Consider the following 57671-nt stretch of genomic DNA (forward strand, 5'->3'; position numbering starts at 1 on the left):
AGGTGGACCTGCAGCGCGGGCTCGAGCAGCTCATCGCCTGGGTGGACGCGACGCTGTAGGGCCCGACGCTGTGTCGGGCGCTCTCCGTGTGCGTGCAGCCCGCAGGCCGCGCGGCCCGAACGGGTGAGCGCGGACCGCGCGGGGCTCAGGTGGCGAGCAGCGTGAGCAGGTAGGACCCGTACCCGGATTTCACGAGCTTCTCGGCGCGTTCGCGCAGCTCGTCGTCCGTGAGGAACCCGCGTCGCCAGGCGACCTCCTCGGGCGCCCCGACCTTCATCTCCTGGCGCTTCTCGATGGTGCGGACGAAGTTCGACGCGTCGAGCAGCGAGTCGAACGTCCCGGTGTCCAGCCACGCAGTGCCGCGCGGGAGCACCTCGACCTGCAGGCGGCCCTGCTCGAGGTAGTGGCGGTTCACGTCGGTGATCTCGTACTCCCCGCGAGGAGAGGGCTGGAGGTCACGGGCGATGGCGACGACGTCGTTGTCGTAGAAGTACAGACCCGGCACGGCATAGCTCGACTTGGGCTGAGAGGGCTTCTCCTCGAGGGAGAGCGCCCGCCCCGCCTCGTCGAACTCCACGACACCGTATGCCGTCGGGTCGGCCACGCGGTAGGCGAAGACTGCGGCGCCGTCGATGTCGGCGAATCGCTGGAGCCGTGAGCCAAGGCCCTGGCCGTAGAAGATGTTGTCGCCGAGCACCAGCGCGGCCTTCTCCTGGCCGATGAACGGGGCGCCGAGCACGAACGCCTGGGCTAGCCCGTTCGGCTCGGCCTGGATGGCGTAGGTGAGCGAGATGCCGAACTGCGACCCGTCGCCGAGCAGGCGCTGGAACTGCGGCGCGTCGTGCGGAGTCGTGATGACCAGCACGTCCCGGATCCCCGCGAGGAGGAGCGTCGAAAGGGGGTAATAGATCATCGGCTTGTCGTACACGGGGACCAGCTGCTTGCTGACGCCCATCGTGATGGGGTGAAGTCGGGTCCCGGAACCGCCTGCCAGAATGATGCCGCGCATGGACCCCATCGTGGCATGAACCCCGTGCGACGGTGTGACCATACCCTGCCGAGACCTCGAGGAGTCCTGTGTCCCGCGACCCGCGCGTGCTGCTCGACGCGACAGCGATCCCCGCCAACCGCGCAGGCGTCGGTCGCTACGTCGAAGAGCTCGTGCGGGCGCTGTCGGCACGGCACTACCCCCTCGCGGTGGTGACCCAGGCGCGCGACGCGGAGCGCTTCGCGGTCCTGGCGCCGCACGCCCGGATCGAGTCCGCGCCGGCCGCGATCGAGCCGACCGCGCGCCGGCTGGTGTGGGAGCAGACCGGGCTGCCGAGCCTGGCGCGGCGCCTGAGGGCCGACGTCGTGCACTCCCCGCACTACACGATGCCGCTGGCCTCGCCCGTGCCGGTGGTCGTCACGCTCCACGACGCCACGTTCTTCTCCGACCCGGGCGTCCACGTGCCCGCGAAGCGGCACTTCTTCCGGACCTGGACGCGGCTCTCGCTGCGCCGCGCCGCGGCGTGCGTCGTGGTCTCGCAGGCCTCCGCCGACGAGCTCGTGACGTGGGCCGGCGCGGACCGCCGGCGGCTCACGGTGGCGCCGCTCGGCGTCGACCACGCGCGGTTCCGTCCGCCCACCGAGCGCGAGAGGCACGACGCCGCCGCGCACCTCGGCCTGTCGGGTCGCCCATACGTGGCGTTCCTCGCCACGCTCGAGCCGCGCAAGAACGTCCCCGCCCTGGTCCGGGGGTTCGTGGCGGCGGCCGGGCGGATGAGCGACCCCCCGGCACTCGTCCTCGCCGGACCGCCCGGCTGGGACGACCAGGTCGGACCGGCGGTCGCGGCGGTGCCGGACGGGCTGCAGGTGCTGGCGCCCGGCTACCTGCCGATCGAGGACCTGGCCGGCTACCTCGGCGGCGCGGAGCTCGTGGCCTACCCGAGCCTCGGGGAAGGGTTCGGGCTGCCGGTGCTGGAGGCCATGGCGTGCGGGGCGGCGGTGCTCACCACGCGCAGGTTGTCGCTGCCCGAGGTCGGGGGCGACGCGGTGGCCTACACCGGGACGAGCGACGAGGAGATCGCCGGCAGCCTCGAGGCGCTCCTCGGCGACGCCGAGCGCCTGGCCGAGCTGCGCCGTCGGGCACCGCTTCGCGCGGCGACGTTCGACTGGGACCGGACCGCCGACGGGTGCGTCGCGGCCTACCGGGCGGCCGCGGGAGCCTGACCGACCCGTGCGACCTGGTCGAGAACGCGTGGTCGGCCGGCGTCGCGGGCGAAGCCGGGGCTCGAGGGGGTCAGCGGGTCGGCTCGTTCTCGGTGCCAGTGCCGGAGCTCGCCCCGGAGACGCGGGGGCGGCCCCGACCCACGAGGCGAGCAAGTCCCCATCCGGTCACCTTGACGACCGCCTCGGCAACGATCGAGCCGCTCATCTTGGACTCGCCGTTCTCGCGCTCGCGGAACTCGATCGGGACCTCGACGAGCTCGTAGCCGGCGGCGTAGGCGCGGCGGGTGAGGTCGATCTGGAAGCAGTAGCCGCGCGAGTCGACCGCGCCGTCGATCATCTGCTCAAGCACGGCGGCGCGGTACACGCGGTACCCGGCCGTCACGTCCCGCACCGGAAGCCCGAGCATCGTGCGCGCGTACCAGCTGCCGCCGCGGCTGATGAACTCGCGCGATCGCGGCCAGTTGACGACGGACCCACCCGGCACCCATCGTGACCCGACGGCGCCACCGACCCGGCCGGTCTCGTCGCCCGTGACCGCGGCGATGAGTGCGGGGAGGCGCTCCGGCGGGTGCGAGCCGTCGGCGTCCATCTCGATCAGCAGGTCGTAGCCGCGCTCGAGGCCCCACGCGAAGCCCGCGAGGTACGCGGCGCCGAGGCCGTTCTTCTCGGTGCGGTGCATGACGTGGACCCGTTCGTTCGCAGCGCTCAGCGCGTCAGCGATCTCACCGGTGCCGTCCGGACTGCCGTCATCCACGATCAGCACGTCCACCGACGCGGTCCCGAGCGCGCGGGACACGATCGACTCGATGTTCTCCCGCTCGTTGTACGTCGGGATGATGACGAGCGCAGAGGCAGGGTCGGAGCTGCGTGACACGGTGACCTCGATGGCGTGCGGGATCGACGAGCGATCGGCGGAGACCTCAGAGTAACGGTGGGCCCGCGCCGTCCCGCGCTGCTTTCCACCGCGTCAGCGGTCGGCGCCGATCATGCCCGAGCCGCGCGGGAGCACGCGCGGCGTGGTGGCGTCACGTGCCGAACGACGCGGTGAGGTCGGCGTACAACGACCACAGACGCGCGGCCGTGTCCTCCCAGCGATGGCGGGTCGCCACGGTCCGGCCCGCGGCGACCGCTGCGACCCGATCGGCGGGCGAGGAGAGCAGCCGGCTCGCCTCGGCGGCGAGCCCGGCTGCGTCGTCGACGGCGAAGGTCGCGCCCGCGTGCTCGGCGACTTCGCCGAACACCGGGATGTCGGAGTGCAGCACCGGGGTGCCGACGGCCATCGCCTCGACGAGCGGCAGGCCGAAGCCCTCCTCCCGGCTCGCGTGCACCGACACGGCGGCACCCGCGACCACTGCTGCCAGGTCCGCGTCGCTGAGGCGGCCGAGCAGGTGGACCCGCTCGGAAGCGCGCGGGGCGGCGTCGCCCCAGCCCGACGGGCCCACGACGGCGAGGTGGACGTCCTGGGGGAGCAGGGGGAGCGCCTCGATGATCGTCGAGAGGCCCTTGCGCGGCTCCAGCGTTCCCACCGCCACGAGGTAGCGCTCGGGGAGGCCGAGCCTGTCGCGCACGCGGCTCACGGAGCGCGGCGTGACCGGCTCGAGGAAGGCTTCGGCGACCCCCTCGCCGATCACCGCGACGCGGGTGTCCAGGTCGACGAACGAGCTGAGGACGCGTCGCACTGCCTCGGTCGGCACGACGACCGCGTCGGCTGTCCGGGCGGCCCGGGCGATCATCCGGCGGTGCCACGCGGCGCCGCGTGCGGTGAGCAGCTCGGGATGGGTGAAGGGCACCGCGTCGTGCACGGTGACGACGAGCGCGCCGCGGCGCAGGTGTCGAGCGGTCGGTGCGAGGGGGGTTGTCGCATGCACGACGTCACCCGGCACCCTCGGTGGGAGACCCCATTCCCACAGCGCCGTCAGGGCACGTCGTGGTACGGGAACTCGTCGCGGTCCTGCGATGCCGCTGATTCGTGCCGGGCCGATGTTCCGGTGCCAGGCTGACAGCCCACGGATCTGCCAGTCCGCGGGGGCGGACCGCGCCAGCGCGCGGCCCACTTCGACCGTGTAGCGGCCGGTGCCGCCGGGTACCGGCGCGACGGTCTGCTCGGTGACGAGGGTCAGGACGGGCACGAGGGCCACGCTAGTCGCGGGCGAGCAAGGGCAGGGGCGCCAAGAGCGATTGCTCCGTACGGCACGCGCTCCGATTCCAGCGGTCAGCGTCGCGCAAGGCGTGGCAACCTCGCTCGTCGATCCACGGCGAATGTGTCGGGTGCCCACATCGTCATCGCTGCGACCACGAGGTCTGGACGCGGACGCGAGCGGCGAGTCCGACGCGCAAGGCGAGCCGGACGGGAGCGTGGTACCAGCGCGGGTAGCGGCGGCTGAGGTAGAGGTAGGCGCTGACGTGATGGGCGCGCAGCATGGCCGCGGGCTTCGCACGCCACGAGTGGCCCTGGTCGTGCCGGATCCGCGCCGCGGGCACGTAGACGCTGGACCAGCCGCTCGCCGCGAGCCGGGCGCAGAGGTCGACGTCCTCGAAGAACATGAAGTAGTCCTCGTCGAAACCACCGACCTCCGCGAGCGCCTCCCGGCGCAGCACGAGGCACGAGCCCGACAGCCAGTCCGTGGTGCGGTCGGCCGTCGAGTCGCCCCCCTCCTGACGGTAGGCGCGCGTCCATGGGTTGGTCGGCCACACACGGGACAGCAGGGCATGGCCTACGCCAGTCGCGATCGAGGGAAAGCGGCGGGCCGAGGGGTAGGCGGAGCCGTCCGGCTCGAGCACGGTCGGTCCGAACGCGCCGGCGCGCGGCCACGCGGCCGCGTGCGCGAGGACGGTGTCGAGCGAACCCGGCTCCCACACCACGTCGGGGTTCGCCACGACGACCCACTCGCCACGGGCGTCGGCCAGACCAAGATTCGCGCCGCCCCCGTACCCGAGGTTCGACGGAGCGCGGACCAGGCGCACGCCGTCGGGCAGCTCGTCGTGCCGGAGCGGAACCCGCGACGCGTTGTCGACGACGACGACCTCGAGCTGCCGGGTGGAGGCGGTGCGGACCGACTCGAGGAAGGCCGGCAGCGCCTCGCGCGAGTCGAAGAAGACGGTCACGACCCGGACGTCCGGTGGCGCGGAGCCGGTCGCCGCCGGGTCGGTCGACTCGAGATCCGGCGACTCGATGTCAGGCATGGCGGGGTCCGGCACGGCAGGGAGCCTATCGAGCGCGCGCGGGTGACGTCGGGTCAACAGGTCGCGGTGATGGTCTTGGGCGTTGCGTCCTGAGTCGGCTGCGGCGCGTCGCTCGTAGCCGGAGCGGCCGGGTCCGAGGCACCCGAGCCGTCCGACGTCGCCACCTCGCCCTCGGGCGCCGGGTCGCTCGTGGCCGGGTCCCCGGCGGGAGCCTCCTGGGTGGCGGTGGGGGCCGGTGCGAGCTCGGGCAGCGCGGTGTAGAGGGGCTGGTCGGCCGCGAGGGCCGCCCACACGTCGTCGGCCGTCGCCGTCGCTCGGACCCGGGCGCCCTCGTAGACGAACGGCACGGTGGCGAACGTGACGTCGCTGAGCGACAGGTTGTCGAGCGACATGCCGAGGCCGACGAGCGACGTGATCTGCGACAGCCCCGGGCTGGTGGTGAGCGACTGCGTCGCCGCCGAGAGGAACTGGTAGAGCTCGCGGGAGTTCGTCAGCAGGTTCTTCGACATGAGCTCGTCGATCATGGCCGTGAGGAGCTGCTGCTGGCGGTCGATCCGGTTGATGTCCGAGCCGTCGCCGATGTTGTGTCGGGCGCGCGCCAGCTGGAGCGCCTGCACGCCGTCGAGCGTCTGCTGGCCGGCGGGCAGGTCCAGGCCGGTGTAGTCGTCCTGGAGCGGTTCGGCCAGGCACACGTCGACCCCGCCGACCGCGTCCACCATGCGCTGGAACCCGGCGAAGTCCACGAGGGCGAACTCGTCGACGGTAAGGCCCGTCATCTGCTGGACGGTGAGGATCGTGCAGGCCGCGCCGTACTGGCGGGCCTCGTCCGACCCCGTGTCGGACTGCGAGGAGCCCTGGGAGAACGCCGAGTTGAACATCGCGTCGTCCTGCGCCCACGTCGACGACCCGTCGGGGAGGGGGCAGGCGGGGATCGGCGTGAGGAGGTCGCGCGGGATGGAGACGGCGTCGATCCGGCTGCGGTCCGCCGAGATGTGGAACAGCAGCGTGGTGTCCGAGCGCATGCCCGCGTCGTTGCCCCCGATCTCAGCGTTCTCGCCGCTGCGATCGTCGGTCCCCATGACGAGGATGTTCATCGGCTGACCCGTCTTCGGGTCGTCGTACGTCGCCTCCGCGGAGGCCGACTGCGTGGCGCTCGTCGCGATGGCCCCGTTGACGAGGTCCTCGACGTCGAGCGACGTGATGTTGTTCTGGATGTCGGCGTAGGCGAAGGTGACGCCGCCGACGACGAAGGCGATGATCCCGACCCCAGACGTGAGCACACCGCGCAGCAGGGATCGCGACGGGTTGCGGCGGGCATGCCGCCAGCGAGCCATGGGGGAAGAGGTCACGCCCTGATCGTATGGGGACGGGCAGGAGGGCACCGGTCGAGCGCGGGAGCGGCCTGCGGGGCGCCCGTGGAAGTGTTGTGAACGTCGGTCACCGAGCCGGGCGACGCGGCCGGCGACCTCAGCGAGGCCCGCGCACGTCGGCGGACGCGCCGGCCGCCAGCGCGAGCACCTCGGCCACGGGGGTGACGCGTGCCGCCCGCGTGACGTCGGCGAACGGCGCGTGCCAGCCCGCACCGGCCAGCGCGACGGCGTCGGGCCGGAAGGCGGCGACCGGGCCGAGCGCGTCGGGCTGCGCCGCGACGTCGACCGCACCGTCGAGCCAGCCCGACGCCAGGTCGCCCGGCCAGCGCATCGCGAACGACGGCAGCGGGACGGCGACGGCGAGCTCCGGCCGCGCACGGCCCGCGGCCCACGTCTCCTCCCACGGGCCCGGGCGCGAGGTGACCACGACGTCGAGGGGAGCCGACGCGACCGGCCGAGGCTCGCCGTCGGGCCCCGGCGTCGCGTCGGCGCCGTCGTCCGGAAGGACGAGGCAGGACCCGGTCAACCACGCGCCGAGCGCCCACACGACCGTTCGCCAGTGCGGCGGGAGATCGAGGTGGACCCGCGTGTTCGGCCCGGCGTCGATCTCCTCGACGAGGAGGTTGGCGACCTTGGCCGCCCAGGTGGCGCACACGCGGCCGGACAGCTCGAGCTGCTCACCGCCGCCCGACCAGGTCAGACGCGGGCGGGGACCGCTCGCCAGCAGGGACGAGAACGCGGCATGGGGATCGAGCATCATGCTCCCGAACCTACGGCGATCCCCCGGCGACACGCCGAGGAGCCGAGGCGGATACCACGCATCGGCTTGACTACGAGGGGATGACACGCGTGTAATTCACATACCGCCGCAGCGCTGCGGTGGACCTGACCAGCGAGCGAGACCTTCGGAGGCAGCGGATGTGGAACATCCTGGGCGAGGGACCTCTCGCCTCACCGACCGCATGGTCAGCGCTCAACTCGGGGCCCTTCCTCGGTGAGGGCGCCCTGGAGTGGCAGGAGCGCGCACTGTGCGCCCAGACGGACCCCGAGGCGTTCTTCCCGGAGAAGGGCGGCTCCACCCGCGAGGCCAAGAAGGTGTGCGCCTCGTGCGAGGTGCGCGCCGAGTGCCTCGACTACGCGCTCGCGAACGACGAGCGGTTCGGCATCTGGGGCGGGCTCTCCGAGCGGGAGCGGCGCCGGCTGAAGCGCCGAGCAGTCTGAGGCGCCGCACGTCGTGAGTTCCGCTGCGCCGCTGCGCGAGCCCGTGTCGGTGCTCGCCGTCGTGGCGACCCGGAATGTCACTCCCTGGCTCGAAGGCACGCTGTCCGCGATCCTGCGGCAGTCCACCCCACCCGACCGCGTCCTCGTCGCGGTGTGGGACCCCACCGCGCTCGCCGCGGTCCGGGACGCCGCGGAGGCGGCCGGCCTCGCGGGGGCCGACGTGCTGCCGGCCGCGAACGCCGCCACGTTCGGCGCTGCCGTGCGCGCGGTGCTGCGCGACCGACCCGGCGCGCGCGGGCAGTGGCTCTGGCTCCTGCACGACGACAGCGCCCCTGAGCCCGACGCGCTCACGCAGCTGCGTCGCGCGGCCGAGCAGGGCTCCTCGGTCGCCGTCGTGGGCGCCAAGCAGGTCGAGTGGACGGCCCCGGACGAGCTGATCTCGGTCGGCGTCGGGATGACCCGGTCCGGTCGCCGCTTCACGGCGCTGGAGGAGCACGAGATCGACCAGGGCCAGTACGACGACCGGTCGGACGTGCTCGCCGTCGGGACCGCCGGCGCACTCGTGCGCCGCGACGTGTGGGACGCCCTGAGCGGGACCGATCCGGCGCTCGGTCCGTTCGGCGACGGCGCCGATCTCGCCCGGCGCGCACGCCTGGCCGGGCACCGCGTCGTCATCGCGCCCGGAGCGACCGTCCGGCACGCCCGCGCGAGCTACTTCGCGCTGCGCGCCCCGCGGCACGGCGAACCGGCGGTGGACGCGGCCCCCGAGCCCGAGCGGTCCTGGCCGGCGCGGCGCCAGGCGGTGCTGCACGCGCGGCTCGCCGGTGCGACCCCGATCGGTGCCGTGCTCGCGTTCCTCGGGATGTACCTGCTCGCGCCGGTCCGCGCGCTCGGACGGCTCGTGACCAAGGAGTTCCACCTCGTCGGGGCGGAGCTGCGCGCGCCGTTCGCGGCCACGGCCGGCCTCTCCGCGGTGAGCCGGGCGCGGCGCCAGGCGCGGCGCACGAGCGTGCTGCCGCGTCGCGTGCTGCGTCCGCTGCAGGTCGGGCTCGGCGAGCGCCTCGCGACGTGGCGCGACCAGCGACTGCAGCGGGCCGCGCTGCGCCGCGCCGCGCGAGCGCGCTCCGAGCTGGAGATCCGCGAGGCCGCGGCGCTCGCCCGGCGCCGCCGCACCACGCTCTCGCTCGTCGTGCTCGCGACGGTGGCGGTCGCGCTCGTCACCGTCGGTTCCTGGATCCTCGCCGGTCCGCTCGTCGGCGGTGCGCTGCTGCCCGTCGACGGCGACGTGCGCTCGCTCTGGACGCTGGCGACGTCGCCGTGGCTCGCCGTCGGGGACGGCCATGCCGTGCTCGCCGAACCCCTCCTCCTGGTCCTGGCCGCGCTGACGACCCTGGTCGGCGGGCTGTGGGGGACCCCCGTCACGGTGGTCCTGACCGCGCTCCTGGTCGGCGCGCTGCCGCTCGCGGCGATCGGCGCGTGGTTCGCCGCCGGTGCCGCCACGCGCAGCGTCGGGGTCCGCGCCTGGGTCGCGGGGGCCTGGGCGCTCATGCCCCCGCTCCTCACGGCCGTCGCGGACGGCCGGGTCGGAGCCGTGGTCGCGCACCTCGCGCTGCCCTGGGTCGCGCTCGGCGTGGCGCGCGGGCTCGGCGTCCAGCGGCGCGACGTCGTGCTGTCTGGCATGGTCGGGGCGCAGCGTGTCCACCGTTCCGCGGTCGACGACGCCGAAACAGCGCCCGCCCTGGCGCTCACCTCCGGGCGACGTTCCCCCGGGCCGATCGGCTCGATCGGCGCGTGCGCGGCCGCCGGGCTCGCCTTCGCCGTGGCCTGCGCGGGGGCGCCCCTGCTGCTCCCGCTCGGGCTCGTGCTGCTCGCGGTGCTCGCGCTGGCGCTGCCGCGTCGGGCGCGTCGCCTGCACGCCGGTCGCGGGCGCCTCGTGCTCGTGGCGGTGCCGGCGCTCGCGCTGCTCGGACCGTGGCTCACCGCACCGTTCACGTCGGCTGCGGGCGCGGACGGCGGCGCCGACCAGCTCGTCCGGCTCCTGCTGTCCGAGCCTGGCGCCGTCGAGGCCTTCACCGTGGCGTCGCCGTGGCAGTCGGCCCTGCTCTGGCCCCTGGATCCGGCACCCGTCACCTGGCTGCCGTCGGCGCTCGCCTGGCTCCCGCTCGCCCTCGCGGCGCCTGTGGTGCTCGCCGCACTCGCCGCGCTGCTGCGCGGCGGCGCGCAGGCGGTGACCGTCCGGATCGGCTGGCTGCTGGCGGTGCTCGCGCTCGCCGCCGCGGTGACCCTCCCGCTCGTGGGCGTGGGCACCGACGTCGACGGCGGGGTCGAGTCGAGCGTCGGCACCTGGCCCGGTCCCGCACTCTCCCTCGCGCTGCTCGGTGCGCTGCTCGCCGCAGCCGTCGCGGGGGAGGGCATGCGCCGTCGCCTCGGCGGCGCGACCTTCGGCTGGCGGCAGTCCGCCTCGGCGGTGCTCGTGGCGCTGGCCGCGCTCGGGCCCGCCGCGGGCGCGGTCACGTGGGTGCTCGCGGTGCGCAGCGACCCCGGCGTCGTCGAGGTAGCCGCGCGTGGCGCCGACCCCGTTCCGGCCCTCGGGCGCCAGGTGCAGGTCTCGGCCGCCTCGGCTCGTGTGCTCTCGCTCACGCCGACCGCGGACGGGCTCGACGTCCAGCTCTGGCGCGCCGACGGACCCCAGCTCGTCGACGGTGCGCTGACGACGCTCGCGCTCACGGGCTCACCCCTGAGCCCCGAGATCGCCGCGCCGGACGCCGCGGACGCCGACCTCGCGGTCGCGGTGTCGCGCCTGACCGTCGCCGCCGACGAGGCCGTGCCCGCGCTCCTGACGCACGGCGTCGCCGTCGTGGTCGTCGCGAACCCGGACTCGACCGCGCGACCGGGTGCGGACCCGTCGGCCGCGGCGGCCCTGGCGGCCGAGCTCGACGCGACCGCGGGCCTGGAGAAGGTGACCACGAACGCGTCCGGCTCGATCTGGCGCGTCGTCGCGGACGTCGCGGCGCGCGCCCGGGTGCTCGAGGCCGACGGCACCGGGTCCCCGAACGTCGTGGTGACCAGCCGCGACCTGCCGGTGGGCGGCCTGACGTCCGGCGTCGTCCAGGCCGGGGGCGAGATCCTCTCCGGCGAGGCCGACCGCACGGTCGTGCTGGCGGAGCGAGCCGATCCCGGCTGGGTGGCGCGCCTGGACGGCGTCACGCTCGAGCCCGTGACCACGGACTGGCGTCAGGCGTGGACCCTGCCCGCGGGCGCGTCCGGGCAGCTCGAGATCAGCTACGTGGACCCGGTGCGGACCCCGTGGGTCGTCGTGCAGATCGTGGTGCTGGGCCTCACGCTCCTGCTCGCGCTCCCGGCCCGACGGCGCACCCCCGAGGAGGTCGTATGAGCACGTCCGAGACCGACTCCGGGCTCGACGCCGGCCGCGAGCGCGAGGTGAGCACGACCGGCGACGAGGCCACGGCGCCCGAGCGTGCCGAGGCGACGAAGGCGCCCCGGCAGGGTGGGAAGCGCCGGCCTCGCTCGATCCACCCGGGCCGCGAGGGCCTCACCCGCACGCTGCGGATCGTGTCCGCGCTCGGGGTGCTCGCGCTCGGCGCCGGGGTCGTGGTCGGCGCGAGTGCGCTGCCGACGGCGCAGGTCGCGCAGGCGCAGCCGCTCGCCGTGGCCGTGCCGCCGACGGGGGTGGCCCTGACCTGCCCGACGGCGCCCGCCGCGACGTCCGGTGCGGCTACCGACTCCGAGCTCTCCGGCGCCTCGACGACCACGACGCAGGTGCTCGGCGCCGTGCTCGCGCGCGGCGGAGCGCTCCCGAGCGCCACCCTCGGGACGCTCACCGCGGCCGGCACGGCCCTCACCCCCGGCCCTGACGGCGCGATCGGGACGCTCGCTGACCCGGCCGAGCCGAGCGTGCTGCGCGCCGACCCCGCCGGGGGTGCGGCCGCGTTCGCCGTCGCCGCGACGGCGTCGCGGGCGGACTCCGGCGACCTGCGGGGCCTGTCCGCGGCCTCGTGCCCGGCCGGGTCGTCGACGCTCTGGTTCGCGGGCGGTCGTACGACCATCGGCTCCTCGGCAACGCTGAGCCTGCGCAACGCCGGGTCCACGGCCGCCACCGTCACGCTCGCCGCCTGGGGCGCGACCGGACCCGTGGCGCTCACCTCGACCGCCGTCGTGGTGCCGCCGGGGTCGCAGCAGACGGTCTCCCTCGAGGCCGTCGCCCCGGACCAGGACCGGCTCGCGCTGCAGCTGACCGCCGCGGGCGGCCTGGTCAGCGCCACGATCGCGACGAACCAGCTCGACGGCCTGACCCCCGCGGGCACCGACGTCGTGTCGGCGACCGCGGCGCCCGGCGTCGAGGCGCTCGTGCCCGGCGTCGTCCTGGGCAGCAGCACGATCGACGACGAGGACACCGCCCTCGTCCGCGTGCTCAACCCCGGCGAGACGCCCGCGACCGTCTCGATCGAGCTCCTCGGCTCCGACGGCGTCGTCCCGATCAGTGGCTTGAACGGGCTCGTGGTCGAGGCGGGCGCGGTGACGGACGTGACCCTCGGCGGAGCGCCGCCGGGGACCTACACGGTGCGCGTCTCCTCCGACCTGCCCGTCGTGACCGGTGCGTCCCTGGTCCGCGTCGGTCAGCCCGCGCCCGAGGACCCCGACGTCCCGGTCGTCGACCGTGCCTGGTTGTCCTCGGTCGCCTCGGGGACGTCGCAGGCGGTCGCGCTGCCCGGCCTCGGGTCGGTGGTCGAGCGGGGAGAGCTCGTGATCGGCGCGGTCGAGGACGCCACCGTGACGGCCACGGCGCTCGACGCCACGGGCACCGTGGTGGGCACCGTCGAGGTCGACGTGCCCGCCGGTCGGAGCGTCGCGCTGGACGTCTCGCAGCTCGGCTCGTCGCCCGCCCTCGTACGGCTCACGTCTGACGCGCCCGTCGCCGCGGGCGCCGTCCTCACCTACACCGACCCGCTGGGGGAGCTCGTCAGCGTGATCGGCGCGCAGCAGGACCCGCAGGTGGAGCGGTCCGCCGCCATCCGCGTGTCGCTGGGCTGACCTCTCGTCCTGCTCGGATCCTGCTCGGACCGGGCCCTCGGCTCAGGCCAGCACGGCTTCGGCGGCCACCGACCAGCGCTCCTGCCACGGCCCGATCGGCTCGAGCCCGGCGGCGCGCACCGGTTCAGGTCAGTCCGGTCGGTAGCCCGGGTCGACGGCCTCGGGCGGCTGCCCGATCAGCTCGGCGACCTGCTCCACGACGACGGCCCGCACCAGTGCGCGGACCTCCTCCTCGCCGTCGCACCGCTCCTCGACCACCCGGCGGTAGAGCACGATCCGCGCGCTGAGGCCGGCGACGGCGTCCGCCGCGAACGCCCGGCCGAGCGCGGGGCCGTGCTCCCAGGGCGCCGGATCGGACGGCGGAACGTCCTCGACGGCGAACTCGACGTCGCGCAGCTGGCGTGACCAGCGCTGCTCGAGGAGCTCGACCGCGTCGAGCACCGCGTCCTCGAAGCGCTCCGCGCGGGTCCGGCTCGCGGGCATCCCGGGGGGCAGCAACGGGCCCCGCAGGCCGCGACCGCGGCGGTCACGCCGACGCGCGCCGCGGCGCGACGGGATCGTGAGCGGGTCGAGCGCGCGGGGGGTGCGGGACACCGTCCGAGCCTAACGTCGGGGGCTCGGGTGAGCGGGTAGCGTGGCGGGGTGAGGATCCGCCAGTGCACGCGCGCCACGTGCGTTCGCCCCGCCGTCGCGACCCTGACGTACGTGTACGCCGACTCCACGGCGGTCCTCGGCCCGCTCGCCACGCAGGCCGAGCCGCACTCCTACGACCTGTGCGCGGAGCACGCCGGGCGCCTGACGGTGCCGCGAGGGTGGGAGGTGGTGCGCCTCGCGGTCGACCTCGATCACGCAGCGCCGGCGCCCACCCCCGACGACCTCGTCGCCCTCGCGGACGCCGTGCGCGAGGCCTCGCGCGCGCCCGCGCCCACGGCACCCCCGCCGCCGTCGGCTGCCTCGGGCTCGCGCCGCGGACACCTTCGCGTGCTCGACGGCGGGGAGTGACGAGGGCGCGACGGCGCACCGTGCGCTTGGCGCGCCTCGTGCGCTTCGTGCACAGGGCGTCAGCCACCCAGGAACCCGAGAACCCGGGCACCGAGACCACCAGCGAGGAGCGACGACGATGACCACACCCGATCTCGGAGCGGGCGATGCGCAGTGGGTGCGCGACGCGCTGCGCTGCCCCGTGACGCGCACGCCCCTGCGCGAGGGCACCGGACCCGACGGCGAGCCCGAGCTGCACAACACAAGCCCCGACGAGCCGCTGGCCTACCCCGTCCGGAACGGCGTCCCCGTGCTGCTGCCTGACGAGGCTCGACCGCTGGGCTGAGGCACCGCGGGCGCCCTCGCTCGCGTCCGTCCCGGCGGGGCAGCCGGCGACGGGGGAGCGGCCGGTGGGCGCCCGTCCGACCGCGGTCGCGAGGGACGCTCGCCGCGACCGCCGCGTGGACCGCCGTGGGCGGCGCCCGACGTGGGCGCCCGTCGTGGGCGCCCGCCGTGGGCGCCGGTACGACGCCCGATGCCACGTCGTTACGATGCGATCCGCAACCCGGTCGAGAGGCGGACATGTCAGCGCAGCACGGCACCAAGGCGATCCTCGCGGCGCTCGCCGCCAATCTCGGCATCGCCGTCACCAAGTTCGTCGCGTACGTGCTGACCGGCTCCTCCTCGATGCTCGCGGAGGCCGTGCACTCGGTCGCCGACTCGGGCAACCAGCTCCTCCTGCTCCTGGGCGGACGCCGTGCGGTGCGCGCGGCCGACGCCGAGCACCCGTTCGGCTACGGCCGCGCCCGGTACTTCTACGCGTTCGTCGTGTCGATCGTGCTCTTCACGCTTGGTGGCGTGTTCGCCCTCTACGAGGCGTACGAGAAGTTCCGCCACCCCCACCCGATCGAGGGGCAGTGGTGGTGGGTGCCGCTCGTCGTGCTGGCCGCCGCGATCGGGATGGAGGGCTTCTCGTTCCGCACCGCCATCCACGAGTCGCGGCCGCACAAGGGCTCCGGGTCGTGGTGGCAGTTCATCCGGCGCTCGAAGTCGCCCGAGCTGCCCGTCATTCTGCTCGAGGACTTCGGCGCCCTGATCGGGCTCGCGTTCGCGCTCGTCGGGGTCTCTGCCACGCTCCTCACGCACGACGGGCGCTGGGACGCCCTCGGCTCGGCCGCCATCGGCGCGCTGCTCGTCTGCATCGCGTTCGTGCTGGCCCGGGAGACCAAGTCGTTGCTGCTCGGCGAGGGCGCCGAGCCCGACGTCGTGGACGCGGTCCTCGCCGCCGCAGCCGGCGACGGCGTGACCTCCGTCATCCACCTCAAGACCCTTCACCTCGGGCCCGAGGAGCTGCTCGTCGCGGCGAAGATCGAGGTCCCGAGCGCGTCGACCGCCGCGGACGTGGCGGCGGCGATCGACTCGGCCGAGGGTCGGATCCGCGCCGCGGTGCCGATCGCCCGCGTGATCTACCTCGAGCCGGACCTGCGCCGCGCCGTGAGTCAGGACACCGCGACCGACTGAGTCGCGCCCCCTCGAGTGCCGCAGCGTCGCATCCGCCGTCGAGAACGGCCCATGGCGACGAGAACGGCCCTCTGAGCACGTTCGCGAGGGCACCCGGGCGTGCGCGTGTCGTTGAGAACGGCCCGTGGCGTCGAGAACGGCCCTCTGAGCACGTTCGCGAGGGCACCCGGGCGTGCGCGTGTCGTTGAGAACGGCCCGTGGAGTCGAGAACGGCCCTGGGGGTCTCCACCGCGGCGCCACCTTCGTCGAGAACGGCCTGTGGCGACGAGAACGGTCCGCTGCGGGCCGGTCTCGTCGCCACGGGCCGTTCTGGGCGGTGCGGCAAGCTCCGGGCTACCCGCGCGGCGGGCGGCCGCGCGGTCGAGGGGGCTTCTCCGGCCGACGGAAGGTCCGGCGGCGCGCACCGACCGCGACACCGACCGCAATACCGTCGGCGCGCGCCGACTGCGACACCGACCGCAATACCGTCGGCGCGCACCGACTGCGACACCGACCGCAATACCGACGCCGCGCACCGACTGCGGCGCACCCCGGGCGCGTACGCTGTGCGACCGTGACCGCACCCCAGCGCCAGACCTTTGCCACGCCGTCGGGCACGCTCGACGTCCGCGTGCGCGACCTCGCCCTCGCCGACTCCGGTCGCCACCAGATCCGCCTCGCCGAGCACGAGATGCCGGGCCTCATGGCGCTGCGCGCCGAGCTCGCGGAGTCGCAGCCGCTCTCGGGGGCGCGCATCGCGGGCAGCCTCCACATGACGGTGCAGACCGCCGTGCTGATCGAGACGCTCACGGCGCTGGGCGCGCAGGTCCGCTGGGCGAGCTGCAACATCTTCAGCACGCAGGACGAGGCGGCGGCCGCCGTCGCCGTCGGACGTCCCGAGGACGGCGGCACCGCCGAGGCGCCGCGCGGGGTGCCGGTCTTCGCGTGGAAGGGCGAGAGCCTCGCGGAGTACTGGGCGTGCACCGACGAGATCCTCACCTGGATCGACCCCGCCACGGGCGAGGACGTCGGCCCGACCCTCATCCTCGACGACGGCGGCGACGCCACGATGCTCGTGCACGAGGGCGTGGCGGCCGAGCGGCGGGGCGCGGTCGAGAGCGACCCGCAGCCGGGCGAGCGCGGCTACAGCGCCGAGCGGATCGTCTTCCTCGAGACGCTGCGGCGCAGCCTGGCGGCCGACCCGGGCCGGTTCACCCGGATCGCGGCGGGCCTGCGCGGCGTGAGCGAGGAGACCACCACGGGTGTGCACCGCCTCGCCCAGCTCGCCGAGCGCGGGGAGCTGCTGTTCCCGGCCGTCAACGTCAACGACTCGGTCACCAAGTCGAAGTTCGACAACCGATACGGCATCCGGCACTCCCTGCCCGACGGCCTCAACCGCGCGACCGACGTGCTCATCGGTGGCAAGACGGCGTTCGTCGTCGGCTACGGCGACGTCGGCAAGGGCGCGGCGGAGGCGCTGCGCGGTCAGGGCGCCCGCGTGATCGTCTCGGAGATCGACCCGATCTGCGCGCTGCAGGCGGCGATGGACGGCTTCCAGGTGGCGCGCCTGGAGGAGGTCGTGGACCGCGTCGACTTCGTCATCACCACCACGGGCAACGTCGGCGTCGTCACGGTCGACCACATCCGTGCGATGAAGGACAAGGCCGTGCTCGGCAACATCGGCCACTTCGACAACGAGATCGACGTGGCGGGCCTCGAGGCCGTGCCGGGCGTGGTTCGCACCGAGATCAAGCCACAGGTGCACGAGTGGACGCTGCCTGCGGAGGACGAGGAGATCGGTCCGGACGGCGTGGTCCGCCCCGCGCGCCCCGAGCGCAGCGTCATCGTGCTCTCCGAGGGTCGACTGCTCAATCTCGGCAACGCCACGGGGCACCCGAGCTTCGTGATGAGCGCGTCGTTCACGAACCAGGTGCTCGCGCAGCTCGACCTGCACGCGGGCGCGGAGTACCTCCGCCTGCAGGTGGCGGACGCGGAGCAGGACCAGGAGCGCGCGCACGACGGCGAGCTCGCCTCGAGCGGCGAGGTCCGGCAGGAGGGCGCTCAGGAGGGCACGGGGTTCGACGTGCACCGCCTCCCGAAGGCGCTCGACGAGAAGGTCGCGCGTCTGCACCTGGAGGCGCTCGGCGTCGACCTCACCGAGCTCACGAAGGAGCAGGCGGAGTACCTCGGCGTCGACGTCGCCGGGCCGTACAAGCCCGAGCACTACCGGTACTGAGCCGGAGGCGCCGGCCGGTGCGTCCCACCACGGGCGCGGCAGGGCGCGGGCACGCTCCGCGGCAGGGTCGGTAGAGTTTCTCGCGGAGCGCCGGGAAGACTGGTCGGCACCGTCTCGTCGACCCCGGAGCCGCCATGACCGTCCCACGCACGCCCCTGTTCAGCCGGCTCACCCCCGGCGCCGAGCGCAACCTCGCCGACACGCTCCGAGGTGAGCGCACCGGCGGCGTCCTGCTCATCATCGGTGCCGTGCTCGGCCTCGTGCTCGCGAACGGACCCACGTCGGACGCGTTCGAGCGGCTCTCCCACCACCATCTCGCCGTCGGTCCCGTCGACCTCTCGGTCGCGCACTGGGCCTCCGACGGGCTGCTGGCGGTCTTCTTCTTCGTGGTCGGACTCGAGCTCACCCGCGAGATTCAGGTGGGCGAGCTGCGACACGCACGTACCGCCGTCGTGCCCATGGTCGGGGCGCTCGGCGGGATGCTGGCGCCGGCCGCGATCTACGTCGCGATCAACGCGGCCGCTGCGGGCGGGGACGTGTCCGGCTGGGCAGTGCCCACCGCGACCGACATCGCGTTCGCGATCGCCGTGCTGGGGCTCGTCGCGCGTTCGCTCCCGACGGCGGTGCGCGCCTTCCTGCTCACGCTCGCCGTCGTCGACGACCTCCTCGCGATCCTCGTCATCGCGGTCTTCTACTCCGACGGCCTTCGGTTCGGCTGGCTCGGCATGGCCGCGCTGGCCGTCGCGGCCTTCGCCCTCGTGGTCCGCACGCGCCTCGCGGACGGCCGCTGGCTCGCCGTCGTCGCCGTGCCGCTCGGGCTGCTCGCGTGGTACGCGACGCTGGAGGCCGGGGTGCACGCCACCATCGCGGGCGTCGCGCTCGGGCTCGTCGTGCCGGCGGTGGCTCGTCGGAGCAGCCGACCCCGACCCGAAGCGTCGGCGCCGTCGGCCCCCGAGCGCACGGACGACGGTCGCGACAGCCTCGCCGAGCGCCTCGAGCACGGCTGGCGGCCGGTCTCGGCGGGAGTCGCCGTACCCGTGTTCGCGCTGTTCACGGCCGGCGTCGTGATCGACCCGAGCCTGTTCGGCTCGACGCTCGTCGACCCGGTGGCGTGGGGCATCTTCCTCGGTCTCGTGCTCGGCAAGCCGCTCGGGATCACCGGCGCCACGTGGCTGCTGTGCCGATTCACCCGCGCGACGCTCGCCCCGGGCGTGCGCTGGCGCGAGATCGGGGCCGTCGCCACACTCGGCGGCATCGGGTTCACGGTGTCGCTGCTCATCGGGTCGCTCGCCTTCGAGGGCACCCACCGTGCGGAGGAGGTCGTGCTCGTGGTGCTGCTCGCCTCGGTGGTGGCGGCCGCGATCGGGGCCGTGGCGCTCCGGCTGGTCCGGACCGGGCGCGGGACGTCCGCGCAGTAGCAGCCCGGGCCGCGCGGCCGGCGGCCCGGGCTAGAGGCTCGGGCGCCCCGGGTGCGGCGGGTCCGCTGGGGTCGTGGGCGCTCCTGGCGCAGCCGCGGGCGGGGTGTGCGGAGGGGCCGTGGGCGCGGTCGACCTCGACCCGGCAGCGTGCGCGGAGTCGACCGGGGTGGCGGCGCCCGAGCGTGCCCCGGCGCCGAGCCCCGCGACCTCGGCGAGGTCGGCGTGCACGACGGCGAGCACCAGTGCGCCGATCGGTGCGGTGAGGGCGGCGGCCACGGTTCCGCCGAGCACCGCGACGACCCAGCCCGAGACCGGCCCGGAGGTCGCCGGGAGCAGCGATGCGACGAACGCGACGGGCGAGCTCACCACGCCCGCGGCGATGTGCAGCGTGATCGTCGTGAGCAGCCAGATGCCGATCAGCCGCCAGCGCGTCCCACGCGCCAGGACCGTCGCGGCACGCAGGGCGGCAGCCACGCCCGGTGCGGGCGAGACGCCGAGCTGCGGCGCGGCGAGCGCGAGCACGGGCAGCACCCGGGCGGCGGCGACGAGCGCGGCGGTCGTGGCGAGCACGCCGGCACCGACGGCCACGAGGACCCCGCCCAGCGCGCCCGCGAGCACCACGGCACCCGCGACCGCGGCCACCAGCGCGGTGAGGAGCACGACGACGAGCGCCGCGATCGCCAGCACGCCCGGCACCCGGGGGCGCACCGCGCGCCACACCCCACGCACGTCGGCCCGGCCGCGGGTCGCGACCTGCCGCAGGGTCACCGCGGCGACCGCGCCGAGCAGTGCCGTCCCGAGGACCGACGTGAGGGCGCCGAGGGTCGAGACGAGCGCCTGCGAGAGCATCGCGTCGATCTCGGCTCCGGCGTCCGGCGGGACGGCCACGTCCAGGCCGTGCTCGATCTGGGCCGCGAACCGCGAGTGCGCCGAGAGCAGCGCGGCCAGCACCCCCAGCGGCACGACGACCAGCGCGCCGAACGTCCACATCACGCGTGGCGCGGCGCGGATCGCCGCGATGGTGGCGTCGACGAGGTCGCCGACGGCGAGCGGACGTCGGTCCGCGGGCGGAGGGCCCGCGGGGGCCGGCGGGGGAAGGACGGGCGGGGCGGCGCTGTCGTCGTCGCCGCCGGCGCCCGCGGCGCGTCCGGGAGCGCCCGCGCGGCGGCCGGTGGTGGGCCGTGGCGGGGGCGTGAGGTCGGGGGGCTGCCACCGCCCGTCGTCCCAGCCCCGGCCAGTGGTCACGGAATGACACGATAGGCCCATGAGCTCACGCATCCTCGTGGTCGACGACGACCCCGCCATCTCCGAGATGATCGGCATCGTGCTGGCCTCGGAGGGGTTCGAGGCGGCCTTCTGTCCCGACGGCGAGCACGCGCTCGAGGTGTTCAGCGAGGTCGGCCCCGACCTCGTGCTGCTGGACCTCATGCTGCCGGGCAAGGACGGGATCGAGGTGTGCCGCGACATCCGCCGCCTGGCCGACACGCCGGTGGTGATGCTGACTGCGCGCAGCGACACGCTCGACGTCGTGCGCGGGCTCGAGGCGGGCGCGGACGACTACATGGTCAAGCCGTTCAAGCCCCAGGAGCTCGTCGCGCGGGTCAAGGCGCGCCTGCGCCGCCAGGACCACGACTCCACCGAGCGCCTGCACATCGGCGACCTCGTGATCGACGTCGCGGGCCACCGCGTGCTGCGCGGCGGGGAGCAGATCGCGCTCACCCCGCTGGAGTTCGACCTCGTCGTGGCCCTCGCGCGCAAGCCGTGGCAGGTGTTCAGCCGCGAGGCGCTGCTCGAGCAGGTCTGGGGCTACCGGCACCAGGCCGACACCCGCCTCGTGAACGTGCACGTCCAGCGCCTGCGGGCGAAGATCGAGCGGGACCCCGAGCACCCCGAGGTGGTCGTCACGGTGCGCGGCGTGGGCTACCGCGCCGGGACGCCGACCACCTGAGCGACCGAGCCTCGAGCCACCGCGACCCGCGACCTCCCAGACGGCCCAGCACCGTGAGCCCGCCGAGACCCCCGAGCAGTCCGTGAGCAGCCCGTGAGCACTGTCGCCTCCCCGACGGACGCCCGCCCGCGCCCCCGCTGGCGCGGCCTGCGCCCGCGCCGACGCATCGCCATCGCGCTGGCGCAGGCGCGCAGCGCGTGGCGGCGCTCGCTGCGCCTGCGGGTGCTGGCCGTCACGACCGTGGTGGGCATCGTCGCGCTCGCGCTGGTCTCGGCCTACCTCTCCGACCGGGTGCGGGACGCCCTGTACGACCAGCGCGTGGCCGAGGCGCTCGCGGACGCGTCCTCGCGCACCGCGCAGATCCAGGCTCAGTTGGATGCCGCGACGGCGACCACACCCGCCCAGGTGCAGTCCGTGGCGTTCGAGATCGTGCGGGCCGCGCAGAGCCCGGGATCCGGCGCGATCGGCACGATGCTGCGCCGCAGCCCGTCGGACACGGGGATCAGCCCGATCGACTTCTCGGTGGGTTCGCCGGTGGCCCTGAGCGAGGACCTGCGCAGCGCCGTGCAGGACTCCACGACGCAGCAGTGGCAGGCGGTCACGGTGGACACCGCCGACGGCACGGGCCCGGGCGTGGTGGTCGGCGCCCGCGTCTTCCCGCCGGAGGTGGGCGCGTACGAGCTGTACTTCGTCTACAGCCTCATCCCCGAGCAGAGCACGCTCACGCTCATCCAGCAGACCCTCGCGCTCGCGGCGTTCGCGCTGCTCGGGCTGCTCGCCGCGATGGCGCTGTACCTCACCCGGCAGGTGCTCGGCCCGGTGCAGCAGGCGGCCCGGACGGCGGAGAGGCTCGCCGCGGGGCACCTCGACGAGCGCATGACGGAGCACGGCCGCGACGAGCTGGCCCTGCTCGGCCGCAGCTTCAACGAGATGGCCGAGAGCCTGCAGGACCAGATCGAGCGGCTCGCGGGCCTCTCGCGCGTGCAGCAGCAGTTCGTCTCGGACGTGTCGCACGAGCTGCGCACGCCGCTCACCACCATCCGGATGGCCAGCGAGCTCCTCTACGACGCGCGCGGGGACTTCGACGCGACCACGCGCCGGTCCGCCGAGCTGCTGCACGCCCAGGTCGACCGGTTCGAGGCGCTGCTGGCCGACCTGCTCGAGATCTCGCGGTTCGACGCGGGGGCGGCCGTGCTCGACGTCGAGCACCTCGACGTGCGCACCGTGGTGCGCCGCGCCGTCGACCTCGCCGCGCCGCTCGCGGAGCGGATGGGCACCTCGTTCGTGCTCGAGGAGCCGGGCCAGGCGTGCCGCGCGGACCTGGACCCGCGACGTGTGGAGCGCGTGCTGCGCAACCTGCTCGCGAACGCGATCGAGCACGCCGAGGGGAGGCCCATCGAGGTGGTCGTGGCGGCGGACGACCGCGCGGTGGCCGTGAGCGTCGTCGACCACGGGGTCGGCATGACCGCCCGGCAGACCGAGCAGGTGTTCGACCGCTTCTGGCGCGGGGACCCCTCCCGTGCCCGCACCATCGGCGGCACGGGCCTGGGGCTCGCGATCTCGCTCGAGGACGCGCGGCTGCACGGCGGCCGGCTGGAGGCGTGGGGCAGGCCCGGCGTCGGCGCGTCGTTCCGCCTCACGCTGCCGCGTCGCGCGGGCGTCGTGGTGACGAGCTCGCCCGGGCCGCTCGAGCGCACGACGGCGGATCCCGAGCCCACACGCGTGAGCACCGGTCCGTCGCCGGCGGCGCTGCCGGAGCTCGGCGAGACCAGAGAGGTGGGGCCATGACCGCCGTCGCGGAGCGAGCGGGTCGCCCGACCGGCCGGGCGACCGGCCCAGGGACCGGCAGTGGTGTTGCCCGGGGGACCGGCCCAGGGAGCGACCGCAGGACGAGGCGCGCGGCGGTGCTCGCCGTCGTGCTGGCGCTCGCGGGCCTCGTCGCGGGCTGCGCGCAGCTGCCCGTGTCCGGCCCGGTGCACCAGGGCCGCACGGCGGCGCCCGCCGCCGACGCGATCCGCATCGAGGCGAGCCGCCCCGGCCCGGGGGACGGGCCGCAGGAGATCGTCCAGGGCTTCCTCGCCGCCGGACCGGCCGGGCTGTCGGCCGACGGGGACTTCGAGGTTGCCCGCTCCTACCTCACGACGTCGGCCGGCGCGCAGTGGTCGCCCCTCGCGGAGGTGGTGATCGCGCGCAACGACGAGCCGCAGAGCTTCCGGGTGGACGACCAGGACGCAGCGATTGAGGACGCGACCGACTCCGCGACGGACGACGTCGACAATGACGGTGACGGTGACGTCGACGGTGCCGGTGCCGCCACGAGCGCGACCGGCAGCGGGACGGACGGCACGGACGACGGCGAGCCCGCCCCCGTCACGCCGGCACCGGACACCGACGGCACGGGCGCGCCCGGCGGCGGGGGTGCGGACGGCGCGGGCAGTGCCGCTACCGCGGGCGATCGCGTGACGGTCACGCTCGCCGTCGTCGCGGCGGGCGACCTCGACCCGGGCGGGGTGTACTCGGTCTCGGAGTCGCCCGGGACCTCCGAGCTCGCGTTCGGGCTGGTCCGGGTCGAGGGGGAGTGGCGCATCGAGACCCTCCCGCAGGGCCTCCTGCTCACCGAGTTCCAGTTCTCCCAGGTGTTCCGGGCCGTCCCGCTGCAGTTCCTCACGCCCGATGCCGCCTCGTTCGTGCCGGACGTGCGCTACGTGCCGGTGCGCAACTCCGCCTCGTACGCGGTGACGCTGCTGCTCGGCGGGCCGGCGCCGTGGCTTGCGCCCGCCGTCGTGACGCGGATCCCCACCGAGGCGAGCCTCGAGCAGGGCCGCAGCGTCGCGGTGGCGGACGACGGCAGCGTCGAGGTGCACCTCGCGCAGTCGGCCGCGGACGTCCCGGCGGCGTCGCGCGACCTGGCGGTGGCCCAGATCGAGGAGACCCTGCTCGGGGTGCCCGGCGTGCGGGACGTGACGGTGTGGCTCGCGGGCACGCCCTACGAGCCCGCGGCCGACGCCCCCACGCCGAGCCTCGGCGCCGACGTCGGCGACGTGCTCGTCGGCGTCGGCGAGGAGGGGCTCGTCGTCGTGACCGACGACGACGTGGTGCCGTGGGTCGCGTGGGCCTCGGGCGTCGCGGCGGACGACGCGCCCGCGGTGACGGGACTGACCGACCCGGCGCCCGCGTACGACCCGGCGGCGGGGCTCGCCGCGCTCGCAGGGTCCTCGCTCGTCCACGTCGCTCCCGACGGCGCGGTGACGGAGCTTCTGGCCCTCACCGATCCGCTCCCGCCCTCCCAGGACCCCCTCGGCTGGGTCTGGACAGGGGATCGCGGCGCCGCGGACCTGCGGGCGGTGGGCCCGGACGGCCAGGTGGTCACGGTCGCGGCCGACGGCCTCGCCCAGCTGAGCCCTCGTCAGGTGCGGCTGTCCCGGGAGGGGGCGCGCGCCGTCGTGCTCGGGGAGAGCGACGGGCGTGCGGTGCTGGTGGCCGCGTCGGTGGTGCGCGGGGGCGACGGCGAGCCGACGCGTCTCGTGCTCGGGCCCACGCTCGCCGCGTTCGCGGGCGGGCTCGACGTCGCGTGGGCCGACCCCACGACGGTGGCCGCGCTCGTGACCCAGGACGCCTCGGCGGCCCCGCTGGTCCGGTCCGTCACGGTGGGTGGGCCGTCCGCCGTGGTGTCCTCCACGCCCCAGGCCGTCACCCTCGCGGCGGGCGAGGGGGTCTCGCACCTCTTCGTCGGGACGGCGGACGGTCGGCTGCTCGTGCGGGTCTCGCTGCGCTGGGACGAGGTCACCACGGGCGTGGGGGAGCCCGCCTTCCCGGGCTGACGCCGTCCACAGGCTCGGCGCGGCCGCGGGGCGCGCCTGCCAGCATCGAGGGATGGCACGGCTCCCGCGACCGCCTCGGCTCGCCGCCCTCGTGCGCGACGTCGCCGCGGAGGCGACGCGCCTCGCGGTGCCGCTGGAGTGCGCCGGCTGCGGTCGCTGGGACGTCGTGCTGTGCGCCGCGTGCCTCGAGCTCCTGCGACCCGAGCGCGTCGACGGCGGCGCGCCCGCGCTCGAACCCGGCCTGCCGGTGTGGGGCTGCGGGTGGTACGAGCGCGAGGTGCGCCGGATCGTGCTGGGCTGGAAGACCCGGGGCAGGCTCGACGTCGAGCCGCACCTCGCGCGGGTGCTCGCCGCGTGCGGAACCCGGGTCGCGGGTGGTCCCGACGCACCCGGCGGCGCCGAGGTGTGGGTGGTGCCCGCGCCGTCGGGCCCGCACCGCCGCCTGCGCGGCCGCCCTCCCGTGACGCGGCTCGCCCTCGCCGTCGCCCGCGGCCTGGCCGAGGCGGGCCGGCCCGCGCGCGTGGTCGTCGCGCTCGGCGGAGGCGGGCGGCGCACCCACCGGGGCGCGGGAGCGCGTGCCCGACGGCGGCACGCGCCCGTGCGCACCCGGCTCGCCCTGGACGGGACGGCCGTCGTGCTCGTCGACGACGTGCTCACCACGGGCGGAACGCTCCAGGCCTGCCGGACGGCCGTGACGGCGGCCGGGGGCACGGTGCTGGGCGCCGTCGTGCTCGCCGCTGCCCGCCCTCCGGGACGCGCCGTCCACGGACTGTCACGCTCGGTCATGGTCGAGTAACGTCCCTGTATGGAGCGCGTCCCGAACCCGATGGCGGGGACACGTGGGGCGGCGCTCACCGAGGGGGTGGTGCCCTGATCGCGCCACCCGGCACGGGTGGACCGCCCCACTCAGCCCAGACCGGCACTAGCCGGTCACTCTCCTGGAGGTGGACATGGAAATCGTCGTCGTCGGACGGCACACCGAGGTCCCGGCCCGGTTCCGCAGGCACGTCGAGGACAAGCTCGGCAAGGTCACGCAGCTCGCACCGTACGCGCAGCGCGTGGACGTCGAGGTCACGCACGAGCCCAACCCGAGGCAGGCCGCCTCGTCCGAGCGCATCGAGCTGACGGTGCGTGACCGCGGACCGGTGGTCCGCGCCGAGGCCAGCGCATCCGACGCCTACGCCGCGCTCGACGTGGCGACCACCAAGCTCCTCGAACGCCTGCGCCGCGCGCACGACCGCAAGAAGGACCGGTCGCACCGGCGCGAGGCGAAGGCGCTGCCCGTCCTCGAGCCCGACGGCCTGGTCACCGGGTCCACGGAGCCGGACCACGAGTCCCGCATCACGCCTCCCACCGAGCCGGACGTCGCGGTCGAGAGCCAGCTGGGCGACTCGCCCGTGATCGTGCGGCAGAAGGTCCACAAGACCTCACCGGTCACCGTCGAGGACGCCATCGACGAGATGGAGCTCGCCGGGCACCCCTTCTACCTCTTCATCGAGGCCGAGACGCGACAGCCCGCGGTGGTCTACCACCGGCACGGCTGGACGTACGGCGTGATCCGGCTGGACGCGCAGGCCGAGACGCGCGACTGAGGCGCCGCGGTCGACCGCCCGCCGCCACGTTGGTCCGGGGCCGGCACCCGCACGGGTGCCGGCCCCGCCGCGTGCCGGGTCGCTGGCCCTCCGGTGCGTCTCGGGGCGCTCCCGCCGCTGCAGGCAGGACCGCTGACCGCCTGGCGCCTGCCGGCGGCGGTGTCGGTGGTGGGTGGCACGATGCCCGCATGACCGCCGCCGGCCCGCCCGTCATGTCCCTGCCGCAGGCGCGCCGGGTCGCGGTCGCAGCGCAGCAGCTCACCGGCCGTCGGCACGCGCGGGTGACCCGCGCGAACCTCGCCCGGATGACCGAGCACGTTGGGGTGCTCCAGATCGACTCGGTGTCCGTGCTCGCGCGCGCCCACCTCCTGCCCGTCCTCGCGCGGCTGGGCCCCTACGACCTCGCGGTCCTGGACCGCGCGACCGCGCGCGCCCCGCGGCTGCTCGTCGAGGAGATCGCGCACGAGGCGGCCTACGTGCCGCCCGAGGTGTACGCGCTCCTCGCGCACCGGCGCGCCGCCCGGCGGGAGGGCTCGTGGGCGCTCTCGTTCGGGGCGGAGCGGGCGGACCTCCTGACGAGGATCCAGGCCGTGATCGGCGAGCGCGGCGCCCTCACGAGCCGCGAGGTCGAGCGCGTGCTCGAGAGCCCGGGCGGCCGCGCGGGCTGGTGGGAGTGGAGCGAGGTGAAGACCGCGCTGGAGCTGCTCGGCCGCCGCAGCCGCGGCCGCCTGAGGGCCCGACGCGCCGCACGCCGTCGTGCCCGACCCAGAACGGCCCGTGGCGACGAGCACGGCCCGCTGGGGACCGTTCTCGTCGCCACGGGCCGTTCTGGCCGGCCGCCGCAGCCGCGGCTGCCTGAGTGCCCGACGCGAGGCAGGCCGTCGTGCCCGACGGCGACGCCGCGCGGGTCGTGACCATCGTCCTGCCGCACACCGACCGGAGGTGGAATGCTGGCGCGGTGAGCACGAACCCGCTGCACGGCTGGGCGGCGCGTGAGGCTCTCGACGACGAGATGGACCTCGTGCGTCGCTCCGGCCTCGTGCTCCGCGTGGGCCGGATGAGCCTCGCGTCCGGGACCGGCAGCTACCGGGTGAAGTCCTCGATGGCGGCGGTCGCCGCGGCGCTCGGGATCGAGCGGCACCAGGCGCACGTCACCCTCACCGAGATCACGACGACGTCCCACCGCGGGCGCTCGTTCCGCACCGAGGTGACCGAGAGCCGCGACATCGGCGTCAACGCGGACCGGCTCACCAGGCTGCAGCTGCTCGTGTCCTCCCTCCGCGGCCGCTCGATCACCCCGGCGGAGCTCGAGGAGCGGCTCGACGAGATCGAACGACGTCGTCCGCTGTGGTCCCCCCTGCTGTCCGGGATGTGGGCCGGCATCGCGTGCGGCGCGTTCGCGTTCCTGCTCGGGGAGGGCTGGGCGGAGATGCTCGGCGCCGCCCTGGGCGCCTTCGCGGGCCAGGTGGTGCGCCGCCTGCTGCTCGCGCGCCGGTACAACCAGCTCGGCGTCACGATGCTCGCGGCGCTGACGGCCACCCTCGTCTTCCTCGGCGCCGTCACGCTGCTCACGCTCGCGGGGGTGGCCGCCGGCGGTCCGCAGTCGGGCTTCATCGCCTCGGTCCTGTTCCTCGTGCCCGGGTTCGCGATCGTCACGGCCGCGCTCGACCTCGCGCGCCTGGACCTGTCGGCGGGGCTCGCGCGACTGACCTACGCCGTCGTCATCGTGTGCTCGGCCGCGATCGTGATCTGGGCCGTCTCGCACACGTTCGGCGCGACGCCGAGCCCGCCGCCGGCCGTCACGGGCACCGTGCTCCTGCGGCTCGCGCAGCTCGCCGCGAGCTTCGTCGGCGTGCTGGGCTTCGCGCTCATGTTCAACTCCCCGGTCCGCACCGCGCTCGCCGCGGCCGCCGTCGGGGCGCTGCCCAACGTCGGGCGCATCGCGATGATCGAGGTGGGCGCGTCGGCGGCGGTGGCCGCCGCGGCGGCCGCGCTCGTCGTCGGCGTCGTCGCCGCCTACGTCGCGCCGACCCTGAAGATCCCCCGGATCACGGTCTCGGTGCCCGCCGTCGTGATCATGGTGCCGGGCTCGGCGACCTATCTCGCCGTCTCGGGGCTGGGCGACGGCGCGACGTCGCAGACCGTCGCCTACGCGGTGCAGGCCGTCGTGGTCGTGCTCGGCATCTCGGTCGGGCTCGCCGTCGCGCGCATGCTGACCGACCGCGAGTGGGCGTTCGAGCGCTGAGCCGAGCCGCGTCGGGACCGTACGCCCGCGGGGGCGCCTACGATGGACGGGCAGCGCGTCCGGGTTCCGGGCGCCCGTGGTGCTCGCACGAGCGCCGCCGCGACGACTCCGGGAGCACAGGGTGGCCATTCTCGACCGCATCCTCCGCATGGGCGAGGGACGCGTCCTCAAGAAGCTGCACGGCATCGCTGCGCAGGTGAACGCGCTCGAGGACGCCGTCAGCGACCTCACCGACGCCGAGCTGCGCGAGGAGACGGACGTCTTCAAGAAGCGCCACGCGGACGGTGAGTCGCTCGACTCGCTGCTGCCGGAGGCGTTCGCCGTCGCACGTGAGGCCGCCAAGCGCACCCTGGGTCAGCGTCCCTTCGACGTGCAGCTCATGGGTGGTGCCGCGCTGCACCTCGGCAACATCGCGGAGATGCGCACCGGTGAGGGCAAGACCATCACCGCGACGCTGCCCGCCTACCTCAACGCGCTGTCGGGCAAGGGCGTGCACGTCGTCACCGTGAACGACTACCTCGCGAGCTACCAGAGCGAGCTCATGGGCCGGGTCTACCGCTTCCTCGGGCTCACGTCCGGCGTCGTGCTCACGGGGCAGAAGCCCGAGGAGCGGCGCGCGATCTACGCGGCCGACATCACCTACGGCACGAACAACGAGCTGGGCTTCGACTACCTGCGCGACAACATGGCGTGGTCCACCAACGACCTCGTGCAGCGCGGGCACAACTTCGTCATCATCGACGAGGTCGACTCGATCCTCATCGACGAGGCGCGCACGCCGCTCATCATCTCCGGGCCCGCCTCGGGCGACGCGAACAAGTGGTACTCGGAGTTCGCGCGGGTCGTGCGCCGGATGGAGCGCGACGCCGACTACGAGGTCGACGAGAAGAAGCGCACCGTCGGCGTGCTCGAGCCCGGCATCGAGAAGGTCGAGGACCACCTCGGCATCGAGAACCTCTACGAGTCGCTCAACACCCCGCTGATCGGGTTCCTCAACAACGCCATCAAGGCCAAGGAGCTCTTCAAGCGCGACAAGGACTACGTCGTCCTCAAGGGCGAGGTGCTCATCGTCGACGAGCACACCGGGCGCGTCCTGGCCGGTCGGCGCTACAACGACGGCATGCACCAGGCCATCGAGGCCAAGGAGGGCGTGCCGATCAAGGCCGAGAACCAGACGCTCGCCACGATCACGCTGCAGAACTACTTCCGGCTCTACGACAAGATCTCCGGGATGACCGGTACCGCCCTCACCGAGGCGGCCGAGTTCCAGAGCACGTACACGATGGGCGTCGTCCCGATCCCGACCAACCGGCCGATGCAGCGCGTGGACAACAGCGACCTCGTGTTCGTGTCCGAGGACGCCAAGCTGCGCGCCGTGGTCGACGACATCGTCGAGCGGCACGCCGCGGGCCAGCCCGTGCTGGTCGGCACGACCTCGGTGGAGAAGTCCGAGGCCCTCTCGGTCCAGCTCAAGCGCCAGGGCGTGCCGCACGAGGTGCTCAACGCGAAGAACCACGCGCGTGAGGCCGCGATCATCGCGATGGCCGGTCGCAAGGGCGCCGTCACGGTCGCCACGAACATGGCCGGCCGCGGCACCGACATCATGCTCGGCGGCAACGCCGAGCACCTCGCGGTGGCCGAGCTGAGCAGCCGCGGGCTGAGCCCGATCGAGACCCCCGAGGAGTACGAGGCCGCCTGGCCCGAGGCGCTGCGCGAGGCGCAGGAGTCGGTGGCCGCCGAGCACGACGAGGTGGTCGAGCTGGGCGGGCTGTACGTGCTCGGCACCGAGCGGCACGAGTCCCGGCGCATCGACAACCAGCTCCGCGGCCGCTCCGGCCGACAGGGCGACCCGGGGGAGTCCCGGTTCTACCTGTCGATGCAGGACGACCTGATGCGCCTGTTCAACTCCGGCCTCGCCGAGCGGTTCATGAGCTCCTCCGCCTACCCCGAGGACCTGCCGCTGGAGTCGAAGATGGTCTCCAAGGGCATCGCGAGCGCGCAGAGCCAGGTGGAGGCGCGCAACTTCGAGATCCGCAAGAACGTGCTCAAGTACGACGACGTGCTGTCGCGTCAGCGCGAGGCGATCTACGGCACGCGGCACCGCGTGCTGGCCGGAGAGGACCTCGAGGACCAGGTCCGCTCCTTCATCACCACGGTGCTCACGGACGCCGTCACGAACGCCACCGCCGGTGAGCCGGAGTCCTGGGACCTCGAGGAGCTGTGGAACCTCCTGCGCCCGATCTACCCGATCTCCCTCACCGTCGAGGAGGTCGAGGAGGAGGCGGGCGGCAAGATCCGGCTCACTCGCGAGGTCCTGCTGCGGGAGATCCTGTCCGACGCCGAGCTCGCCTACGCCCGCCGCGAGGAGCAGCTCGGTTCGGACCTCATGCGCCAGCTCGAGCGCCGCGTGGTGCTCGCCGTGATGGACCGCAAGTGGCGCGAGCACCTCTACGAGATGGACTACCTCAAGGAGGGCATCGGCCTGCGCGCCATGGCGCAGCGTGACCCGCTGGTGGAGTACCAGCGCGAGGGCTACCAGATGTTCCTCGTGATGAACGAGGCGGTGCGTGAGGAGGTGGTCGGGTACCTCTTCAACTTCGAGGTGCCGCAGGCCGCGCCCGCCGAGGCCGCCACCGAGGGCGCGGAGGTCGCCGAGGTCGCGGCGGGCCAGCAGGCCGCCGACGCGCCCGTGCCCGCCGCGACGGACGACGGCGAGCCCGCCCCCGTCGACGACGTCGCCTCCGCGCAGGAACCGGAGCCCGACGGCGAGGAGTCCGGCGACGAGAACGTCGCCGAGGCCGAGCAGCGCCCGGCAGGGCGGACCGTGGAGGAGAACGCGCTCGACGCCGCGCTCGGCATCGCGGCGCCGCAGCGTCCCACCGGGCTGCAGTACTCCGCGCCCGACGAGGACGGCTCGGCGTTCGTGTCGACGGGCGCCGCGCGCCCCGGCGTCGCGCGGGCCGCTGCTGCGTCCGGGCGTCCGGGCGGTGCCGCGGGCGGCGGAGCCGGTGCTGCGGGTGCCGGTGCGGCATCGGGCGGCGCGGCGGGCGCCGGCAACAACCGCGAGGAGCGGCGGCGCGCCGCGAAGCAGGCCAAGAAGCGCCGCTGACCCGGCTCGTCGGCTCGTCAGCCGACGACGAGCGCGTCCACGCGCCAGCGGCCGCCGAACGGGGCGACGCGCAGGGCGACGGCCCGGACGCGGGTGCCGTCGTGCACGGCCGCGGACACCTCGTGGCTGCCCGACGGCGTGGCGCACGAGCGCAGGGCCACGAGGTGCGCGTGCACCCGCCGGGCCGGCCGTCCGTGCAGCCGCACCACGAGCCCCGCGCGCCGCACGATCGCGGCGTAGACCTCCTGCGCGTACCAGCGGCTCAGCTGCTGCGGCGGCCGCGACCCCACGAGGACCTCGGTCGTCGCGACGGCGAGCGCGCCCGCCCACCGCTCGACCTCGACCGGTGGCGGCACCGCGTCCGCGACGTCCGCGACGGCGGCCCGGGTCGACGCGCGCGCCCCGGTGCGCGCGCCCTCGCCCACGGGCGAGGCGGCACGCACCGCCGCCGTCGGCGTGGCCGCACCGGAGGAGCCGTCGACGGCGACCATGAGCGCCGGTGACGTCCGTGGCCGGGCGGTGCTCGCCGTCGCGGGCCGGGTGGTGGGCCGCGCCGGGGTGAGGGGCGAGCCGACGTCCGGGGCTCGCCGGCACATCGGGCAGTTCTCGGGCAGGGCGGCCATCGTCACTCCTCGGGGTGAGCGGGTTCCCGGAGCAGCTGCCCCGGGAAGATCAGGTCGGGGTCGTCGCCGACCACCTCGCGGTTGAGCTGCCACCACTCGCGCCACGCCGCGTCGGCCTCGGCGGCGCTCGCCGCGCCGTGCGTGACGGCGATCGACCAGAGGCTGTCGCCGGACTGGACCTCGTACCGGATCTCCGGCGTGGGGTCGACGGAGTCGGCGGTGGGCGGGGCTGATGGGACGGCGGTGGGTGCGCTGGTGGGCGCTGAGGCGAGCACTGAGGTGGGTGTGGGGGAGACGGCGGGCGGCGCCATCGGGACGACGGCCCGCGCTGAGTCTGCCGCGAGGCTCGCGGGCATGGCGGCGGGCGCCTTGGGTCGCTTGGTGACGGCGGGACCGGTGGTCGACGTGGACGTCGGCGCCGCGACCGGCGTCGGCAACGCCGAGGCGATCGCCGACGGCTCCGTCGCGGCCGTCGTGGGCGACCCGGTGGTCGGTGCCTCGCTGGTGGGCGACCCGGTGGTCGGCGCCTCGCTGGTGGGAGACTCGCTGGTGGGCGCCTCGCTGGTGGGCGTCGTGCCGGACCCCGCGGGAGGGGCGGTCGCGGCCGGCGCCGCGGAGGACGGCGCCGGGTCGGTGGCCGAGCCGGGGGGACCGGCGGACGCCGACGCGACGCTGGTCGGTCCGTGCGAGGGTGCCGCCGGTGCGCCGTATCCGAGGTCGGCGGGCAACGGGCCGGCCACCGCCGTCGCGGCGAGGGCCATCGCGGCGCCGCCCGCGCTCGCCCCGAGCACGATCCGCCGCACGAGGCGCGGAGCGAGCGCGAGGGCACGACCGCCTGCACGAGCGCCTGCACGAGCGTCGGGACGAGCGCCTGGCCGCGAGTCGGCACGGAAGGCCGGGGGGTTCTGGCGGCGGCCCGACAGCGCCAGCACCGCCGCAGCCACGAGCGCCGTGAGGGCGTACCAGGCGGCCGCGAGCGCGCCCGCGCCGCACACGACCCGGGTGACGAGGTCGGACAGTCGGACCGGCTCGAGCCCCGGCTGGCCGGCGACCGCCGTCAGCAGCACCGCGAGCACGCCGGTGCCCAGCCCGAGGGCGACCAGGCGCGCCACGGCCGTGCGGCGCGGGTTGCGGCGCGGTGTGTGGCGGTGGGAGAGCTCCATAGCACGTCCTCGGTGGTTAGAGGCGATATGACATGCCGAAATGCTGGCAGGGGCCGTGCGAGAGTGTCAAGGGATGTGGAAGCATGCCGGTGTGCGCTGGGAGGAGCTGTTCGCGGACCTGGAGCGGCAGGCCGAGGCCGAGCTCGCCGGCGAGCTCGATGCGGAGGTCGCCGACCTGGCCGTGGCCGAGGACTCGCAGGTCGAGCTCGCGGATCGGGTGCGTGCCCGCCTGGCCACTCCAGTCGTGCTGGGCGCGCGCGGCGGCGAACGGGTCGCGGGCGAGCTGCTGGACGCGGGGTCGACGTGGTTCCTGCTCGGTCAGGGCCGTCGGCGCGTCGTGGTGCCGTTGCACGCCGTCGAGTGGGTGGAGGCGCTCGCCCACGCGGCGCCCGAGCAGGGGCGCGCGGCGCGGCGGCTTGACCTCGGGCACGTGCTGCGTGCGCTCGCCGAGCTCGAGGGGGACGTCGCGGTGACGACGCGCGGACGCGTCGTGGTCGGTGAGCTCACGAAGGTCGGCCGCGACCACGTCGACGTGGTCGAACGGCCCGGCGGGTCACGCGTGACGATCCCGTTCCACGCGATCACGTCGGTGGCTGAGCGCTGACCTCCGCGCGCGCGGGCGAGCGTCCGGGCGAGCACGTGTGCGGGCGTCCAGGTGGCCGAGGCGGTGACGCCGAGTGGCGGCCTCCGCCCCGACGGGCGGGCTCAGTCGCGGCCAGCGCGGTGCGCGGCGGCGGCCTTCTCGCGCTCGATGTAGGCGTCGAGGTCGCGGCGCTCGATCCGCCAGATGCCGCGCCCGCCCACCTGGAACCCGGGGATGTCGCCCCGCTTGACGAGAGACCGGGCGGTGGGCACCGTGACGCCGAGAACCTGCGCGACGTCGGACAGCGCCAGCATGGGCTCGGGCTTGGAGTCGGCCATGGCGCAAGTGTGGCATCCCGACGTGGTTCGGCGCGATCTGACACCGGTTCTGTGGATATGTCGCCCTGAGGCCCTCGGACTGGCACGATGGCGCAGATCGAGGCGGGCCGTCCCCGGCGCACCGGCCGGGCGAGAGAGCGGGTGGCGATGAGCGTGGACGAGGCCTCCAGGTCCGGCGAGCTGCGGGGTCCGCGGGCCCCCACCGTGACGGTGCGCCCGTTCTGGCGCACCCCGCGGTTCGCGCTGGGGCTCGCGCTCGTGGCCGCCGCCGTCGCCCTGGGGAGCTGGGCCGTGGAACGCGCGAGCTCGGGCGAGCAGGCCTGGGTGGCCACGACCGACCTCGCGCCCGGGGACCGCCTCACCGCAGACGTCGTGACCGCGGTCCGGCTGAGCTGGGACGGCGCGAGCGGGACCTACCTCGCCGGTGACGCGCTGCCGCAGGACGGCGTGGTGACGAGCTTCGTCGGCGCCGGCGAGCTCGTGCCCTCCTCCGCGGTCGGCACGGCCGCGGACGTGACCGGTCGTCCGGTCCCGGTACCCGTTCCCGCCGGCGCGCAGGTCCGCCCGGGCGCGGTGGTCGACCTGTGGTCGGTGCCCGACGGCGACGACGGCGAGGCCACCGTGCTCGCCGAGGGCGTCACCGTGCTCGGGGTCGAGGAGGACAGCGGGCTCTTCCGCTCCGCGTCGGGCGAGGTGGCGCGCGTGCTGGTCCCGGCCGACGTGGTCGGAGCCGTGCTCCAGGCACAGGCCGACGGTGCCACGGTCACCCTCGTGGAGCACCCGGGTGGCTGAGCACGGCGTCCTGGTCTGGCTCCCGGGCCCGCACGAGCCCGATGTCGTCGCGGCGCTCGGTCAGGAGGACGGGCTCGTCGTCACGCGGCGCTGCGCCGACCTCGCGGAGCTGCTCGCGGCCGCAGCCGCGGGAGCCGGCCAGATCGCCGTGCTCGCCCTCGAGCGCGGCGTGGACCGCACCCGGATCGTCCCGCTCGCGCGCGGCGGGGTCCTCACCGTGCTCGTCGTCGGTCCGGAGGACCTGCACCGGGCCGGCGCCCTCGGCGCCGACGTCGTGGTGCCGGACGGGACCGACGTCGCCGCCTCGGTCGCGCGCGAGGTGCGCTCGCTGGTCGAGCGCACCGGCCTCGCGCCGGAGTCCTCGCCCTGGGCGTGGCGGCCGGGTGCCGACTGGGACGTCGACCCGGGCGGTGAGCGCGGTGGCGCCTCGGGGCACGACCACGACTCCGGGCAGGGGAGCGACTCCGATCGCGGCGGGGACGGGGCGACGCGTGGCGCGGCCGCGCCTCGCCGCGCGCCGCACCGGCCCGGCCGCGTCCTCGCGGTCTGGAGCGGGGCCGGAGCGCCCGGGCGCACGACGATCGCCGCCGGCCTGGCGGCGGAGCTCGTCCGGCTCGGGCAGCGCACCGCGCTCGTGGACGCGGACACCGTCGCGCCGGCGATGGCGCAGGTCCTCGGGGTGCTCGAGGAGACCGCAGGCCTGGCGGCGCTGTGCCGCGCCGCGGCCGACGGCACCCTCGACCCCGACACCCTGCGCCGTCGCGTGCGCACGATGCCCGACGGCGTCGCGTTCGTCTCGGGCCTCACGCGCGCCGACCGGTGGCGGGAGATCGCGCCCGAGGCGCTGGAGGTCGTGCTCGGCGCGCTGCGCTCGCGGACCGACTGGACCGTCGTCGACGTCGCGGCCGGACCCGAGGCCGCGCCCGTGCGCGGCGCCGACCGGCACGCGGCCACCCGAAGCGTGCTGAGTGTCGCGGACGTGCTGCTCGCCGTCGTGCCCGTGGACCCGGTGGGCGTCCGACGCGCGGTGCAGGCGCTCACGGACCTGCCCGAGCTCGACGCGCCCGGCGAGCTGCGGATCGTCGTCAACGCCACCCGGCCCGGACCGGCCCGCTCCGCGGACGCCGTCGCGGACGCCCTGGTCCGGTTCGTCGGCCGCGCGCCGTCCTGGAGCGTGCCGTACGACGACGCGGTCGGCGCCGCGCTGCTGGCCGGCGGCACGCTCGCGCAGCACGCCCCGCGGGCGCCCGCGCGCCGTGCGCTCGCGGGGATCGCCCGGGCGCTCGTCGCCGCCGGGACGACGCAGGCCGACGGCGAGCCCGCCCCGGTGGGCCGTCGGCGGGCGCCGTGGGGGCGCCGTCGGGTGTCGAGCGCGAGCCTGCGAGACTGAGCCCGTGCGCCTCTACCTGCCCGCGACCGCCGCCGACCTCGCCGACCCCGACGGCGTGCGCGCCGTCGCCTCCGCCGTCACCCCCGCGCTGCGTGCCGCGCTGTCGGAGGAGGACGAGGAGGGCCTGGAGCTGTCGGCGTTCCTCACCGCGGCCGACGCGTCCGTCCTGCGGGTGGCTCGGCTCGGCGCGCGGCCCCGGCGGGTGGTGCTCGCCGTCGAGGTCGACGACGTGCGCCCCGACGAGGCGGCTCCGGAGGAGCTGCGCGGGCTGCCCAGCGTGCTGGGGGTTGTGGCGGTGCCCTGGTCGCACGTCGTGGCGGTGCACGTCGACGACGCCGAGGCCGAGGAGCTCGTGGCTGCGGCGGTCGGCGGCGACGAGGAGGCGTTCGACGCGCTCGTGGAGATCGACCTGCTGTGGTTCGACCCGAGCGAGCTGGCGGACGTGCGGGCCGAGCTCGGCGTCGGCTGAGCTCGGCGCCGGGTGAGCCGCCGTCAGCCCCGCAGGCGCGCGAGCACCTCGGCGTGCAGCAGGCCGTTGGTGGCCAGTGCGTCCCCGCCGAACGGCCCGTCCACGCCGGCCAGCGACGTGAACCGCCCGCCCGCCTCCTGCACGATCGGCACGAGCGCGGCCATGTCGTGCAGCGCGAGCTCGGGCTCGGTCGCGACGTCGACCGAGCCCTCGGCCAGCAGCACGTAGGACCAGAAGTCGCCGAACGCGCGCGTGCGCCACACCGAGCCGAGCAGGTCGAGGAACACCGGCAGGAGGTCGCGGTCGCGCCAGCCGTCGAGGCTGGCGTACGACACGGACGCGTCGGCGAGGTCGGCGACGGCGGACACCGCCAGGCGCTGCGGCGCACCCCCGGCGACGCTGCGCCACGCGCCGGACCCGTGCGCCGCCCACCAGCGGCGCCCCAGTGCCGGTGCGCTGACGACCCCGACCCGGGCCACGCCGTCGTCGACGAGCGCGACGAGGCTCGCCCAGACCGGCACGCCACGGACGAAGTTCTTGGTGCCGTCGATCGGGTCGATCACCCACTGGCGCCCGGTCCGGGCGACCTCGCCGCCGTACTCCTCCCCGAGCAGCGAGTCGGCCGGGCGGGCGACGGCGAGGTGCTCGCGCGCGATCCGCTCGGCCGCCGTGTCGGCGTCGGAGACGGGCGTCGCGTCCGGCTTGGCCTCGACGCGCAGGTCGAGCGCGCCGAAGCGGGCCGACGTGAGGGCGTCGAGCGCGTCCGCGACCTCGAGCGCGAGCGCGAGGTCGCCGTCGTAGGCGCCGGCCGGCGCGGCGGTGGGCGCTGCGCTGCCGCCCGGGGCGCCGGGCTGCGTCGCGCCCGCGGCCGTCCGTGTCGCTCCTGCGTCCGGCGAGGCGTCCGGCGTGGCGTCGGTCGGGCTGGTCATGCGGTTCCCTCGGGTCGTCGGGCGGGCTCGTCCTCGCCGAGCCGGGAGGACAGCAGGCGGCGCAGCGACTCCACGCGTGCTGCGAGGCGGGGGTCGGCCGGACGGGCGAGCGCGACGTCCAGCGCGCACCCCGGCGCCCCGGCCAGGTGGGTGCACCCGCGGGGGCACGCCGTCGTGATCTCGGCGAGGTCGGGGAAGGCGGCGATGACGTCGGCGACGTCGACGTGACCCAGGCCCAGCGAGCGCACGCCCGGGGTGTCGATGACCCAGCCGCCGCCGGGGAGCGCGAGGGCGACGGCGGAGGTCGAGGTGTGCCGTCCGCGCCCGGTCACCGCGTTGACGTGGCCGACGGCGCGCTGCGCGTGCGGGACGAGGGCGTTGACGAGCGTGGACTTGCCGACGCCCGAGTGCCCCATGAGCACCGAGATCCGGCCCGCGAGGAGCTCGCGCAGGCCGCCCTCGCCGTCGAGCCCGACGATCTGCGACTCGGTGCGCTGCGTCACGACGGCGGGCACGTCGAGGGGGTCGTAGCCGGCGAGGAACGGCTCGGCCGGGGCGAGGTCGGACTTGGTGAGGCACAGGAGGGTGTCCATCCCGGCGTCGAAGGCTGCCACGAGGCAGCGGTCGACCATGCGTGTGCGGGGCTCGGGGTCGGCGAGCGCGGTCACCACGACGAGCTGGTCGGCGTTGGCGACCAGGGCGCGCTCCACCCCGCCGGTGTCCTCGGACGAGCGGCGCAGCAGCGTCTCGCGCTCGGCCACCGACACGATGCGCGCGAGCGTGTCCCGGGCCCCGGAGAGGTCCCCGACCAGCCGGACGCGGTCGCCCACGACGACGCCGCCGCGACCGAGCTCGCGTGCCGTGACGGCGATGACGGCGCGCCCCTCGGCCAGCACGTCGTAGCGGCCCCGGTTCACGCCCGTGACGAAGCCCTCGACGGCGCCGGCGTAGGCGGGCCGCTGCTTGGTCCGCGGACGGCTGCCGCCCCGGCGGGGTCGGACCCGGACGTCGGACTCGTCGAGGTCGGTGCCGCGCGACCTCACCGGCGCCTCACGCGGGGCTCGCGGGGCTCACGGGACTCGCAGGGCCCGGCGTGTCCACCGGGTCGGCGGGGTCCGTCCCGCCCTCGTCAGCCACCTGGGCGTCGGCGACGGACGTCAGCATGCGGTCCCACATGCCCGGGAAGTCCGGCAGCGTCTTCGCGGTCGTCGCGACGTCGACGACGCGCACGTCGGGCACGGCGAGCCCGACGACGGCGCCGAAGGTGGCCATCCGGTGGTCGTGGTAGCTCTCCACCGCGGCGCCGTGCAGGCGACCCGGCTCGATCTCGATGCCGTCCGGCAGCTCGCGCGCCACGCCGCCCAGCCGCGTGATCTCGGCGACCAGCGCGGCCAGGCGGTCGGTCTCGTGCCCGCGCAGGTGCGCGATCCCGGTCAGGCGCGACGGCGAGGACGCCACGGTCGCGAGCGCTGCGATGGTCGGGGCGAGCTCGCCCGCCGCGGACAGGTCGTGGTCGATGCCGCGGACCTGTCCGGTACCGCGCACGACGAGCGCGTCGCCGTCGTGGTGCACCTGCGCGCCCATCGCGGTGAGGATGTCCGGCAGGAGGCCGCCGGGCTGCGTCGTGCGGGTCGGCCAGTGCGGCACGGTCACGCTTCCGCCGGCCACGAGCGCGGCCGCGAGGAACGGCGCGGCGTTGGACAGGTCCGGCTCGACGACCACCTCGCCGCCCGCGACCGGACCCGGCTCGACGCGCCAGCGGGCGGGACCCACCGCCTGCGCGTCCACCCCGAGCTGGCGCAGCACGGCGAGCGTCATCTCGATGTGCGGCAGGCTCGGCACCCGCTCGCCGACGTGGCGCAGGTCCAGACCGTGGTGGAACCGTGGGGCCACGAGCAGCAGCGCCGAGACGAACTGGCTCGACGCGGAGGCGTCGATCTCGAGCTCGCCGCCGAGGACGTGGCCGGTGCCGCGCACCGTGAAGGGGAGCGTGCTGAGCTCGGCTTCGGCGTCGGCGTCGGCGTCGGCCTCGGGCTCGGTGTCGGTCTGGCCGGCTCCTGCCCGCTCGACGGCGACGCCGAGCGCCCGCAGGCCGTCGATGACGCCCGACATGGGGCGTTCGCGGGCGCGGGGGTCGCCGTCGAACGTCACGGGTCCGTCCGCGAGCGCGGCGAGCGGCGGGACGAACCGCATGACGGTCCCCGCGAGCCCGCAGTCCACCGCGCCACCGCCGACCAGGGGGCCGGGGGTGACGGTGACGTCGCCGTCGTCGGCGACCTCGACCCGGGCACCGAGCGTGCGCAGCGCCTGGATCATGAGCGCCGAGTCCCGCGAGTGCAGGGGTGCGACCAGGTGCGTCGGCTCCTGGGCGAGCGCCGCGAGCAGGAGGTAGCGGTTGGTCAGCGACTTCGAGCCGGGAACGGGCACGACGGCGTCGACGGGCCTCGTCGCGAGGGGGGCGGGCCAGGCGGTGGTCACCCCGCCAGGGTAGTCAGGAGCCGACGGCGGCGCGGACGTCCTTGCGGACCTTGTGCACGGTGCCCTCGACGCCGGCCGCGACCTGGGAGGTCGCCGCGTCCACCGACTTCTCCAGCGCCCGCGCACGCTTGCGGAGCTCCTTCTCGACCTTGCTCTCGGCGCGGCTGACCGAGCGCTCGACCTCGCCGACCTTGTGCTCGACCGTGCGCCTGGCCTTCGACCCGGCCTTCCTGGTGGCCTTCTTCGTGGCCTTGGCGCCGCGCGTCGAGGCGGCGTTCACGCGCCACGCGATCGACGGCTTGCCCTCGGTGTCGGAGGCCGCCAGGAGCAGGCCGCCCAGCACGGCGCCGTCCTGCAGCAGTCCTGCGAGGTGCTCCTTGCGCTGGTCGGCCGGGACGGCCCAGACCGGGTGGTTGGCCACCATCGTCGGTACCTGCAGCACTGCGAGCACGGTGGCGGCGACCCGCGGGGCGACGCCGAGCCCGAGGAGCACGCCCGCGCCGATCTTCACGACGCCGATCCCGCGCACGAGCAGGGCCGCGTCGGCCGGCACGTACGGCACCTTGGTGGCCAGCGACTCCAGCTGCTCGTCCGCGCCGGGGAGGTTCTCGATCTCGGCGACCGGTCTCCGCAGCGCGCGCAGTCCGTCCGCGACGAACACGGCGGCGAGCAGGGGGCGGGCGACGCGGCGCAGGATCATGCCTCATGCCTACCACCGCGCGCGCGTCGTCGTCACCCCCGCCCGGGTGAGCGACCCGGTCCGGTGCCGTCCTGGGAATGCCGGACGTCGGCGGGGCGTTCTCCCCGACGTGACAGCAGCACTGACCGCACCGGCGTCCCCGGACGCGCTCGCCGTAGGCTGGTGGGTGATGAGCACACCTGAGGACGCGGTCACCAAGCCGCGCGAGGGCGCGAACCCCTCACCCGCCGTCGAGGCGCCCGCCGCAGACGCGCCCGCGCCCGCCGTCGAGGCGTCTGACGCGCCCGCCGTCGACGCGCAGGACGGGGCGGCCGAGGAGGTCGACGTCCGGGAGACCGAGACCGAGGCCGAGCGCACCGCCCGGTTCGAGGAGGGCGCTCTGCCGCTGCTGGACCAGCTATACAGTGCGGCGCTGCGGATGACCCGCAACCCTGCCGACGCCGAGGACCTCGTGCAGGAGGCCTACGCCAAGGCGTACGGCTCGTTCCAGCAGTTCCGCCCGGGCACGAACCTCAAGGCCTGGCTGTACCGGATCCTCACCAACACGTACATCAACTCCTACCGCAAGAAGCAGCGCGAGCCGCTCCAGTCCGACTCCGGCGACGTGGAGGACTGGGAGATCGCGCGTGCGGCGTCGCACTCCTCCGCGGGACTGCGCTCGGCCGAGGTCGAGGCGCTGGACCGGCTGGGGGACAGCGTGGTGCGCGACGCGCTCGCCGAGCTCTCGGACGACTTCCGCCTCGTGGTGTACCTCGCCGACGTCGAGGGCTTCGCGTACAAGGAGATCGCCGAGATCATGGGCACGCCGATCGGGACCGTGATGTCGCGCCTGCACCGGGGCCGTGCGCAGCTGCGCGCGCTGCTGGCCGACCACGCGCGCGAGCTCGGGATGAAGGTGCCGTCATGACCGCCGAGCCGACCGGCGCGCCGCGCGAGCCGCGTGCCGAGGCCGACGAGCGCGAGGTCTCGCAGGAGTGCCGCGCCGCCCTCGAGCACCTCGCGGAGCTGCTCGACCACGCGATGGCCGACTCCGACGCCGACGTGCTGCGTGCCCACATCGAGGCGTGCGACCCGTGCACCGAGGCCGCCGACGCCGAGGAGCACGTGCGTGCCCTCATCCGCCGCGCGTGCGTGGAGAAGGCGCCCTCGCAGCTGCGCGTGCGGATCGTCTCCCAGCTGGTGGTGCGAACCAGCCGCTGATCGTGTGGGACGATGGGGGGTCCCCACGAACGACGATGCGAGGAGCACCCATGAGCAAGCGCGGTCGCAAGCGCAAGTCTCGTCGCGGGAACGCCGCCAACCACGGCAAGCGTCCCAACGCCTGACAGCAGGATCACCGACGGCCACCTCCGGGTGGCCGTTCGTGTCTCTGCGTGCGGCAACCCCGCCCGGTCGACCTCCGCGCGACTCGTCGACCCCTCGACCGCCGCGCGTGCCCGGCCGGGTGTCAGGGGCCGGGCGCCCGGACACGCACCGAGCAGCGGTCTGCGGCGCGTAGCGTGACGGGCATGCGAGCCGCCGTCGTCACCGCCTTCTCACCCACCGATCCCGCCGCCGGCGTCGAGGTCGTCGACCTCGAGCCGGCCGAGCCCCCCGCGGGCTGGGTGCGCGTCCGCGTCGAGGCGGCCTCGCTCAACCACCACGACGTCTGGTCCGCCAAGGGCGTGGGCCTGCGCGCCGAGCAGCTCCCGATGGTGCTGGGCACGGACGCGACCGGCCTGCTCGACGACGGCACCCCGGTTCTCGTGCACGGCGTGATCTCCGACCCGGACTGGCGCGGCGACGAGACCCTGGACCCGCGTCGCTCGCTGCTCTCCGAGCGCCACCCGGGCACGCTCGCGGAGGAGGTCTGGGTGCCGGCAGGGAACGTCGTCGCGCGTCCGGACGAGCTCGGCCCGCAGGACGCCGCGTGCCTGCCTACGGCCTACCTCACCGCCTACCGCCTGCTGTTCACCGCAGCCGACCTGAGGCCGGGGCAGACGGTGCTGGTCCAGGGCGCGGGCGGGGGCGTGGCCACCGCGGCGGTGCTCCTCGCACGGGCCGCCGGCCTGCGGGTGTGGGTGACCAGCCGCGACGAGGCGCGCGGCGCGCGCGCCGTCGCGCTCGGCGCCCACGCGGCGTTCGGCTCGGGGGAGCGGCTGCCGGAGCAGGTGGACGCCGTGGTCGAGACGGTCGGCGCGGCGACCTGGGCCCACTCGCTGCGCGCGCTGCGTCCCGGGGGAGTCATCGCCGTCGCCGGCGCCACCACGGGCGGCGACGCCGACGCCGACCTCAACCGGGTCTTCTTCCGCGGCCTGCGCGTGGTCGGGTCCACGATGGGCACGCGCACCGAGCTGACCCGCCTCGTCCAGCTCCTCGTGACCACCGGGGTGCGCCCGGTCGTCGACCGCGTGGTCGACCTCGACGGCGTCCCGGACGCCCTGCGCGACCTCGCCGACGGCCGGGGGTACGGGAAGATGGTCGTGCTGCCGGGCACCCAGCCCGCCTGATCCCGGAGGTCACCGTGCCCACCCAGAGCTGGATCGTGCCCGCCGCCCTCACCACCGAGATCGGCCCCGTGCCGCAGGTGCGCGTGCAGCTCGTGGGCGGAGCCGTCCGGGTGACCGGACGCGCCGAGCCGGGCGTGCACCTGGCGGTGAGCGACGTCGTCGGCTCACCCGTCGAGGTGACCGCGGACGACGCCGAGCTCACCGTCGTCACGACGAGCGCGGGCTGGGAGGGCTGGCTCAAGCGCCTCGGCAGCCACCGCAGCGCCGACGCCGCCCAGGTCACGCTCGCCGTCGGGCCTGGTGCACGCGTGCGCATCGGCACGGTCGGCGCGAGCGTGGAGGTGAGCGACGTCGTCGCCGACGTGCAGCTCGCGAGCGCCTCCGGCGCCCTGACGGCCGCGCGCACCACCGGCTCGCTCACGGTGCGCTCGGTGTCGGGCGCCCTGACCGTCACCGAGCAGGACGGGCCGCTGCGCGCACAGACCGTCTCGGGGGTCTGCGACCTCGCGGGTGACGTCGGCCGCGTCGACGTCGCCTCGGTGAGCGGGCGCGTGCACCTCGTCACGACGCGCGCGAGCAGCGCCGTGCGCGTGCAGACCGTCTCGGGCGACGTCGCCGTCGCGGTCCCGCCGGGCTCCGGCGTCGTGCTCACGGCGCGCACCGTGAGCGGCGCGGTGTCGCTCGACGGCGTGGACCGGCGCACCTCGACGCTTCCGCTCTCCGTGGTGGTGGACGAGCGGGGCGACGGCGACGCCGCGTTCGTCGAGATCGTCACCGTGACCGGCGCCGTGGCGGTGACCCGCGGCGACGGGATGCCCGACGAGGGTGCGGCCGACGGTGCGACCGAGGGCGCGACCGAGCACGGGTCGCGCGAGGCGTCGCACGGCAACGGACCGGACGCGACGTCGGGCGCGGTCACCCCCGACGAGCCGGGACCTGCCTCCGCCTGAGCGTCAGGCCGGCTCGGGCACGCCGAGCCAGGCGTGCCAGCCGTGGTGCAGCACGAGCCACGCGAGCAGCCCGTGCCCGGCCTGCGCGGGGTGGATGCCGTCGCCGGCGGCGAGGTCGGCGAGCCACTGCTCGTGCGCCGCGAGCGGGGCGTAGGTCTCGACGTACGGCACCCGGCGCCGGTCGCACACGTCGCCGAAGGCGGTGGAGAGCTCGGCCAGCGCGTCGGGATCGAGGTCCTGCCGCGGCGGAGGCCCGACGACGAGCGTCGGCAGGTGCACCGACGACGTCGCGTCGAGCACGTTCGCGAGATTGAGCCGGCTGCGGGCGAGCGAGATCCCCGCGGTGAGGTCGTGCGCGCCGAGGCCGATGACGACGAAGCTGCGCTCGGGTGAGGTCACGCGCAGCGACAGCTCGCGCTCCCAGCGGGCGCCGAGCGCGGTGGTCGTCTCGCCCGGCACCGGCAGCGTGATCGCGAGGACGGAGTCGGCCGGGTCGGCGGTCTGGGAGCGCGCGAGGACACGGCCGACCCAACCGAGGGCGCGTGGGTCGCCGAAGCCGGCCACGAGCTCGTCCCCGAGCACGACGACGCGGCGGGCGGTGCTGACGAGATCCGGCACGGTGGGACTCCCTGTCCAGGCGGCGCGGCACGCCCGAGGGCGTGCGATGGCCGTCCCATCGTGCCACCGCGGGAGCACCGGGGAGTCACGGGTGACTACGCCGGGTCGTTCCACGCGTGGTGCGAGCGCGGCGCCGGGCGGGTGCCGTACCCGTCGCGAGTCACCTCACGGTGCAGGCCGACGGCGAGCAGCGCCACGAGCAGCGCGGTGAGCAGGAGCACGGGAGCAATGATCAGGGTCATGGCAGAGATCCTGCTCTCGCGCGAATCCTGCCACGAGTGGCGGAACGGACCACCTTCGATGGAAATCCGCCACGGTCGGTGGCACAGTGGCCGGATGGTGCTGCACACCGTCCGCGCGATCGTCCTGCCCGACGTCGCGCCCTTCGAGCTCGGCATCGCCGCCGAGGTGTTCGGTATCGACCGGCGCGACACGGGCGGCCCGGTGTTCGACTTCGCCGTCGTCACCCCCGAGCCGGGCCGCGTGCCCACCCGAGCCGGGTTCGACCTCGTGATCGAGCGCGGCCTCGAGGACGCGGCCGACGCCGACGTGCTCGTGGTGACCCCGCTGCGCGTCGACGCCGAGGCGCCTGCGGCGATGCTCGAGGCGTTGCGGGCCGCGCACGAGCGGGGAGCCTGGGTGGTGAGCCTGTGCAGCGGCGCCTTCGCGCTCGCGCAGGCCGGGCTGCTGGACGGGCGCCGCGCGACGACGCACTGGATGCACGCCGCCGCGCTCGCGGAGCGCTACCCCGCCGTCACCGTCGACCCGGGCGTCCTGTACGTCCAGGAGGGGCGCCTCCTCACCTCGGCGGGCACCGCGGCGGGCATCGACGCGTGCCTGCACCTCGTGCGCACGGAGTTCGGCGCCGAGCAGGCGATGAACGTCGCGCGCCGGATGGTCGTGCCTCCGCACCGGGACGGCGGCCAGGCCCAGTTCGTCGACGCGCCGATGCCCGAGTGCGCGGACGACTCGCTCAGCGGCGTCCTGGACTGGGCCGCCGCCCACCCGCGAGAGGACCTGTCCGTGCGTGCGCTCGCCCACGCGGCGCTCACCTCGGAGCGCACGTTCGCGCGCCGGTTCCGCGCCGTGACCGGCACGACGCCGGCCGCCTGCTGCGCCAGCACTTCGCCCGGACGCTCGGCACGTCGCCGCGCGCCTACCGCGAGCGTTTCCGCGCCGCCTGAGCCGAGCGGATCGAGGCGCCCGACGGCGCACCTGGCCTGTGCGACCACGCTCGCCCGCGCGTCCCACGCCACGCCCGAGGACGACGAAGCGCCCGACGGCGGGCTCGCCGTCGGGCGCTTCGTCACGTCGGGAGCGGCGCCGGGGTGGTGCAGCGCGCTCAGCGCGCGAACGCCTCCCGGACGATGTCCTCGGCCTCGGCCTTGCTCACCTTGGCCGACCCCGTGGACGGAGCCGCGGAGGAGGGCCGCGAGACGCGACGCACGGGCACGCCGTCGAGCTTGCGCGCCGTGATCCCGGCGAGGTAGGGCCACGCGCCCTGGTTCGCCGGCTCGTCCTGCACCCAGAGCAGCTCGGCGCCCTCGTAGGGCGCGAGCGCCGCGCGGAACTCGCGCTCGGGCAGCGGGTAGAGCTGCTCGAGCCGCACGATGGCGGTGCGCTCGTCCGCACCGTGCTCGCCCTTGGTGCGGGCGGCCAGCAGGTCGTAGTAGACGCGGCCCGAGCACAGCAGCACGCGGTCGACGTTGCTCGGGTCCACCGTGTCGCCGATCACGCCCTGGAACGTGCCCGTGGTGAAGTCCTCGACGCCCGAGGTCGCCGCCCGCAGCCGGAGCAGCTGCTTGGGCGTGAAGACGACCAGGGGCGTGCGCGGGCGGTCGTACGCCTGGCGGCGCAGCAGGTGGAAGTAGTTCGCGGGCGTCGAGGGCTGCGCGACCGTCATGTTGTGCTCGGCGCACAGCTGCAGGAACCGCTCGATGCGGGCCGAGGAGTGGTCCGGGCCCTGGTGCTCGTAGCCGTGCGGCAGCAGCAGCACCACCGAGCTGCGCTGACCCCACTTCTGCTCCGAGGCCGAGATGAACTCGTCCACGATGGTCTGGGCGCCGTTGACGAAGTCGCCGAACTGGGCCTCCCAGAGGACCAGCGCGTCCGGCCGCTCCACGGAGTAGCCGTACTCGAAGCCGAGGGCGGCGAACTCCGAGAGCGAGGAGTCGTAGACCCAGAACTTGGCCTGGTCCTGCGAGAGATAGCTCAGCGGCGTCCACTCGGCACCCGAGCGGTGGTCGTGCAGCACGGCGTGGCGCTGGACGAACGTGCCCCGGCGCGAGTCCTGGCCCGCGAGCCGGACCGGCGTGCCCTCCAGGACCAGCGACCCGAACGCGATGAGCTCGCCGAAGCCCCAGTCGATGCCACCCTCGCGCGAGGCGACCGCGCGCCGCTCGAGCAGCTGGGCCAGCTTGGGGTGCACCGAGAAGCCCTCGGGCGGGGCGAGGTGGGCGTCGCCGATGCGGGCGAGCACGGACGCGGGCACCGCGGTCTGCCAGCCGACCATCGTCCCGGCGTCCTCGCGCTGGGACTCCGGGCGCTCGAGGCCGGAGTGGTGCTCGCCGGTGGTCCGAGCGTCGTCCTTCGTCTCGCGGAACGCCCGCTCGAGCTCGGCCTGGTAGTCGGCCAGCGCGTGCTCGGCCTCCTCGCTCGAGAGGTCCCCGCGACCGATCAGCGCCTGCGTGTACAGCGTGCGCACGCTCTGCTTGCCCTCGATGAGGGAGTACATGACGGGCTGCGTCATTGACGGGTCGTCGCCCTCGTTGTGCCCGCGACGGCGGTAGCAGACGACGTCGATCACGACGTCCTTGTGGAACTCCTCGCGGAAGTCGAACGCGAGCTGCGCCACCCGGGCCACGGCCTCGGGGTCGTCCCCGTTGACGTGGAAGACGGGGATCTGCAGGCCCTTGGCGACGTCCGTGGGGTACAGCGTCGAGCGCGAGCTCGACGCCCCGGTGGTGAAGCCGACCTGGTTGTTCACGATGACGTGCACGGTGCCGCCGGTGCGGTAGCCGCGCAGCTGGCTGAGGTTGAGCGTCTCCACGACGACGCCCTGGCCCGCGAAGGCCGAGTCGCCGTGGATGAGCACGGGGAGCCAGGAGAAGCCGTCGCCGCCGAGGTCGAGCCGGTCCTGCTTGGCCCGCACGATGCCCTCGAGCACGGCGTTGACGGCCTCGAGGTGGGAGGGGTTGGCCGCGAGGTAGACCTGTGCGGTCGAGCCGGACGGCGAGGTGTAGTGGCCGACGGTGCCGAGGTGGTACTTCACGTCGCCCGAGCCCTGGACGGTCTTGGGGTCGACGTTGCCCTCGAACTCGTTGAAGATCTGCGCGTAGGACTTCCCGGCGATGTTGGCGAGCACGTTGAGGCGGCCGCGGTGGGCCATCCCGATGCCGACGCCCTCGAGCCCCGAGTCGGCCGCGGACCCGATGAGCACGTCGAGGAGCGGGATCAGCGACTCCCCGCCCTCGAGGGAGAACCGCTTCTGGCCGACGTACTTGGTCTGCAGGAAGGTCTCGAACGCCTCGGCCTGGTTGAGCTTGTGGATGATCCGGCGCACCGTCTCCCGGGAGGGTTTGGTGTAGCCCGCCTCGAGCCGCTCCTGCAGCCAGCGGCGCTGCCGCGGGTCGTGCAGGTGCATGTACTCCGAGCCGACCGTGCGGCAGTAGGCGTCCCGCAGCCGGGACAGGATGTCGCGCAGCGTCGCCTGCGGCGTGCCGCCGAACCCGCCGGTGGGGAACGTGCGGTCCAGGTCCCACAGGCTCAGGGCGTGGTTGGCCACGTCGAGGTCGGGGTGGCGACGCTGGCGGTAGGCCAGCGGGTCGGTGTCGGCCATGAGGTGGCCGCGCGAGCGGTAGGAGTGGATGAGCTCGGCGATCCGTGCGGGCTTGCCGAGCGCCGTCGTGGGGTCCTCGACGATGTCGGTGCGCCAGCGCACCGGCTCGTATGGGATCCGCAGCGCCGCGAACACGCGGTCGTAGAAGCCGTCCTCGCCGATCAGCTTGGTGTGGATGATCCGCAGGAAGTCGCCGCTCTGGGCGCCCTGGATGATCCGGTGGTCGTACGTCGAGGTGATCGTGAGGACCTTGGAGATGCCGAGGTTGGCGAGCGTGTCCGGAGACGCGCCCTGGAACTCGGCGGGGTAGTCCATCGCGCCGACGCCGATGATCGTGCCCTGGCCCTGCATGAGGCGCGGCACCGAGTGCACCGTGCCGATCGTGCCGGGGTTGGTGAGCGAGATCGTGGTGCCGGCGAAGTCGTCGGCGGTGAGCTTGCCGCCCCGGGCGCGGCGCACGAGCGTCTCGTACGTGGCCCAGAACTCGCCGAAGTCCATGCCCTCGGCGCCCTTGATCGAGGGCACGAGGAGCTGGCGGGTGCCGTCCGGCTTGGCGAGGTCGATCGCCAGGCCGAGGTTGACGTGCTCGGGACGCTCGACGGCGGGCTTGCCGTTGACCTCGCGGTAACCCGCGTTCATCTCCGGCATCTCGGCGAGGGCCTCGACGACCGCGAAGCCGATGAGGTGGGTGAAGGACACCTTGCCGCCGCGGGTGCGGGCGAGGTGGTTGTTCACGACGATGCGGTTGTCCACGAGCAGCTTGGCCGGGATCGCGCGCACGCTCGTCGCGGTCGGGACGGACAGCGAGGTCTCCATGTTGACCACGACGCGAGCGGCCGGGCCCTTGAGGGGAGTCACGCCGGCGGCCTGGCCGGCCGTCTCGCGCTGCTCGGCCGTGAGCTCCGCGGCGTAGGCGGCCGTGGGCGGCTGCGGCACGGCCGGGGGGAGGTCGGCGCGCACGTGCGACTCGGTGGCGAGCTCGCCGCGCGGGTCGGTGTGCGGCGACGTGGCGCGCGCGGCAGGCGGCGCCGACTGGGCCGTCTTGGCCGCCTGTGCTGACGGCGCTGCCTGCTGCCGGGCGGGGCCCTCCGGGGCCTCGGGGCGCGGGGCGGGTGCCGGTGCGGCGGGTGCGGCCTTCGGGGGCGTCGCCGCCGCGCGGGCGGCCTGCCCGTTCGCGCTCGACCCGTTCGACGTCGGCGCGGGCCGTGCGGCCGGCGGGGCGGTGGGGGCCTCGGTCGCGGCGGGAGCCGCGCCGGGGGCGGCGGTTTCGCTGGGTGCGGCGGGCGCGCTCGACGGCGCGGGGCCGGCGGCGGCCGAGCCCCCCGTGGGCGTCGCACCGTTGCCCTGCGCCTCGAAGAAGGCTCGCCACTCACGGGTGACGGACGCCGGGTCCGCCTGCCACTCGAGTCGCATCTCGTCGATGAGCCACTCGTTCGCCCCGAACGTCTCCGTCAGGGAGGTGGACCTGGCACTGGTTTCCGACACGCTGCTCACTCCGTCGTCCTCGTCTGTCCGAGCGGTCCCAGCCTAGGCCCTTGTACCCAGGTCGGCGAACGGCGCGGCACCCCGAAATGGCCACTGATCAGCGCAAACGTCCCCACGCGGCCATCGGTTGACCAAACCCCGATCATGTGGACGCCCGGGGGCGGCAAAGCCACCGCGCCGCGGTACCGCAGCGCGGACGCGCCGCGGACGCCGCGCGGAGGCGAGCCGGCCGCCTCGGCCGGCGCTCGCCGTCGGGCCGCCGGGCGACGCACACCGTGCCAGAGGTGGGCCGACCGCCTCAGCCGGCGCTCGCCGTCGTGCCGCCGGAGGAGGGCCCACCCGTGCCCGGGCCGCCGGCCGGAAGGGTGAGGCGGAAGACCGCACCGGTGCGCACCCCGGCGGCGGCCGGCTCGACGGCCTCGAGGCGGCCGCCGTGCAGGTCGGCGGCCCAGCGGGCGATCGCGAGGCCGAGCCCGGTGCCGCCGCTGGTGGTGCCGTCGAGCGCCGGACCCGCGGTGCCGCGCTCGAACCGCTCGAAGATCCGGCTGCGCTCCTGGGCAGGGATGCCGGACCCGGCGTCGACGACGTCGAGCCGGACGTGCGTCGGGTCGGGCGCGCTGCCCACCACCCGGACCGTGCCGCCCGTGGGGGAGTGACGGCTCGCGTTCGACAGGAGGTTGAGCAGGATCTGGTGCAGACGCTCGGTGTCGACGCGGAACATGAGGTCGGACGGCACGTCGATGCGCCACTCCACCTCGCGGCCGTTGGCGCGTGCGGCGTGCGCGGCGGCGTCCACCACCTCCTCCACGACGTCGCGGACGGGGACGTCCTGCAGGTGCAGGCCCGCGGCCCCCGCCTCGAGCCGGGACAGGTCGAGCAGGTAGGTCACGAGTCTCGTGAGCCGCTCGGTCTGGGCGAGGGCGGACTCGAGGGCCTCGTGGTCGGGCTCGGTCACGCCGTCGACCATGTTCTCCAGCTGCGCCATGAGCGCGGCGATCGGCGTGCGCAGCTCGTGCGACACGTTGGCGACGATGGCGCGCTGCGCCTCGGCGAGGCTGGCGAGGTCGGCGGCCATGGCGTTGAACGCGTGCCCCAGCTGGCCCACCTCGTCGCGGCTGGTGGTGCGCACCCGGATCGAGTAGTCCCCGCCCGACATCGCGCGCGCGGCGGCCGTCATCTCGCGCAGGGGTGACGTCATCCCGCGCGCGAGGACCTGGGTGACGAGCAGGGCCAGCGCGATCGCGAACGGGAACGTCATGTACCAGCGCGCGTCGAGGTTGCGTCCGGTCCAGACGATGATCGAGGACACGGTGACCGACGCCGCGACGAGCACGCCGAGCTTCATCCGGATGGTGCGCAGCCGGTCCAGGGGGCGGACGTCGACGGCGTACCGCAGCGTCTCGGTCGGGGTGCGCCGCGCGTGCCGGGCACCCGCAGAGGTCGCGCGCACGTCGCGGCGCCGCTAGACGGTGGGCGGCTCGAGCGAGTACCCGACGCCGTGCACCGTGCGGATGAGGTCGGAGCCCAGCTTGCGGCGCAGCGCCTTGATGTGGGAGTCGACGGTGCGCGTGCCGCTCGCGTCGATCCAGTCCCACACCTCCTCGAGCAGCCGCTCGCGCGTGAGGACGGTGCGCGGGGACGAGGCGAGGCAGACGAGCAGGTCGAACTCGGTCGGCGTGAGGTGGGCCTCCTCGCCCGCGCGGCTCACGCGGCGCTGCGCGCGATCGATGAAGAGGTCGCCGAGCTCGATCGGCGGAGGGCCCGACGGCGAGCTCACGTCCGCGACGGCGACGCGCGAGGTGCGCTCGTGGCGGCGCAGCAGCGCCTTGACCCGGGCGACGAGCTCGCGCATCGAGAACGGCTTGGTCATGTAGTCGTCGGCGCCGACACCGAGCCCGACGAGGAGGTCGGTCTCGTCGTCGCGCGCGGTGAGCATGAGGATGGGGATCGCACGCGCGTCGTCGGCCTGGATGCGCCGGCACACCTCGAGGCCGTCGAAGCCCGGCAGCATGACGTCGAGCACGATGACGTGCGGGGAGTAGCTGCGCGCGTTCTCGACGCCGGACGGCCCGTCGGTCGCGACCCGCACCTCCCAGCCCTCCGCGGCGAACCGCCGGGAGACCTGGGTCGCGATCTCGGGGGAGTCCTCCACGACGAGGACCCGGGTGGTGGGTTCGCCGCCCTGGCCGGCCGGGCCGACAGGGCCGGACACCGTCGCCCGCTGTGCACCAGAGGTCATGGCCCCAGGGTGCCACGATCCACAGGGCGTGTGACGGTGCTCGCACCGCGTGGCGGCGCTCGGACGGGTGCGTTACAGTTTCGTGATCTCGCCACCCCCTGTTCGGAACGCGTTCACGCGAGCCCGAAACTTGCGGGGCGGCCCTCACCCGAGACCTCGGAGGACGTGTGAGCGTGCTGTCGACCGACGCCACGGTGCCCGCTCCCGGCACCCGCCGCGCCCGACGACTCGCCGCTGTCGCCGCTCCGCACGCTCGTCACGCAGCACTGGCCGTCACCGTCGATGACGCGGTCACCGGTGCTCGGTTCGACGCCCAGGCCGTTCCGACCCGCCGCGAGCTGCGCGCCGCGCGGGAGCGCTCGTCACTCGAGGTCGACCGCGCCGCGATGCCGACAGGCGGCGTCTCGAGGCCGGTAGTTTCGACCCCGGTCGCGACCGTGTCGGCTCCCGAGGCTCCGTCCACTCCTGCTGCGACCGCCGCTCCGGTGACCGCCGCTCCGGTGACTGCTGCTCCGGTGACCGCCGCCGAGCTCGTCTCCGCGGCCCTCGCCCTCGCTCCGGTGACCCCCGCGCCGCTCACGCGCCGCGCGATGCGGGCGACCGCCGCGGCGTCGGCGCCGGCGTCCTCTGCGGGGGCTGTGCCAGCCGCTTCTCCCGTCGCCGTGCTGGCTCCGCCGGTGCAGCCGGTCGTGACCGCGACGGCGCCCGTCGAGACCGCTGCTCCCGCGGCGATCGCGGCTGCTGCCGTCGCGCCGGCCGAGTCGGTCGCGACGGCCGCGCCGGTCGAGGCGGCCGCCACGACGGCAGCACCCGTCCAGTCGCCGACCGCTGACGTGACCCACGACGTGGCGCGCCTCGCCGCCACCGCCGCCATGCCGGCGGCCCCCGACACGCCGACCGTCGCCGTGGAGGCCGCTGACGCCGTCGCCGTCGCCGCCGTGGAGGCCGCCGACGCAGCGGGGGCCGGCGGCTGCCTCGACGCTGTCGCGTCGACGGTCGAGCCGGACGCCTCGGGCACCCAGGCCGAGCTCGCCTCGGTCGCCGTGACCCTCAGCCGCATCGCGATCGCCGCCACCGCGTTCAGCGCGTCGGTGCCACCGGCCGAGAGGTCGGTCGCCCAGCGTGACGACGACACCGTCGTGCTGCGCCGCATCCGTGCGCGCGAGCGGCGCGGCGGGCACCCGCCCGTGCCGCCCACGCCGCCCGTGCCGCCGACCCCGGCAAGCCCGGCGATGCCCTCGGTTCCGCAGGAGCCCGCGCGCGCCGGTCACCGGTTCACGCACTGGGCGCCCCGCGTCGCGGTGCTGACCGCCCTCGGCGCTGCCACGGTGCTCACGCCGTTCCTGTCGGCGCAGCAGCGGCAGGCGAACGAGGCCTCCGCCACCCCGCTGGCCGACGCGAGCGCCCTCGACACCCTCACCGCCACCCCCGCAGCCGCGGCGCAGGCCGCGACGGACGCCGGTGCGTCGAGCGCCGCCGGCAGCGAGGACACCGCCGCGCTGCTGGCCGCGGACCAGCTGGCGGAGGCGCGCAGCGAGATCACCGCCTCCCGGTCCGAGGAGCGTTCGACGCTCCCGACGTGCGGCGCGCCCGACGAGGCCGCCGCGAACGGCGCGCTCGCCGCGATGGACTCCAGCGAGTACCTCACGCTCTCGATGCCGGTCCAGGACGGGGTCTACCGTCTGACGTCCGCCTTCGGTCCGCGGTGGGGCTCGGAGCACCTCGGCCAGGACTTCGCGGCCCCGCTCGGCACGCCGATCCACGCGATCGCCGACGGCACCGTCATCTACGCCGGCGCCGGCAAGGAGGGCCGCTCGGGGATGCTCGTCATCATCGAGCACGAGATCGACGGCCAGAAGGTCGAGTCGTGGTACATCCACATGTACCCGGACGGCGTGTTCGTGAACGTCGGCGACAAGGTCAGCGTCGGCGACGTGATCGGCGAGGCCGGCAGCTACGGGAACTCGACGGGGCCGCACCTGCACCTCGAGATCCACGTCGGCGACACGTCGGACTCCGTCGCGAGCGCCGTCGACCCTCTGGCGTGGCTGCAGTCGCACGACGCGACGCCGATCACCACCTCGGGCGCCGTCTGCGCCTGACGCGCCGCGTTCGCCGGGGCCACCCGGACCACTCCTCGCCCGCCGGGGCCGCTTCGGCGTCGGAGCCTCGTGCCCGACGGCGCAGCTCACCTCACGCGGCGACCTCGCGCCCGCGGGGCGCCACCGTCGGCCCGTCACCTGAGCGACGGGCCGACGGTGGCGCTCACCGCAGCGACAGTCCCCAGCGCACGCTCGCCGTCGCGCCCGGTTCGAGCCGGACCAGGCGGTCCTCGCTGTTGAAGGCGTCCGCGATGCAGCTCATCGGCTCGGCGGCGAGGCCTGCGCGACGGTAGGGAACGGCGCCGATGTGGTCGCCGGAGCACACCTGCCAGGTGTCCATCGAGTCGTCCATCCAGACCGCCGCCGTGCGGCCGTCGTCACCGGTGAGCCGGATCCACGACAGCCCGTCGGCGTCCCGGGTGACGCCGACGAACGCGTCGTCGAGGTCCGTCGTGCCGTAGGCGCGCTCGGTGCGGAAGTCGAAGTCCGCCGGGAGGTCCTCGACGCCTGCCGGGAGCAGGCGCTCGTCCGGGCGGACCCACTGCGTCGCGTCGAGGCGAAGGCTCGCGGCGTTCAGGCCGCCCGGTCCCGGGTGCAGCCACGGGTGGAAGCCGATGCCGTAGGGCGCCGCCGTGGCGGAGGCGTTCGTCGCGTCGACCTCGATGACCAGGTCGGCGCCGTGCAGCGTGTACGTCGCGAGCATCTCCAGCTGCCACGGGTAGCCGCCGACGGGCACCGTGTCGACGGCGAGGACGAGCTGCGTCGTCGTGGCGTCCACGAGGGACCAGCGCACGTGCTGCACGAGGCCGTGCAGGGCGGTGGACCGCTCCACCTCGGTGATCGGGACCTGGTAGGTCTCGCCGTCCCACGTGTAGCGGCCGTGGTCGAGGCGGTTCGGCCACGGGGCGAGGATCGCGCCGTGACCTGCGGGGGAGAGGTCGGACTCCGGGTAGCTCACCACGACGTCGCGGCCGGCCACGGCGAACGAGCGCAGCGACGCCCCCACCTCGGTGACGACGGCCGTGGCGTTGGAGTCGGCGTCGTGCAGGACGAACTGGGATCCGGTGGGGGAGGGCATGACGGCAGCCTACTGAGTCGATCAGCCGTCCGCGCCGGCTCGGTGCCGCCGTGCCGGGCACTCCCCGGGTGGCCGCTGAGCGCGTCTCGACACCGTCCCGAGAAGGGTGCAGGGCCTCCAAAGCCGGGACGTCGTCCCAGGTCAGAGGCCCTGTGCGGAGTACACCCGACTGGATTCGAACCAGCGACCTTCTGCTCCGGAGGCAGACGCTCTATCCACTGAGCTACGGGTGCCTGTGCGCCTCGCCGACGGCGGGATGCGACACACGAGAGTACCAGTCCGGTGAGAGCGCCTGCGCATTTGTGTCTAGGGTGACCCGTGAGGAGGGGACCCTTGAGCGACCAGCACAGGACACCCGGCCGAGGCGCCGGCGCAGAGCCGTCCGACCCGTACGCGTACCTGCGTGCGGGCGAGGACGAGCTGTCCACCTCCTACCTGCCGCAGGACGACGACGCGTCCGAGGGCGGGGGCGCGGGCTCCTCGTCACCGTCGGTGCCGACGATTCCCGGCCCCGTTCCCGCCGTGCAGGTTCCGGCCGCGCCCACGCCGCCGCTGCCCGCGGAGCCCGACGTCCTCGTCGGGATGACGCGGCGCCAGCTGCGGGAGGCGCGCGCCGCGCGGGCCGCCGGCGGTGCGGTCGGTGCCGGCGCGGGAGCCTCCACCCGTGCGAGCGGGGTCGCGGTCGGCCCGTCCGCCGGCGGCGCGCCGCCGGGGGAGCCCGCGGCCTCGGCGCCGCCGTCCGGCTCGACACCACTAGCCCCCGACGGCGCGGCACCGGTCCTCGGTGCACCGACCGTGAGCGTGGGCACGGCGGGCGACGGGCACGCCCCGGGCGAGGCCCCCGTGTCGGGCGGCCGGCGTGAGCGGACGCGCTCGGGACAGGGCGCCGAGCCTGCGCGAGGTCGGAGCGCCCGGGGGGCGCTCGGGACGCGGACCCGGGCCCTCGTGGCCGCCGCGGTCGTCGCCGTCGTCGTGCTCATCGGTGTGGTGATCTGGTTCAACCGCTCGGACGACGGGACCGGTGCGACCGCCGGTCCGACGGCGTCGGGCGACGTCGGCACCGCCGCCACCGCGGGCGGGCCGCTGCTCGCCGCGCTACCCACCGAGGTCACCGGCGGAGAGTTCGGCTCCGACGGCCCCTCGGGCACCACGTTCACGCTCGGGGCCCCCGGGTACGTGACGAACCCGGTGCCGCCCGCGGGGTCGACCGAGTCCTACGTCGGCGTGTTCGCCGGCGCGGCCGTGCCGGTCACGCTGACCGCCTCCCGGTTCGGGACCTCCGAGGCGGCCGCCGCCGACGCCCAGGCGACGGCCGCGACGATCGGGACGGCCGTCGAGAGCGGCCCGGTCTTCCCCGACGACGAGGCGTCCGGCACCTACTGGATCTTCAACGAGGACGGCCTCGTCACGATCGTGTGGAACGACGAGGACCTCGGCTCCTACACGGTGGTGGCCGAGGACGCCGAGGCCGCGCTCGACTTCTACCACGGCCTCGACTTCTGACCCCGGGTGACGACGGT

The 57671-nt window shown here is 75.1% G+C and carries 49 protein-coding genes, 1 tRNA gene and 1 pseudogene; 29 read left to right on the top strand and 22 right to left on the bottom strand.

Features of this window, described 5'->3' with window-relative positions:
* Positions 1-145 precede the first annotated feature (145 nt).
* Complete coding sequence (rfbA, locus tag FH969_RS05070; RefSeq protein WP_139986357.1) at positions 146-1009, bottom strand: glucose-1-phosphate thymidylyltransferase RfbA; 864 nt, start codon at positions 1007-1009, stop codon at positions 146-148.
* Between the two features lie 68 nt (positions 1010-1077).
* Here rfbA and FH969_RS05075 point away from each other — a divergent pair, with 68 nt between their 5' ends.
* On the top strand, positions 1078-2211 hold the full coding sequence (locus FH969_RS05075; protein ID WP_139986358.1) for a glycosyltransferase family 4 protein: 1134 nt from the start codon (positions 1078-1080) through the stop codon (positions 2209-2211).
* A gap of 70 nt (positions 2212-2281) precedes the next feature.
* Here FH969_RS05075 and FH969_RS05080 read toward each other — a convergent pair whose 3' ends face one another.
* The 5 genes from FH969_RS05080 to FH969_RS05100 form a co-directional block, all read right to left on the bottom strand.
* Entirely contained in the window at positions 2282-3085 is an 804-nt protein-coding gene (locus FH969_RS05080) for a polyprenol monophosphomannose synthase (protein WP_218975266.1), read from the bottom strand.
* A gap of 151 nt (positions 3086-3236) precedes the next feature.
* A complete protein-coding gene (locus FH969_RS05085; protein ID WP_246071717.1) occupies positions 3237-4487 on the bottom strand; it encodes a glycosyltransferase family 4 protein in 1251 nt (416 codons plus the stop codon).
* Between the two features lie 4 nt (positions 4488-4491).
* Positions 4492-5409 (bottom strand): glycosyltransferase family 2 protein, encoded by a 918-nt coding sequence (locus FH969_RS05090; protein WP_246071718.1) that lies wholly within the window; start codon positions 5407-5409, stop codon positions 4492-4494.
* 38 nt (positions 5410-5447) lie between these two features.
* Complete coding sequence (locus FH969_RS05095) at positions 5448-6743, bottom strand: LCP family protein (RefSeq protein WP_139986360.1); 1296 nt, start codon at positions 6741-6743, stop codon at positions 5448-5450.
* Between the two features lie 118 nt (positions 6744-6861).
* Entirely contained in the window at positions 6862-7524 is a 663-nt protein-coding gene (locus tag FH969_RS05100; protein ID WP_139986361.1) for a TIGR03089 family protein, read from the bottom strand.
* Positions 7525-7682: 158 nt separating this feature from the next.
* Between FH969_RS05100 and FH969_RS05105 the strand changes: the two genes are divergently transcribed.
* From FH969_RS05105 to FH969_RS05115, 3 genes are read left to right on the top strand one after another with little or no spacing between them, the layout of a single operon-like run.
* The gene (locus FH969_RS05105; protein ID WP_108717946.1) at positions 7683-7985 is read left to right on the top strand and encodes a WhiB family transcriptional regulator; all 303 of its coding nucleotides are present in this window, start codon (positions 7683-7685) and stop codon (positions 7983-7985) included.
* Positions 7986-7998: 13 nt separating this feature from the next.
* Positions 7999-11379, top strand: coding sequence for a glycosyltransferase (locus FH969_RS05110; protein ID WP_139986362.1), 3381 nt, complete (start codon positions 7999-8001; stop codon positions 11377-11379).
* Positions 11376-13037 (top strand): DUF5719 family protein, encoded by a 1662-nt coding sequence (locus FH969_RS05115; RefSeq protein ID WP_139986363.1) that lies wholly within the window; start codon positions 11376-11378, stop codon positions 13035-13037. The genes FH969_RS05110 and FH969_RS05115 overlap by 4 nt, the downstream gene beginning before the upstream one ends.
* 129 nt (positions 13038-13166) lie before the next feature.
* On the opposite strand, the gene FH969_RS05120 is transcribed toward FH969_RS05115, so the two are convergent.
* Complete coding sequence (locus FH969_RS05120; protein WP_234417757.1) at positions 13167-13631, bottom strand: metallopeptidase family protein; 465 nt, start codon at positions 13629-13631, stop codon at positions 13167-13169.
* A 48-nt stretch (positions 13632-13679) separates the two neighbouring features.
* On the opposite strand from FH969_RS05120, the gene FH969_RS05125 reads away from it, so the two are divergent.
* The 5 genes from FH969_RS05125 to nhaA all read left to right on the top strand — a co-directional run bounded on the left by FH969_RS05125 (position 13680) and on the right by nhaA (position 19172).
* Complete coding sequence (locus tag FH969_RS05125) at positions 13680-14039, top strand: DUF3499 domain-containing protein (protein ID WP_108717942.1); 360 nt, start codon at positions 13680-13682, stop codon at positions 14037-14039.
* Positions 14040-14157: 118 nt separating this feature from the next.
* Positions 14158-14364 carry a Trm112 family protein gene (locus tag FH969_RS05130; protein ID WP_108717941.1) on the top strand — a complete coding sequence of 69 codons (207 nt, stop codon included), beginning with the start codon at positions 14158-14160 and terminating at the stop codon, positions 14362-14364.
* Between the two features lie 236 nt (positions 14365-14600).
* Positions 14601-15539 carry a cation diffusion facilitator family transporter gene (locus FH969_RS05135; RefSeq protein WP_139986364.1) on the top strand — a complete coding sequence of 313 codons (939 nt, stop codon included), beginning with the start codon at positions 14601-14603 and terminating at the stop codon, positions 15537-15539.
* A 553-nt stretch (positions 15540-16092) separates the two neighbouring features.
* Positions 16093-17754 (top strand): adenosylhomocysteinase, encoded by a 1662-nt coding sequence (ahcY, locus tag FH969_RS05140; protein WP_139986365.1) that lies wholly within the window; start codon positions 16093-16095, stop codon positions 17752-17754.
* Positions 17755-17888: 134 nt separating this feature from the next.
* Positions 17889-19172, top strand: a complete 1284-nt coding sequence (gene nhaA, locus FH969_RS05145) for a Na+/H+ antiporter NhaA (protein WP_139986366.1) — start codon at positions 17889-17891, stop codon at positions 19170-19172.
* 30 nt (positions 19173-19202) lie between these two features.
* Here nhaA and FH969_RS05150 read toward each other — a convergent pair whose 3' ends face one another.
* A complete protein-coding gene (locus FH969_RS05150) occupies positions 19203-20417 on the bottom strand; it encodes a hypothetical protein (protein WP_139986367.1) in 1215 nt (404 codons plus the stop codon).
* Between the two features lie 19 nt (positions 20418-20436).
* On the opposite strand from FH969_RS05150, the gene mtrA reads away from it, so the two are divergent.
* The 8 genes from mtrA (at position 20437) to secA (ending at position 31887) form a co-directional block, all read left to right on the top strand.
* Positions 20437-21120 carry an MtrAB system response regulator MtrA gene (gene mtrA, locus FH969_RS05155; protein ID WP_108717936.1) on the top strand — a complete coding sequence of 228 codons (684 nt, stop codon included), beginning with the start codon at positions 20437-20439 and terminating at the stop codon, positions 21118-21120.
* A gap of 93 nt (positions 21121-21213) precedes the next feature.
* Positions 21214-22908: an MtrAB system histidine kinase MtrB gene (gene mtrB / locus FH969_RS05160; RefSeq protein ID WP_139986368.1), complete on the top strand. Its 1695-nt coding sequence runs from the start codon at positions 21214-21216 to the stop codon at positions 22906-22908.
* 116 nt (positions 22909-23024) lie between these two features.
* Complete coding sequence (locus tag FH969_RS05165) at positions 23025-24941, top strand: LpqB family beta-propeller domain-containing protein (protein ID WP_139986369.1); 1917 nt, start codon at positions 23025-23027, stop codon at positions 24939-24941.
* A 52-nt stretch (positions 24942-24993) separates the two neighbouring features.
* Positions 24994-25737, top strand: a complete 744-nt coding sequence (locus FH969_RS05170; protein ID WP_139986370.1) for a ComF family protein — start codon at positions 24994-24996, stop codon at positions 25735-25737.
* A 154-nt stretch (positions 25738-25891) separates the two neighbouring features.
* Positions 25892-26533, top strand: coding sequence for a ribosome hibernation-promoting factor, HPF/YfiA family (hpf, locus tag FH969_RS05175; protein ID WP_139986371.1), 642 nt, complete (start codon positions 25892-25894; stop codon positions 26531-26533).
* Positions 26534-26721: 188 nt separating this feature from the next.
* Entirely contained in the window at positions 26722-27447 is a 726-nt protein-coding gene (locus FH969_RS05180) for a winged helix DNA-binding domain-containing protein (RefSeq protein WP_139986372.1), read from the top strand.
* The gene (locus tag FH969_RS05185) at positions 27393-28778 is read left to right on the top strand and encodes a threonine/serine exporter family protein (RefSeq protein ID WP_246071719.1); all 1386 of its coding nucleotides are present in this window, start codon (positions 27393-27395) and stop codon (positions 28776-28778) included. Before FH969_RS05180 ends, FH969_RS05185 begins: the two co-directional genes overlap by 55 nt.
* Before the next feature lie 148 nt (positions 28779-28926).
* Entirely contained in the window at positions 28927-31887 is a 2961-nt protein-coding gene (gene secA / locus FH969_RS05190) for a preprotein translocase subunit SecA (RefSeq protein ID WP_246071720.1), read from the top strand.
* 17 nt (positions 31888-31904) lie between these two features.
* Here the strand turns inward: secA and FH969_RS05195 are convergent, their stop codons facing one another.
* Both FH969_RS05195 and FH969_RS05200 read right to left on the bottom strand, forming a co-directional pair.
* Positions 31905-32510: an Rv3235 family protein gene (locus FH969_RS05195; RefSeq protein ID WP_139986374.1), complete on the bottom strand. Its 606-nt coding sequence runs from the start codon at positions 32508-32510 to the stop codon at positions 31905-31907.
* Between the two features lie 2 nt (positions 32511-32512).
* Complete coding sequence (locus FH969_RS05200; protein ID WP_139986375.1) at positions 32513-33673, bottom strand: LysM peptidoglycan-binding domain-containing protein; 1161 nt, start codon at positions 33671-33673, stop codon at positions 32513-32515.
* Between the two features lie 73 nt (positions 33674-33746).
* Between FH969_RS05200 and FH969_RS05205 the strand changes: the two genes are divergently transcribed.
* Entirely contained in the window at positions 33747-34277 is a 531-nt protein-coding gene (locus FH969_RS05205; RefSeq protein WP_139986376.1) for a hypothetical protein, read from the top strand.
* Positions 34278-34378: 101 nt separating this feature from the next.
* Here the strand turns inward: FH969_RS05205 and FH969_RS05210 are convergent, their stop codons facing one another.
* A complete protein-coding gene (locus FH969_RS05210) occupies positions 34379-34594 on the bottom strand; it encodes a helix-turn-helix domain-containing protein (RefSeq protein WP_234417753.1) in 216 nt (71 codons plus the stop codon).
* Positions 34595-34741: 147 nt separating this feature from the next.
* Here FH969_RS05210 and FH969_RS05215 point away from each other — a divergent pair, with 147 nt between their 5' ends.
* From FH969_RS05215 to FH969_RS05225, 3 genes are read left to right on the top strand one after another with little or no spacing between them, the layout of a single operon-like run.
* Positions 34742-35386 (top strand): CpaB family protein, encoded by a 645-nt coding sequence (locus FH969_RS05215; RefSeq protein ID WP_139986377.1) that lies wholly within the window; start codon positions 34742-34744, stop codon positions 35384-35386.
* Positions 35379-36776: a CpaE/TadZ family protein gene (locus FH969_RS05220; RefSeq protein WP_180359675.1), complete on the top strand. Its 1398-nt coding sequence runs from the start codon at positions 35379-35381 to the stop codon at positions 36774-36776. The genes FH969_RS05215 and FH969_RS05220 overlap by 8 nt, the downstream gene beginning before the upstream one ends.
* 4 nt (positions 36777-36780) lie before the next feature.
* Entirely contained in the window at positions 36781-37245 is a 465-nt protein-coding gene (locus FH969_RS05225) for a DUF6912 family protein (RefSeq protein ID WP_108717925.1), read from the top strand.
* A 23-nt stretch (positions 37246-37268) separates the two neighbouring features.
* On the opposite strand, the gene FH969_RS05230 is transcribed toward FH969_RS05225, so the two are convergent.
* Genes FH969_RS05230 through FH969_RS05245 form a run of 4 tightly spaced genes read right to left on the bottom strand, consistent with a single transcriptional unit; the run spans position 37269 to position 41352 of the window.
* Entirely contained in the window at positions 37269-38174 is a 906-nt protein-coding gene (locus FH969_RS05230) for an inositol monophosphatase family protein (protein ID WP_139986379.1), read from the bottom strand.
* Positions 38171-39217: a ribosome small subunit-dependent GTPase A gene (rsgA, locus tag FH969_RS05235; protein ID WP_108717923.1), complete on the bottom strand. Its 1047-nt coding sequence runs from the start codon at positions 39215-39217 to the stop codon at positions 38171-38173. The genes FH969_RS05230 and rsgA overlap by 4 nt, the downstream gene beginning before the upstream one ends.
* A 7-nt stretch (positions 39218-39224) precedes the next feature.
* Complete coding sequence (aroA, locus tag FH969_RS05240; protein ID WP_139986380.1) at positions 39225-40652, bottom strand: 3-phosphoshikimate 1-carboxyvinyltransferase; 1428 nt, start codon at positions 40650-40652, stop codon at positions 39225-39227.
* Positions 40653-40665: 13 nt separating this feature from the next.
* Positions 40666-41352: a DoxX family protein gene (locus tag FH969_RS05245; protein WP_139986381.1), complete on the bottom strand. Its 687-nt coding sequence runs from the start codon at positions 41350-41352 to the stop codon at positions 40666-40668.
* A 169-nt stretch (positions 41353-41521) separates the two neighbouring features.
* Here FH969_RS05245 and FH969_RS05250 point away from each other — a divergent pair, with 169 nt between their 5' ends.
* The 5 genes from FH969_RS05250 to FH969_RS05265 all read left to right on the top strand — a co-directional run bounded on the left by FH969_RS05250 (position 41522) and on the right by FH969_RS05265 (position 44791).
* On the top strand, positions 41522-42259 hold the full coding sequence (locus FH969_RS05250) for a sigma-70 family RNA polymerase sigma factor (protein WP_139986382.1): 738 nt from the start codon (positions 41522-41524) through the stop codon (positions 42257-42259).
* Positions 42256-42552, top strand: a complete 297-nt coding sequence (rsrA, locus tag FH969_RS05255) for a mycothiol system anti-sigma-R factor (protein ID WP_139986383.1) — start codon at positions 42256-42258, stop codon at positions 42550-42552. Before FH969_RS05250 ends, rsrA begins: the two co-directional genes overlap by 4 nt.
* 50 nt (positions 42553-42602) lie before the next feature.
* Entirely contained in the window at positions 42603-42677 is a 75-nt protein-coding gene (locus FH969_RS16130; RefSeq protein ID WP_370445345.1) for a 50S ribosomal protein bL37, read from the top strand.
* Between the two features lie 183 nt (positions 42678-42860).
* Positions 42861-43841 (top strand): zinc-binding dehydrogenase, encoded by a 981-nt coding sequence (locus FH969_RS05260; protein ID WP_139986384.1) that lies wholly within the window; start codon positions 42861-42863, stop codon positions 43839-43841.
* 14 nt (positions 43842-43855) lie between these two features.
* Positions 43856-44791: a DUF4097 family beta strand repeat-containing protein gene (locus FH969_RS05265; protein WP_139986385.1), complete on the top strand. Its 936-nt coding sequence runs from the start codon at positions 43856-43858 to the stop codon at positions 44789-44791.
* Positions 44792-44794: 3 nt separating this feature from the next.
* On the opposite strand, the gene FH969_RS05270 is transcribed toward FH969_RS05265, so the two are convergent.
* Entirely contained in the window at positions 44795-45409 is a 615-nt protein-coding gene (locus tag FH969_RS05270) for a GDSL-type esterase/lipase family protein (protein ID WP_108717917.1), read from the bottom strand.
* 95 nt (positions 45410-45504) lie between these two features.
* Complete coding sequence (locus tag FH969_RS15155; RefSeq protein WP_180359674.1) at positions 45505-45651, bottom strand: hypothetical protein; 147 nt, start codon at positions 45649-45651, stop codon at positions 45505-45507.
* Between the two features lie 97 nt (positions 45652-45748).
* Between FH969_RS15155 and FH969_RS16135 the strand changes: the two are divergent.
* Positions 45749-46593 (top strand): annotated as a pseudogene (locus tag FH969_RS16135) (GlxA family transcriptional regulator).
* Between the two features lie 158 nt (positions 46594-46751).
* Here the strand turns inward: FH969_RS16135 and FH969_RS05280 are convergent.
* From FH969_RS05280 to FH969_RS05290, 3 genes are all read right to left on the bottom strand, one after another.
* The gene (locus FH969_RS05280; RefSeq protein WP_281285335.1) at positions 46752-50741 is read right to left on the bottom strand and encodes a multifunctional oxoglutarate decarboxylase/oxoglutarate dehydrogenase thiamine pyrophosphate-binding subunit/dihydrolipoyllysine-residue succinyltransferase subunit; all 3990 of its coding nucleotides are present in this window, start codon (positions 50739-50741) and stop codon (positions 46752-46754) included.
* Between the two features lie 289 nt (positions 50742-51030).
* Positions 51031-52182 (bottom strand): HAMP domain-containing sensor histidine kinase, encoded by a 1152-nt coding sequence (locus FH969_RS05285; protein WP_234417751.1) that lies wholly within the window; start codon positions 52180-52182, stop codon positions 51031-51033.
* A 12-nt stretch (positions 52183-52194) separates the two neighbouring features.
* A complete protein-coding gene (locus FH969_RS05290; protein ID WP_139986386.1) occupies positions 52195-52971 on the bottom strand; it encodes a response regulator transcription factor in 777 nt (258 codons plus the stop codon).
* Between the two features lie 500 nt (positions 52972-53471).
* On the opposite strand from FH969_RS05290, the gene FH969_RS05295 reads away from it, so the two are divergent.
* Positions 53472-55073: a M23 family metallopeptidase gene (locus FH969_RS05295; RefSeq protein WP_180359676.1), complete on the top strand. Its 1602-nt coding sequence runs from the start codon at positions 53472-53474 to the stop codon at positions 55071-55073.
* 163 nt (positions 55074-55236) lie between these two features.
* Here FH969_RS05295 and FH969_RS05300 read toward each other — a convergent pair whose 3' ends face one another.
* Together FH969_RS05300 and FH969_RS05305 are read right to left on the bottom strand one after the other, a co-directional pair.
* Positions 55237-56151 carry an aldose 1-epimerase family protein gene (locus FH969_RS05300; protein WP_108717913.1) on the bottom strand — a complete coding sequence of 305 codons (915 nt, stop codon included), beginning with the start codon at positions 56149-56151 and terminating at the stop codon, positions 55237-55239.
* 160 nt (positions 56152-56311) lie between these two features.
* A tRNA-Arg gene (locus FH969_RS05305) sits at positions 56312-56384 on the bottom strand.
* 100 nt (positions 56385-56484) lie between these two features.
* Between FH969_RS05305 and FH969_RS05310 the strand changes: the two genes are divergently transcribed.
* Positions 56485-57654, top strand: coding sequence for a hypothetical protein (locus tag FH969_RS05310; protein WP_139986388.1), 1170 nt, complete (start codon positions 56485-56487; stop codon positions 57652-57654).
* The last annotated feature ends 17 nt before the right edge of the window (positions 57655-57671 follow it).

The sequence above is a fragment of the Miniimonas arenae genome (assembly GCF_006351005.1).
Taxonomy (GTDB): Bacteria; Actinomycetota; Actinomycetes; order Actinomycetales; family Beutenbergiaceae; genus Miniimonas; species Miniimonas arenae.

Coding starts and splice junctions, on each gene's coding strand:
- rfbA (WP_139986357.1), bottom strand. CDS start 1,009: ATGCGCGGCATCATTCTGGCAGGCGGTTCCGGGACCCGACTTCACCCC.
- FH969_RS05100 (WP_139986361.1), bottom strand. CDS start 7,524: ATGATGCTCGATCCCCATGCCGCGTTCTCGTCCCTGCTGGCGAGCGGT.
- FH969_RS05105 (WP_108717946.1), top strand. CDS start 7,683: ATGTGGAACATCCTGGGCGAGGGACCTCTCGCCTCACCGACCGCATGG.
- FH969_RS05115 (WP_139986363.1), top strand. CDS start 11,376: ATGAGCACGTCCGAGACCGACTCCGGGCTCGACGCCGGCCGCGAGCGC.
- FH969_RS05130 (WP_108717941.1), top strand. CDS start 14,158: ATGACCACACCCGATCTCGGAGCGGGCGATGCGCAGTGGGTGCGCGAC.
- FH969_RS05135 (WP_139986364.1), top strand. CDS start 14,601: ATGTCAGCGCAGCACGGCACCAAGGCGATCCTCGCGGCGCTCGCCGCC.
- nhaA (WP_139986366.1), top strand. CDS start 17,889: ATGACCGTCCCACGCACGCCCCTGTTCAGCCGGCTCACCCCCGGCGCC.
- mtrA (WP_108717936.1), top strand. CDS start 20,437: ATGAGCTCACGCATCCTCGTGGTCGACGACGACCCCGCCATCTCCGAG.
- FH969_RS05170 (WP_139986370.1), top strand. CDS start 24,994: ATGGCACGGCTCCCGCGACCGCCTCGGCTCGCCGCCCTCGTGCGCGAC.
- hpf (WP_139986371.1), top strand. CDS start 25,892: ATGGAAATCGTCGTCGTCGGACGGCACACCGAGGTCCCGGCCCGGTTC.
- FH969_RS05180 (WP_139986372.1), top strand. CDS start 26,722: ATGACCGCCGCCGGCCCGCCCGTCATGTCCCTGCCGCAGGCGCGCCGG.
- secA (WP_246071720.1), top strand. CDS start 28,927: ATGGGCGAGGGACGCGTCCTCAAGAAGCTGCACGGCATCGCTGCGCAG.
- FH969_RS05195 (WP_139986374.1), bottom strand. CDS start 32,510: ATGGCCGCCCTGCCCGAGAACTGCCCGATGTGCCGGCGAGCCCCGGAC.
- FH969_RS05200 (WP_139986375.1), bottom strand. CDS start 33,673: ATGGAGCTCTCCCACCGCCACACACCGCGCCGCAACCCGCGCCGCACG.
- FH969_RS05205 (WP_139986376.1), top strand. CDS start 33,747: ATGTGGAAGCATGCCGGTGTGCGCTGGGAGGAGCTGTTCGCGGACCTG.
- FH969_RS05210 (WP_234417753.1), bottom strand. CDS start 34,594: ATGGCCGACTCCAAGCCCGAGCCCATGCTGGCGCTGTCCGACGTCGCG.
- FH969_RS05215 (WP_139986377.1), top strand. CDS start 34,742: ATGAGCGTGGACGAGGCCTCCAGGTCCGGCGAGCTGCGGGGTCCGCGG.
- FH969_RS05230 (WP_139986379.1), bottom strand. CDS start 38,174: ATGACCAGCCCGACCGACGCCACGCCGGACGCCTCGCCGGACGCAGGA.
- FH969_RS05245 (WP_139986381.1), bottom strand. CDS start 41,352: ATGATCCTGCGCCGCGTCGCCCGCCCCCTGCTCGCCGCCGTGTTCGTC.
- FH969_RS05250 (WP_139986382.1), top strand. CDS start 41,522: ATGAGCACACCTGAGGACGCGGTCACCAAGCCGCGCGAGGGCGCGAAC.
- rsrA (WP_139986383.1), top strand. CDS start 42,256: ATGACCGCCGAGCCGACCGGCGCGCCGCGCGAGCCGCGTGCCGAGGCC.
- FH969_RS05260 (WP_139986384.1), top strand. CDS start 42,861: ATGCGAGCCGCCGTCGTCACCGCCTTCTCACCCACCGATCCCGCCGCC.
- FH969_RS15155 (WP_180359674.1), bottom strand. CDS start 45,651: ATGACCCTGATCATTGCTCCCGTGCTCCTGCTCACCGCGCTGCTCGTG.
- FH969_RS05290 (WP_139986386.1), bottom strand. CDS start 52,971: ATGACCTCTGGTGCACAGCGGGCGACGGTGTCCGGCCCTGTCGGCCCG.
- FH969_RS05300 (WP_108717913.1), bottom strand. CDS start 56,151: ATGCCCTCCCCCACCGGATCCCAGTTCGTCCTGCACGACGCCGACTCC.